The 57,671-nt window shown below is 55.0% G+C and carries 43 protein-coding genes (2 of these 43 cut by a window edge); 22 read left to right on the top strand and 21 right to left on the bottom strand.

Annotated features, from left to right (window positions below):
• The 3 genes from KJZ99_10525 to KJZ99_10515 all read left to right on the top strand — a co-directional run.
• Positions 1-1,896, top strand: the 3' portion of a protein-coding gene (locus KJZ99_10525) for a proprotein convertase P-domain-containing protein (protein ID MCL4306341.1). 795 nt of this gene lie to the left of the window's left edge; only the last 1,896 of its 2,691 coding nucleotides appear in the window; the start codon falls outside the window, past its left edge; the stop codon is at positions 1,894-1,896.
• 380 nt (positions 1,897-2,276) lie between these two features.
• A complete protein-coding gene (locus tag KJZ99_10520; protein ID MCL4306340.1) occupies positions 2,277-4,979 on the top strand; it encodes a proprotein convertase P-domain-containing protein in 2,703 nt (900 codons plus the stop codon).
• Positions 4,980-5,085: 106 nt separating this feature from the next.
• Positions 5,086-5,922, top strand: a complete 837-nt coding sequence (locus tag KJZ99_10515) for a deoxyribonuclease IV (protein ID MCL4306339.1) — start codon at positions 5,086-5,088, stop codon at positions 5,920-5,922.
• A 70-nt stretch (positions 5,923-5,992) separates the two neighbouring features.
• Here KJZ99_10515 and KJZ99_10510 read toward each other — a convergent pair whose 3' ends face one another.
• Both KJZ99_10510 and KJZ99_10505 read right to left on the bottom strand, forming a co-directional pair.
• The gene (locus KJZ99_10510) at positions 5,993-6,577 is read right to left on the bottom strand and encodes a hypothetical protein (GenBank protein ID MCL4306338.1); all 585 of its coding nucleotides are present in this window, start codon (positions 6,575-6,577) and stop codon (positions 5,993-5,995) included.
• A gap of 147 nt (positions 6,578-6,724) precedes the next feature.
• Complete coding sequence (locus tag KJZ99_10505) at positions 6,725-8,026, bottom strand: hypothetical protein (GenBank protein MCL4306337.1); 1,302 nt, start codon at positions 8,024-8,026, stop codon at positions 6,725-6,727.
• A 192-nt stretch (positions 8,027-8,218) separates the two neighbouring features.
• Here KJZ99_10505 and dapF point away from each other — a divergent pair, with 192 nt between their 5' ends.
• The 5 genes from dapF (at position 8,219) to KJZ99_10480 (ending at position 13,274) form a co-directional block, all read left to right on the top strand.
• Positions 8,219-9,043 (top strand): diaminopimelate epimerase, encoded by an 825-nt coding sequence (dapF, locus tag KJZ99_10500; GenBank protein MCL4306336.1) that lies wholly within the window; start codon positions 8,219-8,221, stop codon positions 9,041-9,043.
• Between the two features lie 84 nt (positions 9,044-9,127).
• Positions 9,128-10,267 (top strand): aminotransferase class I/II-fold pyridoxal phosphate-dependent enzyme, encoded by a 1,140-nt coding sequence (locus KJZ99_10495; protein ID MCL4306335.1) that lies wholly within the window; start codon positions 9,128-9,130, stop codon positions 10,265-10,267.
• A gap of 63 nt (positions 10,268-10,330) precedes the next feature.
• The gene (locus KJZ99_10490) at positions 10,331-11,011 is read left to right on the top strand and encodes a glycerophosphodiester phosphodiesterase (GenBank protein MCL4306334.1); all 681 of its coding nucleotides are present in this window, start codon (positions 10,331-10,333) and stop codon (positions 11,009-11,011) included.
• Positions 11,008-11,847, top strand: coding sequence for a hypothetical protein (locus KJZ99_10485; protein MCL4306333.1), 840 nt, complete (start codon positions 11,008-11,010; stop codon positions 11,845-11,847). Before KJZ99_10490 ends, KJZ99_10485 begins: the two co-directional genes overlap by 4 nt.
• Before the next feature lie 26 nt (positions 11,848-11,873).
• Positions 11,874-13,274 (top strand): pyridoxal-phosphate dependent enzyme, encoded by a 1,401-nt coding sequence (locus tag KJZ99_10480; GenBank protein ID MCL4306332.1) that lies wholly within the window; start codon positions 11,874-11,876, stop codon positions 13,272-13,274.
• A gap of 60 nt (positions 13,275-13,334) precedes the next feature.
• On the opposite strand, the gene rsgA is transcribed toward KJZ99_10480, so the two are convergent.
• A complete protein-coding gene (rsgA, locus tag KJZ99_10475; protein ID MCL4306331.1) occupies positions 13,335-14,246 on the bottom strand; it encodes a ribosome small subunit-dependent GTPase A in 912 nt (303 codons plus the stop codon).
• Between the two features lie 11 nt (positions 14,247-14,257).
• Here rsgA and KJZ99_10470 point away from each other — a divergent pair, with 11 nt between their 5' ends.
• Complete coding sequence (locus tag KJZ99_10470; GenBank protein MCL4306330.1) at positions 14,258-14,572, top strand: PGPGW domain-containing protein; 315 nt, start codon at positions 14,258-14,260, stop codon at positions 14,570-14,572.
• Here KJZ99_10470 and KJZ99_10465 read toward each other — a convergent pair.
• Positions 14,535-16,505 carry a cation:proton antiporter gene (locus KJZ99_10465; protein ID MCL4306329.1) on the bottom strand — a complete coding sequence of 657 codons (1,971 nt, stop codon included), beginning with the start codon at positions 16,503-16,505 and terminating at the stop codon, positions 14,535-14,537. The genes KJZ99_10470 and KJZ99_10465 overlap by 38 nt on opposite strands.
• The gene (locus KJZ99_10460) at positions 16,502-17,674 is read right to left on the bottom strand and encodes a DUF819 family protein (GenBank protein ID MCL4306328.1); all 1,173 of its coding nucleotides are present in this window, start codon (positions 17,672-17,674) and stop codon (positions 16,502-16,504) included. Before KJZ99_10460 ends, KJZ99_10465 begins: the two co-directional genes overlap by 4 nt.
• A 185-nt stretch (positions 17,675-17,859) precedes the next feature.
• Here KJZ99_10460 and KJZ99_10455 point away from each other — a divergent pair, with 185 nt between their 5' ends.
• Positions 17,860-19,305 (top strand): aldehyde dehydrogenase family protein, encoded by a 1,446-nt coding sequence (locus KJZ99_10455; protein ID MCL4306327.1) that lies wholly within the window; start codon positions 17,860-17,862, stop codon positions 19,303-19,305.
• A 120-nt stretch (positions 19,306-19,425) separates the two neighbouring features.
• Here the strand turns inward: KJZ99_10455 and KJZ99_10450 are convergent, their stop codons facing one another.
• From KJZ99_10450 to KJZ99_10435, 4 genes are all read right to left on the bottom strand, one after another.
• Complete coding sequence (locus KJZ99_10450) at positions 19,426-20,490, bottom strand: T9SS type A sorting domain-containing protein (GenBank protein ID MCL4306326.1); 1,065 nt, start codon at positions 20,488-20,490, stop codon at positions 19,426-19,428.
• A gap of 75 nt (positions 20,491-20,565) precedes the next feature.
• Positions 20,566-21,747, bottom strand: a complete 1,182-nt coding sequence (locus tag KJZ99_10445) for a T9SS type A sorting domain-containing protein (GenBank protein MCL4306325.1) — start codon at positions 21,745-21,747, stop codon at positions 20,566-20,568.
• Between the two features lie 103 nt (positions 21,748-21,850).
• Positions 21,851-22,636 carry a T9SS type A sorting domain-containing protein gene (locus tag KJZ99_10440; protein ID MCL4306324.1) on the bottom strand — a complete coding sequence of 262 codons (786 nt, stop codon included), beginning with the start codon at positions 22,634-22,636 and terminating at the stop codon, positions 21,851-21,853.
• 6 nt (positions 22,637-22,642) lie between these two features.
• Positions 22,643-23,269: a thioredoxin family protein gene (locus KJZ99_10435; protein MCL4306323.1), complete on the bottom strand. Its 627-nt coding sequence runs from the start codon at positions 23,267-23,269 to the stop codon at positions 22,643-22,645.
• A gap of 153 nt (positions 23,270-23,422) precedes the next feature.
• Here KJZ99_10435 and KJZ99_10430 point away from each other — a divergent pair, with 153 nt between their 5' ends.
• Together KJZ99_10430 and KJZ99_10425 are read left to right on the top strand one after the other, a co-directional pair.
• Entirely contained in the window at positions 23,423-23,776 is a 354-nt protein-coding gene (locus KJZ99_10430; protein ID MCL4306322.1) for a VOC family protein, read from the top strand.
• A 55-nt stretch (positions 23,777-23,831) separates the two neighbouring features.
• On the top strand, positions 23,832-24,188 hold the full coding sequence (locus tag KJZ99_10425) for a cupin domain-containing protein (protein ID MCL4306321.1): 357 nt from the start codon (positions 23,832-23,834) through the stop codon (positions 24,186-24,188).
• Between the two features lie 134 nt (positions 24,189-24,322).
• On the opposite strand, the gene KJZ99_10420 is transcribed toward KJZ99_10425, so the two are convergent.
• A complete protein-coding gene (locus tag KJZ99_10420) occupies positions 24,323-24,610 on the bottom strand; it encodes an RNA-binding protein (GenBank protein MCL4306320.1) in 288 nt (95 codons plus the stop codon).
• Positions 24,611-25,002: 392 nt separating this feature from the next.
• A complete protein-coding gene (locus KJZ99_10415; GenBank protein ID MCL4306319.1) occupies positions 25,003-25,263 on the bottom strand; it encodes a helix-turn-helix domain-containing protein in 261 nt (86 codons plus the stop codon).
• A gap of 220 nt (positions 25,264-25,483) precedes the next feature.
• Here KJZ99_10415 and KJZ99_10410 point away from each other — a divergent pair, with 220 nt between their 5' ends.
• Both KJZ99_10410 and KJZ99_10405 read left to right on the top strand, forming a co-directional pair.
• Positions 25,484-25,864, top strand: a complete 381-nt coding sequence (locus KJZ99_10410) for a cupredoxin domain-containing protein (GenBank protein ID MCL4306318.1) — start codon at positions 25,484-25,486, stop codon at positions 25,862-25,864.
• Between the two features lie 167 nt (positions 25,865-26,031).
• Positions 26,032-29,094 (top strand): hypothetical protein, encoded by a 3,063-nt coding sequence (locus KJZ99_10405; protein MCL4306317.1) that lies wholly within the window; start codon positions 26,032-26,034, stop codon positions 29,092-29,094.
• A gap of 68 nt (positions 29,095-29,162) precedes the next feature.
• On the opposite strand, the gene KJZ99_10400 is transcribed toward KJZ99_10405, so the two are convergent.
• Positions 29,163-30,842 carry a hypothetical protein gene (locus KJZ99_10400; protein MCL4306316.1) on the bottom strand — a complete coding sequence of 560 codons (1,680 nt, stop codon included), beginning with the start codon at positions 30,840-30,842 and terminating at the stop codon, positions 29,163-29,165.
• A gap of 17 nt (positions 30,843-30,859) precedes the next feature.
• On the bottom strand, positions 30,860-31,945 hold the full coding sequence (locus KJZ99_10395; GenBank protein MCL4306315.1) for a hypothetical protein: 1,086 nt from the start codon (positions 31,943-31,945) through the stop codon (positions 30,860-30,862).
• A 637-nt stretch (positions 31,946-32,582) separates the two neighbouring features.
• On the opposite strand from KJZ99_10395, the gene pepF reads away from it, so the two are divergent.
• A complete protein-coding gene (pepF, locus tag KJZ99_10390; GenBank protein ID MCL4306314.1) occupies positions 32,583-34,457 on the top strand; it encodes an oligoendopeptidase F in 1,875 nt (624 codons plus the stop codon).
• A 67-nt stretch (positions 34,458-34,524) separates the two neighbouring features.
• Here pepF and KJZ99_10385 read toward each other — a convergent pair whose 3' ends face one another.
• From KJZ99_10385 to KJZ99_10355, 7 genes are all read right to left on the bottom strand, one after another.
• Entirely contained in the window at positions 34,525-35,037 is a 513-nt protein-coding gene (locus tag KJZ99_10385; GenBank protein MCL4306313.1) for a hypothetical protein, read from the bottom strand.
• Positions 35,034-36,047 (bottom strand): quinone-dependent dihydroorotate dehydrogenase, encoded by a 1,014-nt coding sequence (locus KJZ99_10380; protein MCL4306312.1) that lies wholly within the window; start codon positions 36,045-36,047, stop codon positions 35,034-35,036. The genes KJZ99_10385 and KJZ99_10380 overlap by 4 nt, the downstream gene beginning before the upstream one ends.
• The gene (locus KJZ99_10375) at positions 36,047-37,330 is read right to left on the bottom strand and encodes an FtsQ-type POTRA domain-containing protein (GenBank protein MCL4306311.1); all 1,284 of its coding nucleotides are present in this window, start codon (positions 37,328-37,330) and stop codon (positions 36,047-36,049) included. Before KJZ99_10375 ends, KJZ99_10380 begins: the two co-directional genes overlap by 1 nt.
• The gene (locus KJZ99_10370) at positions 37,321-41,007 is read right to left on the bottom strand and encodes a translocation/assembly module TamB domain-containing protein (GenBank protein MCL4306310.1); all 3,687 of its coding nucleotides are present in this window, start codon (positions 41,005-41,007) and stop codon (positions 37,321-37,323) included. Before KJZ99_10370 ends, KJZ99_10375 begins: the two co-directional genes overlap by 10 nt.
• On the bottom strand, positions 41,007-42,884 hold the full coding sequence (locus KJZ99_10365; protein MCL4306309.1) for a BamA/TamA family outer membrane protein: 1,878 nt from the start codon (positions 42,882-42,884) through the stop codon (positions 41,007-41,009). The genes KJZ99_10370 and KJZ99_10365 overlap by 1 nt, the downstream gene beginning before the upstream one ends.
• A 133-nt stretch (positions 42,885-43,017) precedes the next feature.
• Positions 43,018-44,571 carry a hypothetical protein gene (locus KJZ99_10360; GenBank protein ID MCL4306308.1) on the bottom strand — a complete coding sequence of 518 codons (1,554 nt, stop codon included), beginning with the start codon at positions 44,569-44,571 and terminating at the stop codon, positions 43,018-43,020.
• A gap of 12 nt (positions 44,572-44,583) precedes the next feature.
• A complete protein-coding gene (locus tag KJZ99_10355) occupies positions 44,584-47,163 on the bottom strand; it encodes a hypothetical protein (protein MCL4306307.1) in 2,580 nt (859 codons plus the stop codon).
• 191 nt (positions 47,164-47,354) lie between these two features.
• Here KJZ99_10355 and KJZ99_10350 point away from each other — a divergent pair, with 191 nt between their 5' ends.
• From KJZ99_10350 to KJZ99_10325, 6 genes are read left to right on the top strand one after another with little or no spacing between them, the layout of a single operon-like run.
• The gene (locus KJZ99_10350) at positions 47,355-48,647 is read left to right on the top strand and encodes an efflux RND transporter periplasmic adaptor subunit (protein MCL4306306.1); all 1,293 of its coding nucleotides are present in this window, start codon (positions 47,355-47,357) and stop codon (positions 48,645-48,647) included.
• A gap of 49 nt (positions 48,648-48,696) precedes the next feature.
• Positions 48,697-49,383: an ABC transporter ATP-binding protein gene (locus KJZ99_10345; protein MCL4306305.1), complete on the top strand. Its 687-nt coding sequence runs from the start codon at positions 48,697-48,699 to the stop codon at positions 49,381-49,383.
• 59 nt (positions 49,384-49,442) lie between these two features.
• Positions 49,443-50,669: an ABC transporter permease gene (locus KJZ99_10340; GenBank protein MCL4306304.1), complete on the top strand. Its 1,227-nt coding sequence runs from the start codon at positions 49,443-49,445 to the stop codon at positions 50,667-50,669.
• Between the two features lie 4 nt (positions 50,670-50,673).
• Positions 50,674-51,927 (top strand): ABC transporter permease, encoded by a 1,254-nt coding sequence (locus KJZ99_10335; GenBank protein MCL4306303.1) that lies wholly within the window; start codon positions 50,674-50,676, stop codon positions 51,925-51,927.
• A 15-nt stretch (positions 51,928-51,942) separates the two neighbouring features.
• Positions 51,943-52,545, top strand: a complete 603-nt coding sequence (locus tag KJZ99_10330; protein MCL4306302.1) for a GNAT family N-acetyltransferase — start codon at positions 51,943-51,945, stop codon at positions 52,543-52,545.
• 23 nt (positions 52,546-52,568) lie between these two features.
• Entirely contained in the window at positions 52,569-54,479 is a 1,911-nt protein-coding gene (locus KJZ99_10325; GenBank protein ID MCL4306301.1) for a S9 family peptidase, read from the top strand.
• Positions 54,480-54,550: 71 nt separating this feature from the next.
• On the opposite strand, the gene KJZ99_10320 is transcribed toward KJZ99_10325, so the two are convergent.
• Entirely contained in the window at positions 54,551-55,645 is a 1,095-nt protein-coding gene (locus KJZ99_10320) for a dienelactone hydrolase family protein (protein ID MCL4306300.1), read from the bottom strand.
• Positions 55,646-55,885: 240 nt separating this feature from the next.
• Between KJZ99_10320 and KJZ99_10315 the strand changes: the two genes are divergently transcribed.
• Positions 55,886-57,671, top strand: partial view of a T9SS type A sorting domain-containing protein gene (locus tag KJZ99_10315; protein MCL4306299.1) — the 5' portion only. Its footprint extends 1,355 nt past the window's final position; only the first 1,786 of its 3,141 coding nucleotides appear in the window; its start codon is at positions 55,886-55,888; the stop codon falls past the right edge of the window.

The following is a 57,671-nucleotide window of genomic DNA, read 5'->3' as shown; positions in this document are numbered from 1 at the left end:
CTGTGCTGCAACGCTCTGCCGGTTCCCGGTTTGCCGTTCACGGCTACGGGCAACACGTGCGGCTATCAGAACAACTATGACGCAGTATGCCCCTTCACGGGCGGAACGGCCAAGGATGTGGTCTACACGTATACTCCGACCGTAGATCAGCAAGTGACGTTCAGCCTGTGTCTGTCCGGCTACGACACGAAGATTTATATCTATGACGGCGCACCGGTACCGGGCGGAGAGATTGCCTGTAACGACGACGCCAACCCGTGCCCCGGCTCCACCGGCAGCTTCCGTTCGCTGTTGGAGTGCGTGCAGCTCTATGCCGGTCACAGCTACTGCATCGTGGTGGACGGCTACGGCGCCGCTTGCGGCGACTATGTGCTGACGATGGACGCCTGCCAAGTTTGTGACGTGGTCTGCCCGCCGAACGGCACGCCCGAAGGCGAGCCGATTTGTGAAGACGGAAGCATTGATACGTACAATGCGGGCTGCAACGATCCAGTGGCGTTCAGCGCACTGCCGCTACCCTGCGGTGTGGAGTTCTGCGGCACGAGCGGCACGTTCCTGTATAACGGTTCGAACTACCGCGACACCGATTGGTTCGTGTTCACGGTCACGGATGATCTGGACAGCAACGTGTTCTGCCTGACCGCAGAGTTTAACGCGTATTTCTTCCTGTTCCCGATGGCTTCGTGTGCGGACATTAGCGGCGGCGTGGTTGCGCCGATCATCGTGATGCCTGCGGCACCGTGTGTGCCGACCTGCTATACGAACTGCCTGCCTGCCGGTGACTACATTGCGGTGGTCTTACCGCAGGGCTTCACGGGCGTTCCGTGCGGAGCAGAGTATGTGCTGACACGTACGTGCACTCCGTGCAGCGAGCCGTTTGTGTGCCGTTGCGACATTCATCCGAATACGCATTGCGAATATGCCGTGGACAACACCACCTATCCGATCAACAATCTGATTCCGACGACTTACGTAACGATCAACGTTCCGATCGAATATCAGATTACGGACTTGAACGTGTGTCTGGATATCGTTCACACGTGGGACAGCGATCTTAATATCACGTTGACGTCGCCGATGGGCACGGTCATTGACCTGTCTTTGGGCAATGGCGGCAGCGGTGATAACTTCACCTGCACGACGTTTGACGACGAAGCGGCCACTCCGATTGGTTTTGGCGCGGCTCCGTTTAGCGGCAGCTTCCAGCCGGATTCCCCTCTGTCGGCGGTGGACGGTGAGAATGCCGTCGGCGCGTGGGTGCTGGCCGTGACCGACCTGTGGGGTGGTGACGATGGCTGGTTGAACTGGGTCTGCCTGACCTTTGAGTATGACATCATTCTGCCGGTGAACTTTGGCAGCTTTGACGCGGTTGCTGGTGACCGTCAGGTGACGTTGAACTGGAACACGCTTTCGGAGAACAACGTTCATCACTTCGACGTGATTCGTGACGGTTCGAAGGTCGCGGAAGTAGCGGCGACGAACAGCGCGACGGGGTCGGACTATCGTTACGTGGACGGGAACTTGACGAACGGGACGATTTACAGCTACAGTCTGGTATCTGTGGATGTGAACGGTGCTCGTCAGGAGCTTGCGAGCGTGGAAGCGACTCCGAACGCGGGTGCTGCAGTGATCACGGAATATGCGTTGCATCAGAACTATCCGAACCCGTTCAACCCGACGACGAACATTGCGTTCGACCTGGTGGATGCGGGCTTGGTGAAGATCAGCGTGTACAACGTGATGGGCCAGAAGGTTGCGGAGCTTGTGAACGGATCGTTCGAAGCTGGCCGTCACGTGGTGTCGTTTGACGCGACGGGTCTGTCGAGCGGTTTGTATCTGTACAAGATGGAAGCGAACGGCTTCACGGCGCAGGCGAAGATGGTTCTGATGAAGTAAGCTTAGGGTTAGAGCCTTGAGACGCGGGGCGGACAGCAATGTCCGCCCCGCTTGTATTTCCGGCATTCGAAGCGGCACTTAGACATTACAGGTGACCCACCAAGAGTTTAGTCAAGTGAACGCTTGAATGTTGAAATTTGGAAACAAGATGCCTCTTTCACAAAGCGAGAGTGAAGAATTCTGACCCAGAGGTTGACATAAAGAACTAATTTACAGGAATAAGAAAAAACGGACAAATCTGGCGTTTTTTATCAACTTTTTGCGAAATCGCAGTGCAATTGATTGCGCGATGGGGCTGTATGGGATATATTTGATATGCTTCAGTAAGGAAGAATGCAAACAGACCTAACGAACCCATAATCAGCCAAGGAAGCCAAAACATGAAGAAGCTATTGACTGTTTGTACCATGCTGGCCTTTGTCGTCAGCACGGCGCTGGCCAGCGGCAGCAAGGAAGTGACGAAGCCCGTGGAGACCTCGGGCAAGTCGGCGGACGCGACGAAGCAGGTGATTCACCAGTATGACCACAGTCTGGTGAAGCCATTGCCCCGTGAAGCGGCCGAAGATGAGCGTGAAGCTCAGAAGTTGGAACTTGAGTCGTTGACGGCGGCAATTAATGCGCTGTCGGCCGAAGGCAAGGATTATTCGGCACAGAAGGCGCGTGCCAATGAGCTGTACGAGCTGCTGTTCCCGGCTCGCGGCGCGGACCGTCTGGATCAGGGTGGCGAGACGTGCGCCAACGCGACCGTGATCAGTGGAATCCCCTACTGTGACCAAGGGACGACGGTTGGCTACCTCAACGATTATTCTGGTGGCTGCCATAGCACGGGCGGACCGGATGTGGTTTATGAGTTCACTCCGGCCGCCGACGTCGTCGCGGTCGTTTCGCTGTTAGGCTCGGGATATGACACGGGCTTGCATGTCTGGGAAGGCTGCCCGGGTTCAGGAATCCTTATCGGATGTAACGATGATTTTGGTAGTCTTCAGTCATGCCTTCAGAACCTGCTCCTGTTTGCGGGACGTACTTATTACATCGTTGTAGACGGATTCAGCATAGCCTGGGGCACCTACACCCTGCATGTTTCGAATGATGGAGTGTGCGGCAGCGGCGATTGCCCGAGAACCTGCACGGATCCGGGTCCGGTCGCGGATCATTGTGAAGACGCCATATTGGCGCCTGTTCCCTCCATTCAGTACGGTTCGACGGTCGGCACGTCGGCTGAAGTCCTGGGCTTCTGCGGCACCAGCGACGGGCTAAACGGCGGCGTGTGGTACAAGGTGGTCGGCAACGGCAACACCTTCACGGCCTCGACGTGCGAACCGTGCACGGACTTTGACACGAAGTTGCGTGTCTTCACTTGTGGTTGCGACCTGCATACGTGCGTGGCCGGCAACGACGACGATTTCAGCTGCACACTCAACAGCCTTAGATCAACGGTTTCGTGGGCAACGGATGCAGGCGCCACGTATTACATTTTGGTGCACGGGTTCAGCACTAATGCTGGACGCTTCGGCCTCGTGCTATCGGATGACGGCGTTCCCTCCAATGGCGACGGCATCACCTGCCCGTGCCATGACGGATCGCTGGCGGCTCCCGGTACTACGAACGGCACGACGGTCGGCTCCGGCAACGACTGCCCGACGCGTCCCTCGCAGGAGCTCGTGATTCAAGTGAGCATTCCGTACTCCGCCGATTGGCGCTTCTCGCTGTGCGGCTCGCAATATGACACGTATCTCTATGTAGGTACAGACTGCTGCCTCGGTGATATCGGTTCGAATGACGATGCCTGCGGCTTGCAGTCGGAAATCTGCACGTTCGTTCCGCAGGGAATCGTCTATGTGACGATTGAGGCGTATAATTCTTTTGGTGCCGGCGACTACACACTGACGGTTGAGCCGTGCGTTCCGCCGGTCGGGAGCTGCTGCTACAGCGTGGCGCCCTTCGACGTGTGCAGTGTTCCGCTTTGTGTGGACGGTGTGCTCGAGAGCGAGTGCGACGTGCTGGGCGGTGTCTGGACGCGCTTCGGAACCTGCGCAGAGAATCCGTGTCCGTCGAATGTTCCGTGTGTTTGCGAATGCGCAACTCAGGCGGACGCTCACGCAACGTTTGCGGTTGACGCCACGACGTACCCGATCAGCGAAGTTTACCCGACGACGTGCGTCACGATCAACGTGCCGATCGAGTATCAGATTACCGATCTCGACGTCTGCCTTGATTTGGTTCACACGTGGGATGGCGATCTTGATATTACATTGACGTCGCCGATGGGCACGGTTGTGCAGCTTTCCAACCGTCGCGGAGCCAACGGTGATAATTACACCTGCACGACGTTTGACGACGAAGCGGCCACGCCGATCGGCGCAGGCGCGGCTCCGTTTAGCGGCAGCTTCCAACCTGAGACGGCTCTATCGGATGTGGACGGCGAGAACGCGCTGGGTGACTGGCTGCTCTGCGTGACGGATAACGTCGGCGGCGATCAGGGCCACATTCTGGGCGTCTGCTTGAAGTTCGAATACGACAGAATCTTGCCGGTGAACTTTGGCAGCTTTGACGCGGTGGCCGGTGATCGTCAGGTGACGTTGAACTGGAACACGCTTTCGGAGAACAACGTTCATCACTTCGACGTGATTCGTGACGGTTCGAAGGTCGCGGAAGTAGCGGCGACGAACAGCGCGACGGGGTCGGACTATCGTTACGTGGACGGGAACTTGACGAACGGGACGATTTACAGCTACAGTCTGGTATCTGTGGATGTGAACGGTGCTCGTCAGGAGCTTGCGAGCGTGGAAGCGACTCCGAACGCGGGTGCTGCAGTGATCACGGAATATGCGTTGCATCAGAACTATCCGAACCCGTTCAACCCGACGACGAACATTGCGTTCGACCTGGTGGATGCGGGCTTGGTGAAGATCAGCGTGTACAACGTGATGGGCCAGAAGGTTGCGGAGCTTGTGAACGGATCGTTCGAAGCTGGCCGTCACGTGGTGTCGTTTGACGCGACGGGTCTGTCGAGCGGTTTGTATCTGTACAAGATGGAAGCGAACGGCTTCACGGCGCAGGCGAAGATGGTTCTGATGAAGTAAGCTTAGGGTTAGAGCCTTGAGACGCGGGGCGGACAGCAATGTCCGCCCCGCTTGTTTATGCGAGGGATCTTCGCTACCTTACACGCAGATTCAGAGGAGAAACATCATGCTGTTCGGTGCGCACACGTCAACCGCCGGGGGATTGCACAACGCTTTCAAGTGGGGAATGGAATTCGGCTGCGAGTCCATTCAGATATTCACTAAAAGCCAGCTACAATGGCGGGGAAAACCGATAGAACCGGAAGCGGTCACTCAGTGGTTTGAAGCCTGGGAAGCGGCGGGTGAGCCTCCGGTGCTCGTGCACGACAGTTATCTGATTAATCTCTCGTCGCCGGACTCTGAGTTGCGGCGCAAGTCGATTGACGGATTCATTGATGAACTTGAGCGCGCGGCATTGCTCGGGATTCCGTGGGTGAATACACATCCGGGATCGCACAAGGGAGCGGGCGAAGAGGCCGGACTAAACAATTGCGCGGCGTCGTTGCGGGAGGTGCTGCTTAGGACTGAGAACCTTGGTGTGGGAATCCTGCTGGAAACGACGGCAGGTCAGGGCGGAGACTTAGGTGCGAAGTTTGAGCATCTGGGTTATCTCATTCGGGAGTGCCGGCAGGATGAGCGGATGGGCGTGTGTGTAGACACATGTCATATCTTTGCGGCGGGGTATGACTTCCGTACCGAAGAATCGTATGCGGAGACTTGGAAGAAGTTTGATGAAGAGATCGGATTACATCTCTTGCGGGCGTTTCATCTGAACGATTCAAAGTTCGAGCTGGGGCAGCATCGCGACCGGCATGCGGCAATCGGCAAGGGATTCATCGGACTGAGCGGCTTCAAGCTGCTGGCCACAGATCCGCGATTTGCCGGGCTTCCCGCGACGACGGAACTGCCGGATGAGGACACGCCGTCAAGTATAGCAACACTGAAGAGCTTACGGGACCAGTAGATTCCGAAGCTTCTGAAAACGAGCAGGGCCGCACGAAAGTGCGGCCCTGTGTATCTGAGGTCAACGATACCTACGGGGAGCAGCTGTGCACAACAACGAGGAACTGTTGCGCAGACAAACTGCTTAGGGTGGTCGACGCGAGTCCCGGGGCGGGGACATCTTCCCCTGCAACAAGCGACCAGCCCGCACTGGGCGGCGGCGTGACGAGCGTGGCATCAGACGTGCCATATACGTCGTAGTGACCGAGTTGCGGAGCGACCCAATGCAAGGCGACTTGGTCATCGGCCTCCCATGCAATCACAACGTTTTCTGCGGGCAGGCAGGGCGCGGGGGCTTCAACAGTCACCGAGCCGATCATGCCTGAAGCCGCATGCACTTCACAGCGGTAATTGTAGGTCCCCACAAGCGGTGCGGCGAAGACAAACGTATACGTAAAGGCGCTGCCCGTCGGTTCGCCACTGCGAAAGACGGGAGTCGGCGAAACTTCGGCAACATTATGAACGCCAGCGGTCTTCACCCAACGGACGGTGTCACCCTGTTGAATAGTTATGTTCGCCGGACTGAAGGACAACGAGTTCACGTTCACCGTATGCAGCGTGGCAAGAGCATTGCTCGCGCAGAAAAGTACAATACAAATCCACAGGATTCTCATCATCATCATCTCCCCATCTGGTAGTTGAAAGTTCAAAGGTGCAAACGACCACAGCTAACGTGCTATTGTTGAGGCGCATTGTCAAGGAATCTCAGACGAAAAAGAAAACCCGCGACTGTGGCGGGTTTTCAACATGCGGAAAGCTTAAGGTCAGAAAAACAGGTGCAATTGACACTCGAACTGCTTCTTATTGCGTGGCTGCGATGTCCCAGTCGTCGGTGACGCCTCTTCCGTGGAGTACAGCCGATGCTTGGCGGAGACTTCCACCCACGGCAGCAGATAAGTGGAGAGTCCGATGGTCGTGCGCTCGGCCTCTCCCGCGATGTTTGACGTTTCGGCGTTATCAAGCCAGTCATACGCCCCAATCAGCCATATGCCTTGATAGACCATCATTTCAAGCTGAGCTGTCGAGTAGGCACTCGTCACGGCGAAAGGCGCCCAGAAGGGAGTCCAATCCTTGCGGTCGTATTCGAAGAGCAGAGTCGTGGCCAGCCAGCCGAAATTGGAAGCACCGCCTCCGGTTCCCATGCGGTTGTGCATGCCTTCAAAGGCAAGGCTGCCGAAACCTCCCCACGCTACTTCGCGGGATGCGGCCTGCGGGAAGCCAAGCTCTGGATCGCGGGCTTTGCCGGGTGCGTGCATCCCACTTGCGCCAGCGCTGGCAATGAACTTCTTCGCAAAGGGCAGGCGTTTCTGTCCGTAGATTCGTCCAATCCAGCGTTTCTGCTGATCGCGGTCAATTGGATAGTTCGATTGTCCGGCGGTGTAGGATGCGCTCATGTCGATTCCCACGATGCGTGTGCCCGCCTCTAATCCAACACCATAATGCGGGGGAGTGGGTGCGGAGAAGGCGCCACCGTCGAATCCGGCCCACAGACCTGTGCGAACATAGGAGGTATGATCGGCAAAGCGGTAGCCGTAATTTTCCTGAAACTGGCCACCCTTGACCCACGCCTTGAAGCCTTTCAGGTTGGCAAGGCCGTAGGCCTCCATTCGTCCGCTGGCATCGGCCACCCCGCGCGAGACGTAGACCATGAAATGGTCCGTCGGGCGGATTTCGAGATAGACATTGCCTTCCATTTGTGCGACTGAACCGGTATTGGTGGAAAACGGTGCCGAGAGTCCTGTTTCCGTGGTATCACTAAGCGTATTCGTGGAGAGCCAGATCGTTCGCAGGTCGGCTCCGATGGTTACGTTCTCAGAGAGCCTCGGTTTGATTTTCTCAAGGAACTCATATTCGACTGGCTTCACGGGCAGATATTGAGGACCAAAAAAAGTGCTTCCGTAGAGTTCGCGCATGCCGTTTCCGGTAGGATTGACATGGCAGAGGAAGCAACTTTGTCCGAACAGCGCACTATACTGAGGACGCGCCAGAGCGGAAGAGGCTGATATGAATACCAGTAGTATCAGAAGGCAAAGTGGAAAGCGCATGAGCGGGCCTTTAAGGAACATGGGGTGTCCGTTCACTTAATGTTGAATTATAGCAATATACACAACGAGATAAGAGTGCGCAAGGGTGTTTGCCTTGTGACTAAAAACCTCTTATATTGTGTTTCTACTCGAATTGGCACCAATGCCACAGAAATTTTAGTCCTCCCCTCGCAACCCCGTGTGCCGAAATCGGCCCGACTTGCGCCTGTAACCATGTTTCACTTTAGTAAATACCACGGTCTCGGTAACGACTTTCTGCTGTTTGACGGGCACGGCATAAGCCCGGAACAATTTACGCCCGAACGCGTTCGTAAGGTTTGTCACCGACAGACCGGCGTTGGGGCGGATGGTGTGCTTTTACGCACAAACAGCGACTTAGCTGTGCACCGTATGTGGCTGTGGAACGCCGACGGGTCGCCCGCGGAGATTTCGGGCAACGGGCTGCGCTGTTTTGTGCTGTTTCTGAAGGACCGGGGATATGATGTCTCTGGCGAATTGACGATCGAAACGGGGGGAGGAGTGCAGCGGGCGTGGTATCGTAGAGATAATGTTGTGGAAACAACGATGCCGTCACCCGATTTCAGCAACAGCGCCGGACCGCGGAGCTTGACTTTGAGTGCACACGACCAGACTTTCGATGTTCTCGCGGTCAATGTGGGGAATCCGCACGGGGTCATTTTCGGGCCTGAGCGTGACATTCCATTTGCGGAGAAGTATGGTCCGAATCTGGAAAAGAACAGCGCATTTCCCGAAGGCGCAAATATCGAGTTTGTGAACGTGATGTCACCGGATAGTTGCCGACTCGTGGTTTGGGAACGCGGTGCGGGGATAACGCTCGCTTGCGGTTCGGGCTCGGTGGCCACGGCGTGCGCGGGCTGCGCGATAGGCCACTTCCGGTTTGACACACCGATCGCGGTTCATCAGCCCGGCGGGACACTGCACATTACCGTGGCGCACGACTTCAGTGAAATCCGCCAGCGTTCAATTGCGGAAAAGGTGTTTGAAGGAGAAATCGATCTGTTGCGCTCGGCACCTTGAGGAAGATGTCAGGAGTGCATCACACAGTGCAACTCTTGTCAAGCGAAATAAGTATAGTCACTGACACAAATAATTAGCTCTCCCTTGTCTACACCCGCAACAAGACTTGCCCGACTGCCGGAATACCTGTTCGCCGATCTTGAGAAGAAGATTGCGGAGCGAACAGCCGCCGGACGGGATGTCATCAATCTCGGAATCGGCGATCCCGACTTACCTCCGCCGGAGTCATTTACCAGAAGTCTGCAGGAGCACGCCTCAGATCCCGACGCGCATTTCTATTCGTCATCGCGCGGTGATGCCGGAGTGCGCAGAGAGATTGCGAAGTATTTCAAAGGACGATTCGGTGTAGAGCTTGATCCGGATTCGCAGGTGTGCGTCGTTCTCGGCGGGAAGGAAGGGCTGTCTTCGCTCGGTCGCGCCTTCGTGAATCCAGGGGACTACGTCGCCTGCCCGTCGCCGTCTTATCCGGTCTACGCGCAAGGCGTTGCAACATTATGCGACGGCCACGTGCGGACGATGCCGCTGACGAAAGAGAATGGTTTTCTGCCGGACCTGAACATGGCCGAAACCACCAGAATGCTGTTCGTGAACTACCCGAACAATCCGACAGGCGCGATTGCTACTGACTTATTCTGGCATCAGCTTGCAGACTTTGCAGATACGCATCCTACGACAGTGGTATGCCACGATCATGCCTACAGCGAAATGACGTTTGGCGATTATGTTGCACCGTCATTCCTCCAATACACGCAAAATGCCGTTGAGATGCACTCGCTTTCGAAAGTCTTTAACGCGACGGGTTTCCGAATCGGCTTTTGTGTTGGACGCGCAGACTTGATCTCGGCGCTCGTTAGAGTCAAGTCGCAAATCGATTCCGGCGCGCCGTTGATGATTCAGCGCGCAATGGCGGACGGGCTTGCAGGTTACCGCGGTACACAACCGCCGAATGAAGTCGTGACCATCCGCAGGATTTACGGCGAACGCCGTGCATATACCGAAAAAGCGCTGCGTGACCTCGGCCTCGATGTCATCGAAAGTCCGGCCACGTTCTATGTGTGGGCGCGAGTCGGTGACGACGAGTTGCCGTTCGTGCAGCGTGCGCTGGAGCACGACGTCGTTGTGACGCCGGGCCGCGGCTTTGGTCAAGAAGGCACCGGCTATATCCGGCTTGCGCTGACGCAACCGCTCGATCGCATCAAACTTGCCATGAAGCGACTCGCATGAAATCCAATTCTTCACCTGCAAAATCCAAACTCTTTTCCCGTGGTTGATCGCTTTCGACAAGTTGTGAGCGGCCGACCGATCATTCTCGGCCATCGCGGTTCGCCGAAGAACGCGCGAGAAAACACGATTGATTCCTTTCACATCGCCATAGATGAAGGCGCAGACGGTGTCGAACTGGACGTGCAGATTACGCGTGACGGCGTGCCGGTTGTTTATCATGACGACAACTTTGTAACCGGCGAGCGATTAATTGACTTGACGTTCTCGGAAATACGCGAGGTGATGCACGGTCTTGGTGCGCATGTTCATACGCTCGACGAAGTGCTGCGCGAACTGGCGGGCCGGGGGTTTGTGAACATCGAAGTGAAAGTCGGCGGTCACGAGGAAACGGTTATCGCGATCGCTCGGGGGACGCTGCCCAAGGATACCTTTCTGTTTTCGAGTTTCCTGCCGGAAGTCGTCGCGACCTATCGCGCATTGGCGCCGGACGTACCTGCAATCTGGATCGTCGCGCAGCGAATTGAATTAGTTGACGCGCTCGAATTGGTGCAGCAATGCGGTGCGCGCGGCATCGCCTTTTGGCATGAACTGATTACGCCGGAATTGGCAGGTTTCTTTCAGATCCACAACGTGCCGTTGTTCACGTGGACAGTGAACGATCCTGAAGAGTTCAAGCGTGTGATAGAGTTGGGAGTCTCGGGCGTGATAACCGACGAGCCTGCGCGGTTGGTTGCGGTTCAATGATAGGTCTGGCCACGGCGAGTATTCATCCCGAACTCTCCGGCGGCGAACATCTCTTCTTTGAAGAATTGACACGACGCGGCGCCTGCCGGATCATCATATGGGACGATCCGTGTGAATCGTGGCGCGAGTGCGAGCAGATTGTCGTTCGCACGACATGGGACTATAGCTGGCGTTTGCCGGAATTTCTGAAGTGGATTGAGCGCGTTGAGAGCGCGGGCATTCGCCTGTACAATCCGCCTGCAATACTGCGGTGGAACATGGACAAGCGTTATCTGCTCGAGCTTCAGGAACGGGGAGTAGTGATCCCGAAAACGACGTGGATACCGCGCGGCACGTTCTGCGAGGAGATGCTCCGTCGCCATGTGTCCGAGCCGTCGGTCATCAAACCAGCGGTTTCGGCGGGAGCCTATGATACCTTTTGCGTGTCGACCGACAACATCCCCGAAGTTACGGACAAACTGAAGGATGTTGCGCGACACAAGGACCTGCTACTGCAGGAGTTCGTTCCGGAGATCCTTACTCCGGGAGAATATTCCTTGATATTCTTTCGCGGCACATTTTCGCATGCAGTGTTAAAGACGCCTGCTTCTGGCGATTTTCGCGTGCAGCCGCGTTACGGAGGGCAGCAGGAGACGACACAGGTTGATGCAGATGTGATCTGTCAGGCGCTGAAAGTTCTCTCCGCAATTCCGTTTGAAGACGTTCCGCTCTATGCGCGCGTGGACGGAGTGCTACGCGACGGGCGGTTCATCCTGATGGAACTCGAACTTGTTGAGCCGTATTTGTTTTTGGAGTGCCATCCGGAAGCTGTCACGCATCTTGCATCTTACGTATGAGTTCTTATTTTCAACTGTAGATACCCATGCAACCTTCGAAACCACACAACCGTTTAGGCGACATCACCGAAGCGATCGGGAATACGCCGCTCGTCAGGCTGAACAAGATCGGCAAAGGTCTCGAGTCGGAGATCTGGGTTAAGTGCGAACATATGAATCCCTCCGGCTCGGTCAAGGACCGCATCGCGATTTACATGATTGAGAAAGCTGCACGCGACGGCGAATTGAAACCCGGCGGGTTGATCGTCGAAAATACGAGCGGCAACACCGGACAAGGCGTTGCGATGGTAGCCGCTGTGAAAGGTTATCGCTGCATCTTTACGATGCCGGATAAGATGTCACAGGAAAAAGCCGACGGAATGAAAGCTTACGGCGCGAAAGTGGTCGTGACACCGACCAACGTGCCCGCAGACTCTCCGCAGAGCTACTACGAAACCGCGAAGCGCATTCACAAGGAAACGCCGGGCAGCTACTACGTGAACCAGTATCACAATCCCGTAAATACCGAAGCGCACTATCATCTGACGGGCAAGGAGATCTGGGAACAGACGGAAGGGCAGATTACTCACCTCGTTGCGTGCGTGGGCACATTCGGAACATTTGCGGGCATTGCGAAGTACTTGAAGGAGAAGAATCCGAAGGTCAAGTGCATCGCCATTGATCCTATGGGATCAATCTTCTACAGCATGTGGAAGACGGGCAAGATGAGCGAGCCGTTCGTGTATAAAGTTGAAGGCATGGGCGAGGACATGATCACGGGCAATATGGATCTCTCGCTTGTCGATGACATGATTCAGGTCGACGATGCGATGTGTTTTACGACAGCGCGCAAACTCTGCCGTGAAGAAGGCATTATGGCAGGAGGTTCCTCCGGCGGCGCGATTTATGGCGCGCTTGAGGTCGCGCGCAAGGCTCCTCCCGGATCAGTGATTGTCACGATTCTGCCAGACAGCGGCTCGCGCTATCTTTCCAAAATGTTCAGCGACGAGTGGATGCGCTACAACGGGTTTGAGAGTTCATCGCAGTTCGGAACAGTGCACGATCTTCTGCAGGCTCGTCTGCCGTTTACGCTGATATCCGTGCAGTGCGGCGACAAAGTCGGCGACGTGATTGGCAAAATGAAGGCGAACGGCATTTCACAGCTGCCGGTGGTGGAAGAAGGCCGCGTGAAAGGGTTGATACAAGAAGCAGACCTCCTGAATTTCCTGCTGGCCGGAGTCGGGTCGGCGCAGTCGAGCATTGAACCGATCATTCAGAGCGACTTCCCGACGGTGACGGAAGAGGAATCTCTGGAAGCTGTGAGTGAGATATTCACCCGACTCGCGCGCAACGCTGTGATGGTTGTAAGGGACGACGTGCCGAGGGATATCATCACGAAGATTGACTTGATAGACTTTCTACTGCATCGCAACCCCGCGAAAGCATAAAGCAAAGGACGGCGATAGCCGTCCTTTCAGTCAGAAACGTTTTCGTTTGTCGCGTGGAACTCAGTAGTCCTCCTCCACCTCGCTCAGCATTCTTTGAAAACTTCTGAATCGTGATTTTGGCAATTGTCCGTCGTCGAGTGCCTCGGCCACCGCGCAGTCCGGTTCGGAAATGTGCTTGCAATTTCGGAACCGACAGTTGGACGCAAGCTTTTCAATATCGGGGAATAGTGACACGAGGTTTTGACGAGTCAGACCGTAGGGGACGAAGCTCTTCATTCCCGGGGTATCAATCAGCGCGGCGCTTTCTCCGTACGGAACGAGCAACGCTGCAGAAGTCGTGTGCGTGCCTTTGCCTGACCACGCGCTGACATCGCGCACCCGCAACTCAATCCCGGGGACGAGCGAATTCGTAAGCGAACTCTTGCCGACGCCGGAGTTTCCGATGATCGCAGACACACCTTGACTCACGATTTGCCTCACGCCGTCAATGCCTTCTCCGGTGACGTTACTGACGGCGAGGATCGGGATTTCAAACGGCGCGTAAAGTTCCCTCACTTCGTGCAGGTGCTCATGGTTTGTATCGAGGTCGGTCTTGGTGACCACCAGCAACGGCGGCACCTTCCCGAACATTGCGGCGACGACGAAGCGGTCAATTGCGGCGATTTTGGTTTGCGGGCGAGCCAGCGAGACTACAATCAGCACGCGATCGGCGTTGGCAAACATCACCTGCTTCTCTTTTCGCAATCCCTTCCGCAGGTACGCGTTCGCACGCGGCAAAACCTCATCAACCGTCCACTTGCCGCTCTCTTGCGATGCGACGACGTGATCGCCGGCGGTGATACCGTCACCGTCTTCGAAGAGTTTCCCGCGCAACACAGCCTCGACTTCTTCTCCCGAGAACAGCCGAAGGAGGCACGTACGGCGCGCGACACTAGCGACTCGCGCGTTGCTTTCAGGTGGTGGAATCAGCACAATATGCCTTCATGAAATCACACAAGCAGATCAGCACGGAACGAGAACGGCAAGCACGCAACTCAGCGTTCGCGACCGCGCTCAGGTTGGTGCGGACTCTCATTGGTTTCACAGTATTGGGAGTCGGTGTTCTGCTGATCGTGTTGCCCGGTCCGGCCTTTATTGTCATCCCCATTGGCTTGGCGATTTTAGCGACCGAGTATGCCTGGGCCAGAAGATACCTGCGGCGCTTCAAGGAAGGTGGCGAAAAGCTCGGCGCAATCTTCTTCAGAAAGCGAGAAGAGAAGTCTACCTCGGCGGGACCAGAGCCGCAACGCCCAGATTAAGCGCGGCATGGTCGCCATAAAGGACGACCAAGTCATTTACTTCGAGCGGCGTATTCAGAAAGTCACCTGCATATGAGCAGCCGCCCCGCAATAGCGCGATAACCTGACAGCGGCTCTCGTTCGAGAATCCCAGCGCGTGCAAAGTCTTTGCGCGCGCTTTGCTGTTTTCGGCAATCGGGACGGCCTCGACAAGCCGCTGCATGAGGAGCTGAGAAAGCCGGTCGCCACCAATTGCTGTCCCGCGCAACGCTCCGTAACTTTGACTGCGCACCGCTTCCACCTGCGCCGCAACGATATGAGGCGGGATATGATAATGGGTGAGCAACTCGACAAAGATGCGCAGCGAGGTTTCAAACTCCTCGGGAACGACAAGTGTCGCGCCCAGCCGCTCCAGTTCTTCGACTTCTGCAACGTATTTTGTGCGCACGATCAGATGTGCGTTCGGATTCAGTCGATGAATTGTTGTGACAGCGCGTCTCGTGGCCGCAGGGTCCGAGATTGCGAGTACCACGCTGTCAAATTCTCCGACGGTCAGATACTCCAGAAAACCGGTGTGCGTGACATCACCGTAGTGAATAATCTCACCTTCGTCACGGGCCTGCTGCACTGTCTTCGGGTTGAATTCAAGAATCTCGTAGTAAATTCCAGCCTCACGCAGGACTCGCGCAACATTATGTCCGTTCAGTCCAAACCCGACTATCAGAACCGCGGGCTTGGGACGAGACTGCTCGGGAAGTTCTACGATATTCTGCGGTACTTCACTTCCCAGTCGTCTTCCGGCACGATACGCCACATGCGGCGCGACTTGCATGATTAACGGCGTCAATGCCAGCGTCACGCTGGAGGCTGCAATGAAATACTGGAACTCAAAGTTTGTGATAAGGGCACTGGCGAGAGCTGCGGAGAGCAATACGAAAGAGAATTCACTGATTTGAGCCAGATAGATACCGCCTTGCACACGTTCCCGAAGCGTCATGCCCAATCCCGGAGAGATCAGCACGACGACGACAGTCTTGATTACCACAACGGCTGCACAGACAAGGACTACTTTGTCAAAGTTCATCGCAACGAACGACAAGTCCATGAGCATGCCGATGGACACGAAGAAGAGCGAGGAAAACAGCACACCGAACGATTGAACCTGCGAGTAGATGTGAGCGGTGAACTCGTTCTCAGAGAGAATTATTCCTGCAGCGAAGGCGCCGAGCGCGAGCGATAGTCCAGCGAGAGAACTCAGGGCGCCGATCACCAGCAGAACCAAAATCGCAAACAGCAGAATTGCTTCGGGGGCCTGTATCTTAACCAGCCAGCGCATCAGCGCTGGAATGACCCATCTCCCAAGCAAGTAGAGAGCCAATAACCAGATCACCAGAAGCGCAACGCGTATCGACACAAAGTACATTGAGAAGTCGCCGCTTCCAAGAATTCCCAATGTCATCATCATGGGAACTGCGGCCAGGTCGGTCACGACGCAAATCGCCACGACCATTTGACCCATAGTCGTGGCAAGCTCGCCCTTGTCCGCGAGAGGCTTAAGCACAACTGCCGAAGAAGATCCCGTGACAATGAAGCCTGCGATGAGCGACGTGGAAAAGGAAAATCCCAAAGACATCATCAGCGCGGTAATGACTCCGGTTGTGACGATGACCTGTGCAATCGCGGTGAACAGGACCCGGTGTGACATGCTTTTCAGCCCGGAGAGCGAGAGCTCCAAACCCACGATAAAGAGCAGCAGGATCACACCGACTTCCGCGGAAGATTCGACGTGATCCATGCTCTTGATAAATCCCAGCCCCGAAGGGCCGATCAGAATCCCGGTGAGGACAAACCCCGCAATTGGCGGAAGCCCGATCCGGCGCGAAAGAAACAGCACCGGAAGGGAGCAGGCCAGTATGATCGCGAGATCATAGAACATCGGAATCTCGTGACTCATGGTGCGAACAGGCTGCACAAGTAGGCAGCCGCGAATCCTCCGTAGTTACCGATTGCGTAACCGATCATTGCCATCAGAATCGAAACCGGCACCAATCGCTCATCGTGACAGGCCGCCACCACAGGAGCAGATGCAGCGCCGCCAATGTTGGCCGCCGAGGCGATAGCCGCAGTATGCACGTCCACTTTGAAGAGCCGTGCCGCCAATAGCAGAAATGCACCGTGAATGAGAATCCACACGCCTGCGCCTAATAGAAACCACGGCGCCTGGCCGGCAAGTCCCTCGAGGCTCGCCTTCGCGCCCATGTTTGCGACAAAGAGGTAGATGAGCGCCATCGCAAGTTCCTGTGAACCGGGAATGCGGCGCGCAGGAGTGGCGGATAGTATCAACCCAAAAGTTGTGACGAGCAGAATACGATAGGTCTTTTCTGAGACCACTGGCTCCATCGGCGGCAGGACTGCCGCAATCATTTCGGATAGTGCAGTCACCGCAAAACCAATCGCGAGCAGATAGACCAAGTGGCGCATTGCGAGCGGTTCTTTCTTGACCTGTAACGCTTCGGCAGCCGCCTTCATCTGATGCACGCGGTCGTCAGAGACTCCGGTAAACTTGTGAAAGCGGTCGGCGATGTTTTTCGAAGCTAACAGAATCGGCAACCAGATCAGGTAGATCCCGTTGTCGGCAATCACCGCAAGGCCGAAGTCGGTGCCGCTTGTGCCCAGACCTTCTGCAACTCCCGCCATGTTCCCCGTCCCGCCTATCCAGCTTCCAGCCAGCGTGCCGAAACCTTTCCATGCTTCCGGCCCAAGCTGACCCGCTACCAGCGCATAGCCGATCGGAGCACCAAGCACCACTCCCAGCGTTCCGGCAAGCATCACGAACACCCCTTTGCCCATGACTTTGAAGGTGGCAGCGACATCGACGTTAAGGAGCAATAACGTGAGGAACATCGGGAGCGCAAGATCCGAAAGCTGAGTATAGACAGGCGATTTGGCAGGGATTATGCCGCCGTTGGAAAAGGCGACTGGCAACAGATAGATGAATAATAGCGGAGGGACAAACTCGAAGAGCTTCCAGCGCGTCTTGCGCTCAAGCCAGAAAAAGGTCGCAGCGGTGATGGCCAGGACGGCGAGCACCGAGGCGGGACTGGAAAGCAGTGGTTCGGTCATGCAGGCCTCAGGATGATCTTACCCTTTCAATTTAGGCTTTTAGAGTCTTCATGCAAGTCGTATTAGACTGCAAAGCCCTGAAACTCCAAATCCTGCAAATTGCTTCGAAGCTGAGGCGGTTTTTGGCTTGCGAAGAGTTGCCCTTTCATGTGGAATTTCCTATTTTAAAGACAAACAAACTGCAAATGAGGCACATGGACCACTTTCCATTGATGATTCCGGGAGCCAAGCCCGCAGGGCGCACCGATGTTGTGGCTCCCTTCGACCGTAAGCCAATTGCATCTGTGGAGAATGCCGGAGCGGAGGCGATTGAGATGGCCCTGAACACCGCTCATAATCTGTTCAGTGATCACGACGCCTGGCTTCCGCTGCCAAAACGTTTGGAAATTCTCGAGAAGCTGCAAAGGATTATCCTCGCACGGTCTGAGGAGTTGGCACTCGAAGCAGCGCGGGAGGGTGGCAAACCACTGATAGATTCACGTGTTGAAGTCGCTCGCGCCGCCGACAGTATTCGTGTCTGCATCGAGACCATGCGCACAGACGCAGGTCGTGAGATTCCGATGAACCTGAACCCGGCATCTCAGGGAAAGCTCGCCGTCACCCGCCGCGAACCGATTGGCGTGGTCGTTGCGATTAGCGCATTCAACCATCCGCTGAACCTCATCGCACATCAGGTCGGCCCAGCCGTCGCCGCGGGATGCCCGGTGATAGTAAAGCCCGCCGACGACACTCCACTTTCCTGTTTTCGCTTTGTCCAGATGCTGCGCGAAGCGGGTTTGCCGGAGGAGTGGTGTCAGGCGTGCATTACGAATGACTTAACCGTCGCAGAGAAACTTGCCACCGATCCGCGTGTAGCCTTTCTCACTTTCATCGGCAGCGCGAAGGTGGGATGGATGTTGCGCTCCAAACTTGCACCCGGCGCACGCTGTGCTCTTGAGCATGGCGGAATTGCGCCTGTGATCGTTGCGGAGGATGCCGATTGGCGTGCCGCCGTCGCCCCGATTGCCAAAGCAGGCTTCTATCACGCCGGGCAGGTCTGCGTTTCTGCACAGCGCATCTATGTCCATGAGTCCATAGCCTTTGAGTTTGCGGAAGCACTTGCCGAAGTCGCCAAGAAGCAGAAAGTCGGTGACCCGACTCTGAATGACACCGAAATCGGCCCGCTGATTCGCCCGCAGGAGGTCACCCGCGTGAACATGTGGGTGCGCGAGGCGGTGGCTGAAGGCGCCGTGCCGCTTAGTGGAGCCGAGCCGTTATCTGAAACCTGCTATCCCTGTACGGTGCTGTGGAACGCGCCGGAGCAATCCAAAGTTTCCACTCAGGAAATCTTCGGCCCGGTAATCTGTGTTTATCCCTACAAGCAACTCGACGATGCCATTGCGCGTGCGAACAACACCCCCTTCTCGTTTCAAGCGGCAGTGTACACACGCAGCATCGACACAGCGATGCGAGCCTATTCGCGTCTGAACGGTTCGGCAATCATGGTTAATGAACACACCGCTTTCCGGGTGGATTGGATGCCGTTTGCCGGGCTGAAGCACTCGGGATTCGGAGTCGGCGGCATCCCCTATTCCATCCGCGATATGCAGGTTGAGAAGATGCTCGTCATCAAGTCGCTGAATCTCACATAGTGCTTGTCCACGCTGATTTCGGTTCCCGAAATCACCCCATGTAAACACAAAGGACTCGCGTTGGCGAGTCCTTTTCATCATCAATCTCCGGCGACTTCGACGAAAAAACGCAGACCGATGCTACGGAAGATAGACTAATTTCTGCGTTTGCGTGAAGCCATTGCATTCACACTTCAGGAAGTAGAGTCCCGCGGCATGACCGCTTGCATTCCACCCCAATCGCACTGCTCCTGAAACACTCGCGCGATCGACGAGCGTTGCAGCAAGCCGTCCCGTGCGGTCGTAGATCCGTGCGGTCAGTTCAGTAGTGAAGGGAATACTCAAATCAACTTGAACGACGGGGTTGAACGGATTCGGATATGCGGCCCCCATCACGAACTCTCGGGGCACAACATCTTCATGCACGGAGGACTGAGCTTCAGTCGTAAAGCTCCACACCTCTCCGGTGTTTGTTCCCGCTTCGTTGATGGCATCCACCCGCCACCAATAGGTCATGCCTGCCATGACGTCAGGTGGCGTGAATGTCGTGGTAGTCGTCGTCCCCAGTGACATCAGAGACTCTGGTTCACCCAAGAACAACTCGTAGAACGTTGCACCCGTCGCCGCGCTCCAGCTGAGAGTCACTGGCAAACTCACGTTTTCTGCTCCATTCGCAGGGGCAGGATTGCTTGCTTGGTTGGGGGGATTGAGTTGCACAAGCTCGTTTGCCACGAGCGTGATATTCGTGTTCGGTCCCTGATCGCGGTTGCCCTGATGCGCCGCCACATACATCCTCACCACACCCGTGCCTGCAGCAGGCGCACGCCAGTTGAACGTTGCACTTTGCCGGTCCAATTGCGACAGGTGAACGCCATTCTGCTCCTGTGCGACGCTGTACGTTTGAGTGCCCTGACCTGCCGTAATGACGCCCGCCGTGACGGATCCGGTTCCGACTCGCACCGACCCGTTGAAGTTCTTGATCGACTGTCCTGACAACGCGGCGATCGTAATCAGATATGTTGAGTCCGGAACATAGTCTGTGGGAAAGCCGCTGACTTGCACCGTGCCGACTCCCAATCCGTGACACGACGATGCACAGCGTCCCAGCGACCCGGGAGCGCCGGAGTAGCCACGATTTGATGGATTAGCAACTGACGAAACTGCGTAAACGAACAGACAAAGCGCAAGCAAGGCGGAGCGGATCATTGAAGCAGTACCTCGGGAGAATCGAAGGAAGAGTCCCCCCACTCCCGTTGCTTAGAGTGGGGGGACGACAGCGAACTAAGGCAGATAGATGAGTTTTTGTGTTTGCGTGATGCCTGCGCCTGTCACATGCAGGAAGTAGAGGCCCGCAGACTGACCTGCGGCGTTCCACTCAAGACGGTGCTCGCCCGCATTCATCCTGCCGTTTGCCAGCGTCGTGACCTCACGTCCGGAGATGTCAAAGATGCGCGCCTGCAGCTGGCTCTCTTGAGCCACCGACAGGTTGATTCGCACATTGTTGTTGAACGGATTCGGGTAGGCCGCGCCGACTTTGAACGACTTGGGAAGTACGGCGTCATCCGCCGCGGAAGCCGCTTCCGTCGTGAAACTCCACAGCAAACCGGCCGTGGTTCCCGTTTCATTAATCGAATTCACACGCCAAAGATACGTCGTCTCATGCGACAGATCGCTCGGAGGCTGAATCGAGGTCAGATTGGTAGTTCCGATGGAGACCAACGGCTCTGCCGTGCCGAGAAAAATCTCATAGCTCACCGCGTTACTCGCAGCGTCCCACACCAACGTCGTTGTGATCTGCACGTTCGTTGAGCCGTCCGCAGGATCCGGATTGGTCGCCTGACCGGGCAGCGGAATCGGCACGGCAGTAGTGAAGGACCAGATATTGCCATCGGCAGGGCCGAATTGATTGACTGCCGTAATCTGCCACCAATACATCGTTCCGTCGCTCAAGCCGGAGTAATTGTAAGTCGTGCCGGTGAAATTGTTGTTCACGACGGGCGGCGGATTGCTGGTTCCCAGCCGAACAATGTAATGTTCAGCGCCGGCGGAGGGATTCCACGACAGCGTTCCGTTGGTCGGCTGACCCGTTGCGCCATTCATCGGACCCAAATACGTCGGGGCGTCCGGAGGATTGCCTCCGCCTTGAACCGTCACAGTGCCCGTCATGCCCGAGAAGGCATGCACAATACACTCGTAGTTGTATGTGCCGGAAAGCGGCGCGTTGAAGGCAAAGTTGTACGTAAACGCGTTGCTGGTCGGTTCGCCGCTGTTGAAGACCGGCGGAGTAGAAACCTCCACGACGTTGTGAAATCCGCCCGCAGGTTTGATCCAGCGCACGGTGTCTCCCTGCTGAATCGTAAGATTCGCCGGAGAAAATGACAAGGCATTGACGTTGACGATGTGAATGGTAGCATAGCTTGCATGCACGCAAGCCAGCAGAAGCAAGAGTAGAATCCGCTTCATGTTGTCTCCCCTTTCCCGGCGGGTCTCACCGGAGTTTAATTATGATTGATTGTTCGAAAGGTCAAATTTGAGTAAGGCTCTTCTGGCTGCGGGACGTAGTCTGCTATGGAAGATAGACCAGCTTTTGCGTCTGCCGGAAATCGCCGCTTTCAACAGTCATGAAATAAAGTCCCGCGGTTGCGTGAGCCGCATTCCATTCAAGGCGGTGTTGTCCCGCGCCCAGTCGCTCGGAAAGCAGCGTGCTGACTTCCCGTCCCGTCACGTCGAATATCCGAACTACCGTGTTGCTCTCGCGTGTCAACGTTAGCGTCAACTGCGTATTGCTGTTGAACGGATTGGGATACGGAGGCGATAACTCGAAGGCACTCGGCATCCACTCTCCGGCGGAAGAGGATTCGTTCTCCGTCGCAACGAGCACCAAACTTGTATTGGGGCCGTCCTCATTGCCTTGATGCGCAGCGACATACAACCGGACTTCTCCACTGCCCTCCGGAGGTGCAATCCAGAAGAACTGTGCCGTCGCTTGGTCAAGAACTGAAAGATGCACACCGTTCAATTCCGCCGGAACTGAATAGGTCACTGTGTTGCCGCTGCCCATCAGTATACCGGCCATCAGCGAACCTGTTCCCACGCGGCAGGAGGCGTTGAAATTCTTGATGCTTTGGCCGCTGCTCGTCAATTGAATCAGGTATGTCGAATCAGGAAAGTAGCTCTCGGGAAATCCCTGCAGAACTACCGTGCCGCTTCCTCCACCGTGACAGGAAGATGCGCAGGATTGAGTACCCGGCGCGCCTGAGTAACCCACTACCCATGGTGAGGCATGCAGAAGACTGTGCAGACTCAGCAGCACTCCGAACGCGCATAACCAAGTTGCGAGGCGGACCCGCATAGTTGATTACTTCCTGAACTTGATCGTGCAGCCGAACGCAGCGGTCTTCTTGGGATCAATCTCGCTGGCTTTGCCTTCGAGAAGTTTAGTCAGCGCGTTCCGCAAATCATGCGTCTTAACTTCTTTAACTTCCGTATTGTCGTCAATCCGACCGGCATAGACGACCTTCAAGTTGTTGTCCAGCAGGAAGGCTTCGGGCGTGCGTGCCGCGCCGTAGGCCTTGGCAATCGCTCCGTCTTCATTAATCAGATACGGATACGGCAGGCCCTTGTCTTTGGCGCGCTTTTGCATCGCTTCGTAGCCATCCTCGGGCTTGATCTTCGGATCATTCGGGCTGATGGCGATGAAGTTGATACCCTGTGCTTGAAACTCATTGGCCAAGGCGATCAATCGGTCTTCATAGGCAATGGCAAACGGGCAGTGATTACAGGTGAAGACGATCAGCGTCCCCTTTTCGCCGGCTCCGCCGGACAACGAAACCATTTGGCCGCTCACATCCTTCAGTTCAAATCCGGGTGCGCTGGCCCCGATCTCCAGAGCAGCCGCGGAGATTTGCTTTGGATAAAATAAGGCTCCGGCCAAGCCGCAGAGCAGAAGTGCTGTCGAAATAAAGAGACCTTTACGTAGCGTCATGCGTTGCTTCTTCCTTCTATGTGTCGATGCTTTTTAGTGAGAATGCGTGCGGTGAATTGCGGAAGTCCAGCAAAAAGTCTATCCTTTTGACGTCCGGTTCGCAACCGCGAAATAAAAGACTGTAAATTCAAACAATCAAGCCCCGGAGGACCAATGCACAGCTTCTGCCACATTGAGCTTGTCACCACCGACCTTGCTCAGGCTGCCGACTTCTACACCAAGCTCTTCGGCTGGAAAGTCGTCCCGATGATGGAAAACTACTGGATGATCGACCTGAACGGCGAGTCAGCGGGCTTGTCCGCCGGATTGGTCAAAATGGATAAGATTGTGGACAATGGGGGCCAAAACTATGTTGAAGTTGAGGACATCAATGCCACACTTGCCAAAGCCGAGAAACTCGGGGCCAAAACCGTGCAAGAAAAGCGGCCACTCCCTGAAAATATGGGATTTATCGCAATGTTCGCGCTACCGGACGGCTATTTACTGGGAATATTCTCTCGAAAATAGTGTGGCTCATAGTCCACAGGTTCGAGTTCAGCAAAAACCGGAGAAATATCTCTGAATGATAAAGCGACTGCTTGAATGTGAAGAGTTTACAGCCGGAGACGAGACCCAATTGCGGGAAATCCTGCATCCAGATAAGCAGGTGCTTGCGCTGGGCTACTCTCTGGCTTATGCAAAACTCGCTCCCGGGCTAACTTCTTTACTTCACAGGCTCAAGACCAGCGAAGTCTATTACATCCTCAAGGGTCTCGGAAAGGTTGAGCTTGATGGCCAGTCCTCAGAAGTCGGCCCGGGCGACACCGTCTACATCGCCCCCTATTCAACTCAGCGGATCACCGCTTTGGGTCCCGAGGATTTGGAGTTTCTTTGTATTGTTGACCCGGCATGGCGGGAAGAGGACGAGGAAATCCTCTAAGCCGCTGTCATGCCTCTCCTGGGAATCCCTTCGAGATTCGCCCAACAAGAAAGCCTGTCCTTCACAGGACAGGCTTTCACTTTGCCAAGTATGAATCGCCGTTCAGGAACTAAGCCCTGAGTATGGCGACTTCTTTACCAGCGGGATTCGCGGCGCGGGCGCGAGGGGCGCTCTGCCGTACGTTCGCGGGCTTCGTTGACATTCAACGTGCGGCCACCCATTTGCTGACCATCGAGCTTCTCGATAGCAGCCTTGGCTCCGTCAGCGTCCATCTGCACGAAGGCGAACCCGCGGGGACGACCCGTGGCGCGATCCATCATGAGCTCGACTGCTTCGACGGTGCCATGAGCACCAAACACTTCACGCAATTCGTCTTCCGTCGCGCTGAACGGAAGGTTTCCAACATAAAGACGTGTTGCCATCGTCTATTCTCCTTATCGTCCCTCTTTGAAAACGCGAACAAACTACTAAGTCCTTCGCTACTACACTAAGAGAGCAAAATGCCCTCGCTCGACTTCCGTGGAACACTGCTTCGGAATCGACGAGGGACGTATTCGGCGAATCGACGGACAGGCGTACACTAACTGAAATCGATCTGCAGAGGATGGTTGCGGGCAAGCCCATTCATCATGCGTGGCCGAATATACGAAGAAAACTCCCAATCTCCAAATTCGTCACGAACTTACCAATTCCTGCAAGTTCAAGACATTCCTAACTTACAGAAAAATCAACGCTTATCAAGTAACTCTAAGTTTTACAAAGAGAAACGGGCACCGTCTCCGGTGCCCGCATTCTTAGGGTCCTAATTTCGAGGTCAGGCGACGTGCGTGCCCGTATGCGAAGTTGGTTTCGTTTCCACCGCCCGGCGGATGCGGCGACCATTTTTGGCTGGTGCGCCCGTTCCCGTCTCGACGGTCATCCCTTTTTCCACCCATTCCTGAAGGGCTTCTTGAGTGAACTTAATCTGGCCGCCGAGCCGGAAGTGTGGAACCCCCCACCGCTTATAGCCGTTACGCAGAGCGGCCGGGGTCTTTCCGAGAAACTTCGCAGCCTCCTGAACACTGAGAATAACCATGATGCACTCCTTACTGAGGTTAGTTGACTGCTTGCAGCGGAAGACCCTGATTCATCCGGCTGCAATTATTAGACGCATGAGCTTTCACGATTGTTCCCGGATTCGCAACAGCTGTCGAAACACTTGGATGTAGAGTCGTTTAATCTTGAAATAGTCTGAGGTGAAGTTTGTTAAGAGAATGTTATGTCACAAGTTACAGCGTAGCGATTAGGGGACTATTGTGGACCCAATAGGCTTTTGGAAGTTGATTGCAGGTCTCGCCTTCATGGTTGGGATCTTCTGGTTTCTCTACTTCCGGAACCGCTCAGGTCCCTCTGGAACCCGAGAAGAGAGGAGACTCCAACAGGCCGAAACAAAGCTCAAGAGCGGAGTCCTCGAGCCAGCCCACCTCGAATTCAAAGTCAATCGGCCGGTCCAGTTGCTGATTCACCGCTTTGATTTGGATCCCGCCGACGAGATTTTTGAAATTGCGGAGCTCGAAATCTACGAGCTACTCCCTGCCGGTCACACGACAGTCATAGCTTTTCTGCCCGAGCGGAAGGGCAAGTTCAAGATTATTCTCGGCGCGGAACGGGAGGCGGGGGTAGTGAGAGTGGTGTAAGAGTCCGTGACGCTTCCGGGTCAATCGCGGTAGTCTACGGGACGCAGAGTTAGAATCTTTTTCTTTCTTCTTCCAAACCTATTGACATACGAAGGAGATTGGGATACCTTCTCGAAATCACGTCAATTGACCGAATGTAAGCGACCCCTCTCCATTGGAGGTTTGCGATGAAAGCAGATTCTTTGAGAATGTCTATGCTTGCCCTGTTTCTTATGGCAGGTATTTCTTGGGCTGAACAAAGCAGCACACTAGAAATTGTCCGAGGTCCAAACTTTGGAATCGAGGTAAAGGGGCCGGTTCACATTGCGCGTCCGCTGGACGGCAGCGAAGATTTGTCGAGAGTTCCGGTTGTGGAACTTGCTCGGAGTTCAAGCAGAACTCTTGACGATCCGATCGGTCAAACGTATCTGGCTGGAACGACCTATTACGAAATACAGCACAATTCCACTTCGGGTCGAATCATCGGAGTAGACAACGCAGGAAACGTGCACGTTGTATGGACCAACGGGGACATAAGTTTTGTAACCCGCAACGTGTATTATAATGTAAAGTCACCTGCAGCGAATTCATTTGTCTATCCGGGTGGTGTTCAGGCTAACACGGCGCAGCGCGCAGGGTTTGTCTCGTTGGCGGTGGAACGCAACGGATGGGGCTTTCCGGCTTTCCATGAACGCGTGATTTCGGACCCGAATCAGCATTCGGTCGCCGCAATTGATTTCTTGCCGGGAGCCGGCGCTTTTACGAATTCAGCTCCGGACTGGCTTTACAATAATGCAGGGTCGTTGAATATTCTGTGGCCGAAGATTGCCATTGGCCGCGACAGCGTCTTGCACATGGTGAGCACGGAGAGTTCGAGTAGTTATCCCTATCCCTTCTATTATTCGCGTGGCGCACCGATTTGGCTCGAAGGGACCGGTCTGGAAATAGACTGGCAGACCGTGGATATCGTCAACGGCCAGCCGGTGGAGTTTCGCATTATGGACACGTTGACAACCGTTAGCGCGAACATTGCGGCCTCACCGGTTTCCGGACGTGTGGTTATCGCCTGGAACGGCCCGCATCCGGTGTCGCCAAACTCTGCTCTGGACGCGAATCAGAACGATTTGTATATCATGGTCTCAGAAGACAACGGGTTGAATTGGGGCGAGCCGATCAATGTCACGAATTTCTGTGGACCGGATATTGTGTGCCAAACAGGAAACTGGTCTGCTTGTAACGGTGACACGCTGCGCGTGTGGGCGGACAATACAATTTTGTTGGACGAAGATGACAATATTCACGTCGCGTTTACGGTGGTCGGATACCGTTACTGGACAGAATTTGGTCAACCGATGCCCACGACGACGGATCCGCACTCTGGTATATGGTATTGGAACAGCGGGACCAACAGTTTTAGTCCGATTGCGTTGGCGTTCGATAATGCAACAGTGCCTGGCGCGGGGATCTCGGCGGGAGTACAACACAGGGCGGTGTGCAAGCCAAGTTTGGCGATAGACGACGACACAGGAGTACTCTACTGTTCTTACTGGCGGGCGATGCCAAATCAATGGAGCGGCAATCTGATCGCTATGGGCGACTTGTACATTTCGCGATCAGGTGATGGTGGTTCCGCATGGAGCGTCGGTACGAACGTCACTCGAACGGACGGAGGTCAGTTTGCGCCCGCGCCGACCAGTTTGAGCGAACGCGATCCGGGGCTTGCCGAACGTGTCACGGTGCAAGGCGGAGTAAGCTATCTGCATCTCTTTTATGAAATGGACTACGATGCAGGGATCGCGATACAAGGCGAGGGATCGGCGACGTTGAATGAGCTGCTCTATCAGCCGGTGCCAGTGGATTCGATCTTTGCAATGCCAACTGTGCCGTGGTCGCCGTTGCATGTAGAGCCTGTCATTGGTGCATGTTGCTACGTCAACTCACAGGAGCAGGCGGTTTGTGAGCAAATCAGCATGTGTGACTGCAAGGCGCTGGGTGGCGACTTCCATGGCCCGGGCTCGACGGTTTGTACTCCGGCCAACGATCAATGCCCCGGGACAACGATTACGAGCCTTCCCTTTACAGCAAGCGGAACCAATTGCTGCGCGGCAATTGACTGGGAGGATTGCGGTATTCCGGCGAAGGATGTGTTCTTTAACTTTACCCCTGAGTGTGCGACGACTGCGAGAATTTCCTTGTGCAACTCGCCGGAGTCGTGGGATTCGCATGTTTCAATCTATCGGGCAAGTGAAGGCGGAGGCTGCACGGACGACTTTCGGATGGGATGTCTGGACAACGGCTGTCTGGATCCGAATCATGTGGACCAACTATTCACTTTCAGTGCCGGGGAGACCTACTTCCTGGTGCTGAGCGGATACTTTCCGGACCAGTGCGGCCGCTATGTTCTGGACGTGACTGTGGACCCAAACAGCACCTACCCGTCTTATCCACAGCCGGATACACTGTCGAATGACGACGGACAGATCGTCGCTTACTATGTCAGCGAGCATTGGAGCCGCGTCCGGTTCACGGCACCTGATGACTTTGACTTGCATACCGCATATGTCTACACGGGATTCGGCAGCGGAGGGTGTGCGGAGGAGTGTTCGCTGTACGTCTATGACGCACCGCCAGCACCTGCGGGCGAGGTTGCGAATACAAGGGCGTATGTCGCACCTTCCACAGGGTGGAGCGATCTTAAGTGGGTGGACGGCTTGTTCAACAACGTGGTCAGTATCGGAGCAGGAAATGATTTCTGGATTGCCGTTGGTCCGACGACTGCGGGCCAAAGTTGGCGGACGCTGTTGACATCGGGCGAGTCTGGCCGGAGTGAAGTGTCGTTCAACGGGCTTCACGGTGACTACAATGGCACCCAGTTTTACGAGTTAGTCGTCAGGGCGGGCGGAGTATTGGGTTTAGGGACTCCCGACTCGCTGGTCGTGAAAACTGCGGGCAATGTGGCAGATATCGAATTGGCGTGGAGTGCCGCCGCTGGCGCGGATTACTATCGGATCTATCGCGGCACGGATGAGAATCTCACGCCCGTGCCTGCGAACTTGATTGGAACGTCTGTGTCAACATCTTACTTGGATACAGGAATTCTGCAGCAGCCCGTCACGCAGTACTACTACATTGTGACGGCAGCACGGCAAGTTACTCTGACGAGTTCTACTCGGGATACTCAAGTTGAACGGCGAGAGTTCGTGGATCGTGCGAATGAGCCATTCCGGCCGATGCAGCTCAAGCAACCATAGCCGAAACATACTGAAACATAAGCGGGCGACTCAGAAGAGTCGCCCGCAACATTCAGATCGAAAGCAAACTATTTTTCTACTCTTGTCGCATCAGGTAATCGGAATCTCGACAACACTCCGTTGTTCGTAGTCGTAATGTGATACGTCCGGCGGTCGAACGAATTCACCGCGCCGTAATCCGTGTAGCTCAATGTGTTGGATGTTCCGATATCTGTATACGGTCCTTCCACACCCGGTGCACGATAAACAGTAAACGGAATGTTGTCTGGATTGGCGTTCCAATTCAGGATGATATCACTGCCTGAAACAGAAATCACGAGCACCGGTCCAACCACAAACGTATCTGCCAGCGTATGACTCCAGTGGCCGAGCTCATCGCGGAACCGGATACCAAACCGGTGCAGACCGACAGGCAGTCCCGTCAGAATCGTAAATGCGTTCTCCTCCTGCTCGTCCCACGCTCCGTCCTGCGCAAAGTCCACGCCCACGCCGTTACCGACTCCCGGATCCACGTTCACGAAAAACTCCGCTCCGGCTAAATACGCCGGATTACTCGGACCTGCTCCCGACCACACAAAGAACGGCAGTTTTTCCGTATTGCCGCGTTGTCCTGCTTCGCTGACATATCGCAGATAGAAGTCGTGCGGACCTGCTCCGACATTGTGCGGCAACAAGGAGTTCAAAGAAACGCTCATCGCATCGGCAATGTCCAGCGTCATCGGCACGCCGGCGTCAATCCAATACTCCACGGACACGATATCCTGGAGCGTCAAACTGCCTTCCGGACTTTCATGCACGAACATGTAGCGCGCTTCGGCATTACTCCACAGACCACGTTCGTCGCGAAAGCGCACCGACAGCTTGTGTGACTGATTAGTTTGCAGTCCCAGCGTGGCAATCAAATCAGAATAATTGATGGACTGTCCGTCTGCAACATCCACCACAACGGGATTCGAGTCGTTGTACGAATACTCGACTTGTGTAATGTCCACGTATTCAACCGCTCCGGATTCCAGCTGAATCGCGAAGAAGTAGCGCGCTTCCGGATTGCTCCACCTTCCGTCCTCGTCCAAATAGCGCACCGTGAATTTGTGATTCTGATTCGGAGTCAGACCGGCCGCCGGAATCAAATCGTAATAGTCCACTTCAAAGTTATTGCCGAGGTCAACCAGCACAGGAGTCAGATTGTCAAATTGATACTCGACGTGAGTAATGTCGCGGCCAATCACCACTCCGGGAATCGGTTCGTGCAGGAAGAAGTAGCGGGATTCCACGCTGCCGGGGAAGTCATGCGACCCGTAGTAGCGGACCGAGAGTTTGTGTGCGCGATTGGTCTGCAGTCCCGTTGTCGGCAAGAGCACCGGATGAACAACCAGTGGATCGTCATTCAAATCGAACATCGTGGGCGGCCCGTCATCAAACCAATACTCCGCCTGCGTGATATCGCGTCCTGCGTATCCGTGCGTGATCGGATAATGCAGAAAGAAGTAGCGCCGTTCCGCGTTGCCCCAGTTCCCCTCTTCCGAACGGAAGCGGATAAACAAACTGTGTGACTTATTGGAGTCGGGAAGATCCGCAGGCGCGCGTAGCGCCGTGATCGACACCGAGTCGCCGGGTGTGATTGGAATACTGATACCGTTACCGGGTCCCGGATCCGTATTGAAGTAGTACTCTGCCTCTGTAATCGTCAGACCGTAGACGGTCAATGACCATAACAACAAGAGAGCACAAGTTGTGCGAACGCTCATAAGTAGTTAGTCTCCGCTTAGTAGCGAGGACCGATGCGACCGGATGAGACGACGTTCACGCTGTCACCGACTTCGACAAGATTGTCGATATTCAGGGTCAAGGCAAACGGATAGGCCGGCACGCCGTGATCCACGAACGGCTTCGGGCCGCCGTATACCCCTAAGTCCGCCGCCGTGCTGTCCAAGTCAAGAATCGAAGGATAGCCCGCATCACGACAAAGATTGCCGCCCGTCGAGTTGTTCAGACGGAGGTTGGACACTCCATACTCGTAGTAATCGGTGGCGTAATTCATGAAAGGGTTATTGTTGTTGAGGTCAATATTGTTCGTAAACGAGGCGGGCCACGCCGGTGCGCCGCTTCCTGCTGCCGTGTATTGGAAAACTGACCCGACGGGCAGCGTGCCGTACGTTGCGGTCGGGTTCCAATCCCAGAAGATATTATTCAAGCCGATGACCTGCGGTACACCGGTAACGTTGAAAGGTCTGACGAAATTCAGGAAGACACAGTTGTAGATCTCAATCGTTCCGTAGTTCGGGCCGTTGATCGCATTATTGTTCACAGAGGGGTTGACACAGTTGAAAACGGTGTTGCGGATGATTAAATCCGAGTTTGGAACATTCGAAACAAAAATGACGTGAGTATGGGCGTTATGCAGCACGCAGTCGGTGAAGAAGGTCTTACCCGCAGCAAGATAGAATGTAATCCAGCCGGGCTGTGCCGTGATATTGCAGCGACGGTAGGTGATCGAGTCTACTGACGTGTTGTTGTAAAACGTGTAGTAGCCACCGCCCAGGAAGCGGATTCCTTCGAAAATTGTTCCAGTGGATGTCGCACCCGCAATTTGAACATAACCGGACCACGAGCAGACATCCCAGCCTGCGCCGATGAAATGAACACGCTTGTTTGAGATGACCAGATTTTCATTGTATGCCCCTGGACCCAGCACGATGGTGTCTCCTGAGACCGCATTCGCGTAGGCAGTGGCGATGCTGCTGTATTGAGCGGAGCCGGGATTGAGCGAGACGAAGCGGATGGTGGCATTGGCTGAAGCTGCCAGCATCAGCAACGCGATCATTACAGAAAAACGGACGACGACCTTCACGTGCGGTTTCCTTTCAGAGTTGGAAGTAATCGATATTTAAATACAGAATCGAACGACAATATAAGCACAGCGTTGCCGTTTTACAACGCATAAGTGGGTCAGCGAAATGAAATAATCGGTGCAATGAAGAGGATTGAAATACACAGAAACAACAAACCCTCGATTACTCGAGGGTTTGTGTCGCCATCCGCCGAAGCAAACGCAAATCAAACCAAAAGCTTAACAATCATTTTCTCGGAATTTGCGACTCCATTCGTCTCTTACGTATTTGTCAATCGCCTGCACGGCCGAATGCTATGAAACAAATATAGCTACTTCGGTGGTGAAGTCAAGACATCAAAGTCACCGAAAGCTGAGAAAGGAAGAGCAATCCTCTAACATATCTGTAGCAAAAAGCTGCAGATAAACTGAATGGAAATATATGTCTCGGCAAAATGCGCCTCTCTTTTGGAACCGTAAGTGTATAATAAGTTGCACAATCTCGAACGTCCAATAAGTTAAAAAATAAATACTTACCACAAAAGTGAGACAAAGTTACCCTTTCAGCTTGCAACTCTGTCACAAAGAGCCGAAATTGGAGTCTCACAATACAGGAATCCATGTATTTCAATAACCCCCCCGCAAGGAGACGCGCAGCATGAGCATGTGGACCCATCGGTTGGCCTTGGTCGTGGCGACAGCGTTCGGTGTAGTTTTGATCGCCCAAGCCGCGGAAAGCCCCGAACGCAAGGACATTGACGATAAGTATAAGTGGGACTTGACGGCAATGTACCCGAACAATGAGGCTTGGGAAGCGGATTACAAGTTTATCGAGAGCAAGCTGCCGGAGCTGGAAAGCTACAAAGGCAAGGTATCGAAGTCGGGCAAGGATTTGAAAGCCTTTCTCGATCTCCTCGTGGAAGTCGGAGGACACTCGGAGAATTTGGTAACCTACGCGAACATGTCGCTTCATTTGGACACGCGCGATCCAGTGTATCTCGCGCTACGCGACCGCGCAGATGTAATCGGCTCGAAATTCGGTTCGACGGTGTCGTGGTTCACACCGGAGTTGACCTCAATTCCTCCTGCGACTTTAGAGAAGTGGTACAAAGACGTTAAAGGTCTGGATCTTTACCGTCAATACATTGCCAATGAGATGCGGCAGAAGAAGTTCGTGCTGTCGACGGAAGAAGAGAAGCTCTTGTCGATGACGGGCGAGATGATCGGAATGTCAGAATCGGCTGCCGAAGCGCTGCGCAATACCGACATTCAGTTTCCGGAGATCCGGGACGATCAGGGAAATCTGATCAAGCTCTCGGAAGGCCGCTACCGTGCCCTGATGGAAAGCTCGAACCCGGAGGTTCGCCGTGAGGCTGCCATCACGCTGCATAATGAATACATGAAGTATAAGAACACATTCGCCAGTCTGATGGGTTCGAACGTGGCAGCGGAGATTTTTTTCGCGCGCGCGCGCGGTTACAATTCGGCGCTGCACATGGCGGTGGACAACGACAACGTGGACACGACTGTCTACCTGAACCTGATTACGGCTGTGAAAGCCAATCTCGCGCCACTGCACAAATACAGTCGCTTACGTAAAGAAGCACTGGGATTGACGGAGCTGCACTTCTATGATTTCAGCGCACCAATCGTGGGCGACGCACCGTCGTTCACGTATGAAGAAAGTGTGGACATGATAAAAACGGCGCTGCGTCCGCTTGGCGATGAATACAGTTCAGCGCTGGAAACGGCTTACAGCAGCCGCTGGGTGGATGTCTACGAGACGACAGCCAAGCGCAGCGGCGCTTACTCCTGGGGCAGCTACAAGAGTCATCCCTACATGCTGCTGAACTATCACGGCACACTGGACGACGTGTTCACGAATGCGCATGAGATCGGCCACACGATGCACACGTGGTATACGTACAAGTATCAGCCGCAGATTTACGCGGACTATGCGATTTTTGTTGCGGAAGTTGCATCGACGTTCAATGAAGCGCTTTTGATGGACTATCTATTGAAGACGGAGACTGATCCAGAGAAGCGGTTAGTGTATGTTAATCAGTACATCGATAACATTCACGGAACGATTATTCGTCAGACCCTGTTCGCCGAGTTTGAGCTTGAAATGCACCGTATGTACGAGCGCGGTGAACCGTTGACCGCCGAGTCCTTGAGCGACCTGTATTATCGCGTTGCAGCAAGCTACTACGAGCCGGAACTTGTCATTGACCCGCAGTATCACTACACGTGGCTGCGCATTCCGCACTTCTACTCGAACTTCTACGTGTACAAGTATGCGACGTCCATGGCGGCGGCGCTGGCGTTGTCCGAGCGTGTGCTGGACGGAGGAGAGAAAGAATTGCAGGAGTATCTTGGGTTCCTGGCGGGCGGTTCATCAAAGTATCCGCTTGAGCTGCTAAAAGGCGCGGGAGTGGATATGTCGACGCCGCAGCCGATTGAAGCGGCGATGCAGAAGTTCACGGAGCTTGTGGACGAGCTTGAAGTGCTGCTGAAGGCGCGAAAAGGCTAAACCGATTCAGGTTAAGAATAGAAAACCCCGGTCATTTGGCCGGGGTTTTTGTTGGAGACTGGATTTGTCACTCGCGTTTAAGTGCTCCGACAATCTCAAGATACTCTGGATCGGTTCGAAGATTGATCCAACACTCCTCCCACATCACAGTTGTCGCATAACTGCTGTCGAGGGACACGACGGTGCGCAATTGGCGAAGCGCCTGCTCTTTTCTGCCCCAAGACGCATTCATACAGCCGCGATGCCATATTGCCTGCTTGTTATGCGGATCGAACTTCTCTGACTCGGCATAAGCGACGTCCGCCTCGTCGTAACGCTTCAGCTTATGCAGCATCAGCGCGCGGCCATGCCATGCCTGCGAGTGCTCCGGATTATATTTCAGCGCAGAATCGAACAGGACAAGACCGGAATCGTAGTCTTCGTAAGAGTATTGATCCCACCCCAGTTCCTCCCAGTCATCCGCGAGAAAGAGAGAATCGTCGCGCGACGTGACGGGGGCTTTTTGCACGCCCGGCTGTGAATGGTCGGGCTTGCCGCATGAGAGCAACAGGCATACCGACATGAACAGAAGGAACTTCATGACGTCGCTCCGAGCAGCTTTCTGACGACCTGCGGACCACGATAGATGAACGCCGTGTAGATTTGCACAAGCTGCGCACCGGAGTACAGGCATTCGCGCACGCGCGCGGCCGAGTCAATTCCGCCGACTGCGATCAGAGTGTGTTCTGGAGGAAGTTCACTTCGCAGCAACTTCAGGCAAGTCAGCATGCGCGGGTAGATCGGTGCACCGGACAGTCCTCCGCGGTCGAGATTGTCAGCACCCGGGACGATGTCACGGCGAATACTGGTATTTGCGCAGACAATTCCTGCGAGGCCGAGTTCGCTTACAACACGCGCGGCGTCTGTGACGTCTTCATCAGCGAGATCGGGTGCGATTTTGAGCAGCAGAGGTTTGTTGTTTACGGCAATCTGCTGCAACGGGTCGAGGAGCGCGCGCAGAGAATCCAATTGTTGAAGCGTGCGTAAACCGGGCGTATTCGGCGACGACACGTTAACCACGAAGTAATCGCCGAGTTCGAGCAATTCGCGCAGCACAAGTTTGTAATCCCCTGCCGCTTCTGCAAGTGGTGTGAAGGCGTTCTTGCCGAGATTGATGCCGATGGGGCGAGTCAACGCATCCTGTTCGCGGAGTTTCGCAAGCCGTAGTTTGACCGCGAGCATGCCTTCTCCGGGGAAGCCAAGCGCATTGACCAGCGCAGCAGCTTCGGGAAAGCGCCACATGCGCGGCTTGGGATTACCGGGTTGCGGCTGCGGTGTGACAGTACCGATTTCGACAAAGGAGAATTTAAGTGCAAAGAGTCCGCGCAACGCACGGGCATCCTTGTCGAATCCTGCGGCAAGCCCGATAGGATGCTCAAAAGACAACCCCATCGTGCGGACAGGTTCCGTGGGAACGTTCCCCGCAATTGCCGACACCAGCGCGCGCCCCGCAGAGCTTTTCCCCGCGGACTCAAGACAGGCGAGCACGCGATCATGCACTCTCTCGGGATCTCCCGCGAATAACAATGTGCGCAGACTCTCGTAGATCATTAGAATCGCACTCCGGTGGAGAAGACCAAATCCAATTGGTTGGCGCGGTTTCGCGCCGCACTGATTTCGATGACCTGCACGTAGGGGAAACGGATATGCAACGCGGCGCCGCCGGCCCAAACATCGTTGCGCGTACCATCGAGCTGAGTCTGCGCGCGTTCAAAGAAGAGCGCTCCACCAAGCCAGAACGGAATGTCTTTGCCGTAGCGACCAGCTATAGGAACGTTGTAGGTGACTTCGCGGGTTATAGGGAAACGGAACTCGCATTCACCAGACAGATACGTTGACGCTTCAACCTGCTCGGCGGAATAGCCTCGAAACTTTTTGGAAAAGCCGAAGTAGTAGTGCGACCACGGAGGAGTGTTGTTCTGTGAGGTTCCGCCATAGATGCGCGCAGCAAGAGAGGGGCCGCGCGACCCTTCTGCAAAGGGCAAGTAGGCAGCTAACACGGCACTGGACATCATGAACACATCTGAACCAAAGGCCTGCTCGACGTCCCCGCGCGCGAACATCCCTTCGGTCGGATACCATTCGAGGTTTCTACGATCCAGAATTACGAAGGGAGCAACCCAGCCTACGTTGTAGCGTTTGCCTGCTGCGGGAAGGAAGTCGTCTTCCTTGACGCCGTCAAAAGCGAGATTCAGCCCGACGCGGGAGGGTGCACCCCTGCGGGTGGAAAGTTTGACATAAGCCCGGTCATTGCGCAGACGGCGCGAGTAACCGAGAACCGATGCGTGACGATCTGAAATTTTCAGTGAGCGAGCACCGAACTCAAGTGACAAGGGCAATTTGGGTGACAGCCAGCGGGAATAGTATTCAAGGTTAATTCCGGTGCGCGCACCGATAACTCCGTATGCGCCGACAAAAGCTCCGGTTCCCGCGTGATTGATATCGGCGGCGCCGATCAACAGCACAAGAATGTCAGGGATTCGCTTTGGTTCCTTCAGCGCATCATTGACGGTGCCTTCGACCGCGCTGGCGCTGAGAATCGGGATAAAGCGAAACTGCTCTGAGACTGTGATCGAAACGGCACCTGAAGCATCCTGAGTGACGCGGGCGTTATTGAAGATGCTTAAGGACAAGAGCCGTAAACGTGCGGCCTCGAGGTCCTGCGGCGCGACACTGTCTCCGACAGAGAAGCGCAGCTCACGGAGAATGACCCAGTCCTTTGTCGTGCGATTGCCGACTAACTCGATGTGCGTGACGGGCAACCGATCTGGCGACTCTGCGGCGCACAGTGCAGTGAAAACAAGCAGTACGGAGAGTGCGCGGATTATCGCCATTCGAATTGCAGGTATACGGTGAAGGAACTGCTGGGCCTGCCCTGCTCGGCGGTGGTTTGTTCAGCGGTGAACTTCATCCAATCAAGCAGTCGGTAATCGATAGAGACCTTTTGACCCGAACGAGGGTCTTCGATAGGCTGGAACACGCGAATGAACAGACGATCAGTGACATAAGTTCCAATTTCGAGCTGCGCACTGGAGAGGTCGCTCAATCCACCTTCACCCGGTCGGAATTCGAACACGTCAAGTCCGGAAGCCTTGCCGACAATCTCTGAGACTTGGCCGCTGGCCGCATCTGCAACGGCCTGCTCAGCCGAGCCACCGGTGCCGCCGACAAAGGGGAGCAGTCTTTGAATTGCCTCCTCTTGCGACATAGCCGTGCCGTTGTCGAACTGGCCGCTGAACTCGGCCTTGGATTGGTCGGGTGTTCCGGTAAGAGTGACAGTGACCTCGAACGGTCCGCGTGATTTGTCAATCCCGGAGTAGATTGCAGTGATGTTCAAGTCAGGAACTTCAGGCGGACCGTCGAACCGCAGACTTGAATTTTCCTGAATGCGCAATTCCTGGCCGTAGAACTTCACCTTGCCTTTGCGAATGAGAATCTCGCCATTGGCGGTTGGCAGTTCGTTGTGCTCCTTCTCGACTCGCAGCTCACCAAACAATTCAAGATTCATACCGTTGCCACGAATCCAGAAGTTCCCGGGAATCTTCACGTTCAGGTCATGGGCAAGAGAATTGTAGAAGGCATCCGGATCAAATCCTTCGGCAAGAGTGTCCCCTCGCAAACCGGCAAGAACGCTGTCGATATTGACCAGTTCGATGTCCTTAGTCGCCGATTGTGTAATACGGTAAAAGCCTTCCTGCACCGCTAAATTTCCTACAACGTTCAAAGAGTCAAACGGTCCGCCGACGAAGAGGTTCCCGTCGAGGCGAGCTTTTTGAATGCGGGACGAGAAGGCTTCAAACTTATCGAAGTGCAGATCGAGTGAAAGCGATTCCGGCCACGGCACGCCGAGTTTGGCGAATCCGCCGCCTGTGACAGTGCCGCGGCTGGTCGCCCGCAGGGTGTTGATACGCAGTGAGTCACGAATGAGATCTGCATCCAGCAGAATCCACTTGTACGCGATACCGTGACGGTTGTCACCGAAGAAGCCGTTGTCCAAGTGTAGCGTGCCGGACCAGTCCGGTTGTTCTGCGCTTCCGGAGAGTGCGAGATTTGCGGAAAGGGATCCTTCCACTCGGATGCCCTGGGTCATCCACGGCTGAAAGCGCGACAACGGCAAAGAGTCGATCCTCATCGTCCCTTGCAAAGAATCGCCCTTGGAAACTATCAGTCCATCTGCAATTGTCAGGGAAGCAGGCAATGCGGCGTGAATGGTCAGCGCGGTGTCATTTTGCCAAATGTAATCGAGATTGGCAGTCACACTTCCATCTGCCACGATCCCAACGAGCCGCACGCGATCCGCAAGCTGCGATTCCTGATAGGTAACGGCGTCAAGGAGCATTTCGATATTACCCGTGATGGCTGTGTCCGGACCGGACAGCTGGAGACGGAGGTTAAGATTACCGTCGGGAATTTCGGTGCGCAGAATTGGTGTCAACTTACCGGTCTGCAATCCGGAGAACTCCAGCACAATGTCCTGCGTGCCGGGTTGTTCGAGGTAACCGGTCGCGCGCAGCACGCCGAAGTCGGATCTCAGAATGAGCGCGCCGACTTCATAGTGCGAGCTGTCCAAAGAAAGTTCTATGGGAAAGTCATTTGCCCAGCTTGTGCCAAAGAGGTTCAGGCTGAGCGTGTCTAGTTCGATCAGCAATGGAGTGCCTGCAAGATCGATCCGTCCGACGGCCGCGAGTTCGAGCGTATCATGCCGGACAGACAGAGAGCATGTGAATTCAGGCGTGAACCATGAACCATCGAGAGCTAACATGATTGGTGTCACGCTTTCGTCAAAGACATAAAGCGAATCGACCGCAATCTGTGCAGTGAACAGCTCGGCCGCAGTTTCAACGGAATGCACCTCGACAGAGACTCCGGACGCGCTATACGTACCGTAGGTGAATCGATCAAGATTTGCTTTACCGCGGGCGGTGACATTGCTTATGCTATCGTCGTCAAACGTAAGCTCGGCAGTCATTTCCGCCCGCAGATCACCACCGAGAGAGTCGAGCTGCGGAGTGAAAGACACGAGCAGATCCCGGAATTCCTCAATCTTCGGAACATTCAGCGAAATGACTGCGGAGATACGATCAGTGTAATCTCCAAACGCAAAGAGCAGGGAGGAAGCGGAACCGATCCGCAAGCTCGTGGAGTCAAGTGTGAAATGTGTGCCGTCGAGCGTAGCCTTGAAGGTTAGGCTATCTAACGCGTAGCGCCCAAATGACAGCGAGCCAAGTGCAACCGTTGCATCCGCGGACAGCTTGGAGCCAGGCCCCTGCTCAAAAGAGAATTCCACGAGACCGGACAATGGAGAAAGCGAGTCAGGAATCTCGGGGACGAAAGCGTGAAGTTGCGCGCCACTTAGCACGGCACGACCACTTAAGTCAAGAGAATCCGCGGAAAGACCGCCACTATTAACCCGCAATTCGAAACTACCTGCGTTGGAATGCACCGCGCCTGCTACGGAAGCTGCGGATTCAAAGAGTTGAGCTTCGAGATCTGCTCTTACTTCTATTGCGCCGTAGTACGAGCTGTCAAGTTCCACTCGGCCGAACCAGTCATGCGTCCATTCGGGAGAGGTGCTTTTTGTCAAGGCAGCGCGGCCATTGAGTTGATGCGCGACGGAGTCACCGATCCAGTAAGCCAGATCAATATTCCGAAACTCGGTGCCAATAGAAACGCGCGCGGAGTCTGCGTAGTCGAGTATCTCAATGTCACCTTTGGCATGACCTACCTTCTCCACGGAGACGTCGAACACTGCCATCAGATCCCGTGTAAGCACGTCTCCGCGTGCTGTCAAGTTTATCGCGCCAAGATCGGGGAAGTCCGGCAGCCAGTCAGTCATGAGATACTGCGAGGTGCTCGAAACTTCGACGTCTCCGGCAAACAACGAATCGGAGTAGGGGCGCACAACCCCATTGCTTGCAAGAGTGAACTGGTTCTTCGCCTCAACAGTTCCCACGTATGTGATGACTGAATCAGTGATGAGTGCGTCTGCAAGAACAGTCCAGTCGCGCGCTGTATACGAGAAACTTGAGTCAATCAGCAGAACGACCGAGTCTATATCAAGATTCACGCGATTCAGCCGCAGCCAGAGCGGGGTGTAGGTAGTGTCAGGTTCCAGGGCGGGAGGTGTTGCGAGTGCGGAAGTAATGTTGTCTCCTGTAGAGTCAATCTCTACAATGCCGCGCAATTCCTCCACTTTCACACTATACAAATGCAGCTTTCCGAATACGAGGTCCCACGGAGCAACGCGCGCGTGGAGTCGTTTAGCAGAAAGAAGTTGCTCACCGCCGTCACTGAACAGAGCAAAGTCCCTCAGTGCAACGCGGCCGTCTAAAGTCAGTCCAACACGTTCGAGTTGAATGGATCCAGCGATCTCGCGATTGACAAACGCCAAAGTGTGCCGCGCGGCGAATTGCTGGACGGGTTCATACTGGATAAGGAAGTATGCCGCGACTGCGAGCGCAGCGAGAAACGCAAACGGCCAAAGCAGCAGTCTGAGTATCCAGTTCCGCATTAGAAGGGTGACCCCAGCAGAATATGGTAGGCCCACGGCGGTTCGTCATAAGGATTTTTGCGGAGCTGATAACCGACATCCAATCGGATTGGTCCCACAATCGTCATGAATCGCAACCCAAGCCCGGCAGACGGGTAGAGGTCGCTTAACTGTGCGTCCTTCGCCTTTGGCCAGACATTTCCCACGTCGGTGAACAGCGCAAGTCCGACGGGTCCCCAAACGTCCCGCTGAATTTCGAATGTACCGAAGAAGGAATGGTCACCGCCGAGAATGACATTATTGTCGTCTGTCGCACGCGGTCCGATCATGTCACGTCCCCAGCCGCGTACATTCGCGACTCCGCCGAGGCGGAAGCGTTCCTGCACGGGAGTCTGCGTGGACTGATGCAAAGGACCCATGAATCCAACTTCACCGCGCACTGCCGCAACTGTGAATTGATCAATGGGAATCAAAGCTCTGCCGCCGAAAACGGTTTGCCACCAGCGGTTGTCAATGTCCCAGAGCAGACCGGATTCGGAGAGGGTTGCGCTCAGCACGTGCCCGCGCCGCGGCATCAACGGATTGTCGCGGGTATCCCATCCGATGTCAAACGACTCAATGGAAATAGTGCTGACGACGTTTGTGCTTCCGACTGTGTCAACGAGGACATCCTGCCGGCCGAACTCGTTGGAGACGGATGCAGCCACTCGGTGCAACGGCGTTGCCGAGAGACGGGTTGTGGCGGACAGTGTACGGACAATGGTTCCGCTCTTGTACTCGTACTCCCAGGACGGCTTGATTGTAATGTCGGTCGCGTTGTAGGGAGTGTGGGGCCAGAAGAGGGAAAATCCGACTTTGCGGTCGATTCGTTCGATATCATTAAAGATGCCGGAAGCGCCGTCGATGTTTCCACGGCGATTGAAGATGTCAGCGGCGGAAGTTTCGAAGGTAAAGCGGCGCGCCCGTCCGAAGAAATTCAAGTCGGTTAACTGACCGGAGACGTGCGCCCCCTCCTCGGCGTCCAAGCCGGCGCCGAGTCTCACGAAATAACGATTGCCTTCTTCAGTGCGAATGAGGACATCGAGCGTGTCTGAGTCTTGGGATAAGTCGACATCGGTGCGGACCATCCTAAAGGCCTCAAGGCGCAAGAGGTTCTTGCGTGTTTCATCGAGCGCGCGCGGCGTGTAAGGGTCGTAAGGTTCGTATTCAAGCTCTCTACGTGCGGCACTTTCCTCAATTTGTTTGAGTCCGGTGATTCGCGTCTGACCGAAACGGCAGTAGGGACCGGCGTCGATGATCAGGACGACATCGGCGGAGTCGTTATAGACATTCAATGTGTCAAAGGTGACTTTGGCGCGTGCGTGACTGATGGATTGCAGTCTGCGCACGAGCGTATCCGCCGCAGCCTGCAAATCGGTCTCGGCGAGTCTCTTGCCGGATCGGATGGGCAAGGATCGCGACCAGCGAGCGGAATCCATTTGCGCACGCGCAGAGCCGACCTGCTCAAATCTCCAATTGCGCAGCAGCAGGGGAGAACCTTCTTCAATCTCGACGAGGACACGCAGCTCCTCTTTCGCTTCATTCGGGTAGACCTTGCCTCTCACCACGGCAGAGGGAAAGCCTTCCCGGCGATAGAAGTTCTGAACACGGAGCAAGTCTGCGGCGAAGTCATCGGCGTAGAAGATGGAGCGGCTGCCGATGGGGGCATAGCGGCGGAGCCACGTTGGTTTCTCAGTTGCCATCACTTCGAGAAGATTGGCGCGAGCGAAGCTGTGGATTCCGGGAAACTCGATGACGCGTATGAGCCAGCCGGTATAACGCTGCCAATCTTCGTATTCGGCGAGAGTGAAGTCAGCGCGCGCGGCGAAGCGAGGCCACGCGAGCAGAAGGAGGGCCAAGACGACAAGTATTTTTCGGAAGCATCTCATACCATTAAGTAATAACGCGAAAAGTGCCCGAAAAATCAAGGAAATAGAGACAAAACGGCCCGCAAATCGGGCGGGCCGTCAAACTTTGGAGACTCTGAGAGGATTAGGCTGAAGGGGCAAAGCGACGGAACCAGCGGCGCCCGACCCATCCGGCCAGAGTAGCGGCGGCGCGCTTGGGCGGCTCGACTCGCGTTCCCTCGCGGTTGCCTTCCAGCATGGCCGTCAGGCGGTCGATGCCGGTCAATCCTGTGCGTAGCATTTCGATATCCGGAAGCCCTTGGTTGATTTGCGCTGCGGTCAATTGCACCCGCACGCGCTGCTCAATGGCGTGCAGGACGCGGTCACTCCAGAGCACAAAGTCCTGATCGATGAGGTTAAAGGCGATCTTATTGGCACGCAGAATCTGCGAGCGGCGCTGTTGCGCGATTTCGTCCTTTTTACCGGTTAGCGTGCCGACGATACCGGAACGCTCTCCGCCTCCAGCGCGGAAGATCTGCTTGTTCGAGAGTTCTTCCTCAATGCTTGCTGCCAACTGATTCGGGACCCAGCGGACTTCCACTTCCTTCAGCGAAATGTTGCGCAATTCAATACGGGTGGCGAGCGCGCTTAATCCTTGCACGAATTCCGCCATCTTGTCGGTCATGACTTCATTCAATCGCTTCCACAAGGTGGACAGACTCAACGCCTGTACGTAGGTGGCAGGCTGTGGACCGGGTTGGCGCGGGTCCAACAGAGCGGCGAACGCGGGGCCGGACTCTTTCTTTGTGAAGTAGTCTTCCACGATATTGCGTATCGAATTGCTCCAATTGCGGCGATATTCGCTGAGCATCTGGCGCGTTGTCTGAAGCTTGATATTCTGACGATCGATATCCAGAGTATACTGTTGTCGGAGCGCGTCGAGTTCGTCCACCATTCGCGGCAGAATAAACTTCCACGTCGCCGCGAGTACCGCCTGCTGTTCAGCATAAGACTGCTCGCGCATCGCGAAGAGGCCGGAGAGTAACATCGGTCGCACATCATCGCGGCATATCTCGGTGCCAGTGTATTGACGGGCGATCAAGCCTGGGCGTGCAAACCACGGAGCGAAGGCGGCGTGAATCTCATCGCCGATGTTGATCATCACCTGCGCGGCGAGCATGGCTTCCATAACGGTCGGCCACGCGGCATGAAGAGCCAATCCTTCGACATCAGGCAGCCAGGCGAAACGCCACGCGAACTCCGTGCGGACAATCCTCTTCACCACCGTTACGCGATCTGGCGGCAGCGGCGAACTTAAGAGTGCATTCAGGGCACTTTCGGACAGTTCGCGCTCGGAGTCTTTAACTTGGATGAGTGTGCGCTCTACGTCGCCGGGTTCAACCCACCAAAGTATGGGAGTCTCGGGAACGTGCCGCAGTTCAGCATTCAGTCCTACGCAATGTGCCAGTGCCGCCGCGAGTTCCGCATCGCCGCCGAGGAGTATGACCGCCGGCGGGAGGTCGTGGACTCGGCTGTATGTTTCGAGTACCGGTAATCTAAGACCTGTTTCACGGCAGAGCGTGAGCAGCTCCAGTAGCTGTGGCGCAGCCATGCGGCCTGAATCCTGTCCCGCATATTGGAGCAGATTGGTCAGAAACGAAAGGGCGGCATTGGCCGATTTCTCAAAGTGAGCAGACATCGGTCACTCCGCTTAGGGCAACAGGAATGAAAAGAGCTTGTAATGCAGCGCGAACTGCGCGAACACACCGAGTGCAACCAAAACAGCCAGCAGCTTGGCGTCCTTTCGGGCAACCTTTTGCTGAGCTTCCAGCTGTTCGTTGAGCTCAGCCTTCAGCGCGGTGAGTCGTTCAGCTTGAGTTGTCTCGATAAATTCAAACTTGGACTGGACAAGCTGAATCACTTCACGGCGGAAAGCGGGCAGGTCATTGCGTTGAAGTTTCTCAAGTTCCGAGAAGGTTGTGCCGAGCATCTGCACAAGTTCCGAGAGTCTAGTCTGTTCCGCGCCTTCAACGCGGCGCAGTTCTCCCTTCAAATCGATCAGAAATCGTGTTACCTCTTCACGCGTCTCCTGCAGGGACTTTCCGGTTTGCGAAAAGTTCTTGTCATGGTCAGATTGCGAGCGGCGGACGGCTTCAAGCATCTGTCCGTGCTTCTCGAGCGACTTATTAAGCAGCGGGAAGAACTTCTTCTGCGCTTCGTTGTCGGATTTCAGTTCGCTGGTTACCGTCAGGATATTTTCTGCTGTCCCCGCGATGCCTTGCAGCGCAAGCTGATTGCTCTGATTCATCGTTTCGATGAATTTTGAGTAACGCTCTAATGTTTGGGGAATCGTGCGGATCTGCTCAAGGAATCGGTCGTAGGCTCCGTCAAAGACTTCTTTCAAGCGGGCAGCGTTGTCGTCGTAGTTGGCGCGGATAGCTTCCTTCAGGACTTCGAGCTGCTCCTGCTGTTTTGAGCGCAGTGCGCTGACTTCAGTAGCGACGACCTTGACGTGGGATTCGATGGCCCTCGTGAACCGTTCGTTTTCCTCGCGGCGAGACTCGAAATTGGAGAGTTTCTCGTCAATCAATCCGGTGACGCGGGACACTTCAGTGGCGAGATCGCGGTTCTGGGCTTCCTGATGTTTGGACTGTTCGCGCACTACGTTGTCGAAGCGTGTCAGGTCCGATCGAAGTGCTTCCCCCAGATCATGAAGACGATGACCGACCTCCTGTTTCATCTCATCCAGCTGTCCGCCCAGCTCTTGCGAAAGTTTTACAGCAATCTCTGCCGACTTTTGTGTAAGTTGCTCCAGTCGGCCGTCCCAGCGGCTGCGCAGTTCGGCGATGCTCGTCTCAATACGTTCGCGGGTAGCTCGCGTCTCCTGTGATTGCAGGTCGACGAGCTTGTTCGCCTGCTCATCCAATCGCGTCAGAAAACCGCGCACATGCGTAAATCGCTCATCTTCCGCCTGCTGGAGCGCGCCAAGCTGGTCACCTTGCGAGCGCAGCAGCGACAGCTGCGAACCCAACTGCTCAGAAACCTGTCCGACCTGCTGCTGCATCTGCGTGCCGGACTGCGCAACAACATTGCGAAGAGTTTCAACCGACTGACTCTGGTCGTCGATTTGCCTGCCTACTTTGGCAAGAACAGCGGAGCGCTCTTTCGCCATGCGCTCGAGCTTGAGGAGCAGTTCTTTAACCACCTGCTGTTCACGCTCGATACGCTCGGTCTGCTTTTCCGTGACTTCGGCCAAATCAAGCGCAAAGTCAGCGAGCCCTTTTTGAATCTCGCTCAAGTCTTGTGCACCCGACTTGCGCTGTTCGTCAAACTCGCGCAGAATTCTGTTCTCCGCACTACTCAAAGCGGTCACAAAGGAGCTTGTATCCACGACGGCTGGGACCGGAGTTTCTGCGCTTTCCGCAAGGGGCAATTCGCGTTCGGCGCGGACGATGGCGTCCATTTGGTCACGTAAACGGGCGAGTGCGCTGTCAAGTTCCGACTGGACTCGCGGAGCGACAGTGCGCAACGCTTCGTCAATGGTCTTGTCGATCTTCGCAAGACGTTCGCCGTGATCCTTGGTGTTCGACGAAAGCAAATCGCGCAGTTCTGAGGAATAGCGCGCGAGTTCCTCCGATACCGTGCTCTCCGTCCGCGCGAGCAACTGTGAGAACTCTTCGGTATTTGCAGCGACCGCCATGGGCGCAGGAGCGGACATCGGTTGTGGTTGCGACGATTGAATCTGCTGATCGGTGACCTGCTCGGCGACACGTGTCGAGAGCTGCGAGATCTGTTCAATCTCCTGTTCCGCCTTGCGGCAAAGAGCATCGAGCTTACCGGAGAAGCTCTTAAGTTGTTCTTCGACATCTATGGCGAGTCGTCCCAACGCTTCACGGCTGGCTGAGTTTTGGTCGACCAGTAATCCCGATTCGGCGCGCAGAGCCTGTTCCAGCTCGCGATGGGTCGTCTGAAGCTGCAAGAGCACCTCTTCGGCTCGGTTGCGGAGTTGGTCACCTCCGGCCTTGAGCTGGGTCTCTAAATCCTTGACCCCCTCGAGCATTCTGGTGCCTGCTGGGGCAAAGACATCACGCAGACGGTCAACTCCCCGCGCAATCTGTTGCAGGGTTTCACCAGACTGTTGTATATTGTCCAGACCCTCGGCGAGCTTTCCAAGCTCTCCTCTGAAAGCTGGGATAAACTGTTGTTCGGTAAGCTCTTGGGTAAATGACTCAAGGAATTGGCGCAGGGGTTCAACAAGTTCAGCACCTGGGGTGGGCTTGGCTGGCGTCATGCGATCGTCTCCGTCTGTTCACAAAAAGCGGTCATCTGGCAGGTGCTGTGCAAGAAGGGGACCACAGAATGAAGCGGCTCTGCAACATTTTAGCTCAAGATTCTCTCCTTACTAACAGAGCCGCCGGGGCGGCTGCCAATAGGCTGAGAAGCCTGCACAATTAGCAAATTTGGTGGGTGATTGGTGTTCCTATGAAGAAACGAAACAAGCGTATCCTGTGGATTGTTATACTGGTTGTTTTGGCTGTGGTTGGCTTAGGAGCCTACCAGCAGCAGAAAAACAAGAACAAGCCATCGGCACAGGTGACCGTTGAGACGGCCGCGACTCGCTCATTGACCGCCACTGTCTCCGCTGAAGGGACTGTGGAACCTGTTACAAAAGTGAAGATATCGGCCGAAATACCAGGTCGTATCACAAAACTTGCCGTTCGCGAAGGGGATGTCGTTAAGCAGGGCGATTTTCTGGTTGAACTCGATCCGGAAATCTACAATTCAACTCTGGATGCGGCAAAGTCGAGCTTGAAGTCTGCACGAGCCAACAAACTGAAGGCCGACGCGGATTACAAGCGCATTTCTGAACTGGTTACTCGCGGCATGGCCTCGCAGGCCGACCTGGACGGCGCGCTCGCGGCTGCTCAACTTGCCGAAGCAGATTTGGAGCGTGCCGAGGCACAAGAGCGCCAAGCGCGCGACAATTTGCGAAAGACGCGTCTAAGTTCTCCAATGTCCGGGACAATTTCCGTGCTGAATAAGGAAGTCGGTGAGCTGACTCTGGGGTCGCAATTTCAAGAAGACGTTATCTTGGTAGTTGCGGACCTGAGCAAGATGGAAGTCAAGTCCGATGTCGACGAGAATGACATTGTCTCGGTCAAAGTCGGAGATACCGCGCGAGTGGAGATAGATGCGATTCCCGACATGAAATTTCGCGGCGTAGTGACGGACATTGCGCAATCGGCATCATCGGTGACAGGCACTGGAGACTTCGGGGCAAACATCAGTGGGACAAACTTTACGGTGCGCGTGGTCTTGATAGACAGCGTTCCGGGAGTCCGTCCGGGGATGTCATCTACGGTGGACATTGAGACAGACTACCGTACAGATGCGCTCTCGGTTCCCATTCAGTCCGTTGCGGTCCGCAAGAAGGGGGAAGGAGAGGCCGTGACGCTGACACGCGAAACAGAGGAGCTTTCGTCCCGGCAGATGCAGGAGCAGGTCAGCGCAGGTGTTTTAGACACGACGAAGCTGACAAAAAAGGACGAACTGGAAACCGGCGTGTTCATCTTTGCTGCAGGCGAAGCCCAATGGCGGCCTGTCAAGACCGGAATTGCCGCTGACCGCTACATAGAGATTCTGGACGGACTATCGGTTGGAGACTCTGTGATTACGGGCCCATACCGCGCGCTGGCACGCGATATGAAGAACAAAGACAAGGTCGCACTCGAAGAGAAGAAGAAGGGCGACAAAGATAAGAAGGAACAGGGCTAAGCGCCCTCAGAAATACTCCGGAGACACTATGAGTTCTGAGCGCAAGGCCATTATCGAAATTCAAGACTTGAGCAAAGTCTACGATCTTGGTGCCGTCAAGGTCGAAGCATTGCGCAACGTCAGTGTGAATATTCAAGAGAACGATTACGTGGCGATCATGGGTCCTTCGGGCTCAGGGAAATCCACGCTGATGAACTTAATCGGCTGTTTGGATACTCCGACCAGCGGGGAGTACTTTCTGGCTGGCGAGCGGGTGGCCGGGTTAACCGACCGTCAACTCGCGGACATTCGCAACCGCCGCATAGGATTTGTCTTTCAGACTTTCAATCTCCTCCCTCGCGCGTCTGCGCTGCAAAACGTGGAACTCCCTCTCGTCTATGCAGGTGAATCCCCCTCGGAACGGCGCAGACGTGCGAAGGAGGCCTTGGAGTCTGTCGGGCTTGGCGACCGCATGAAGCATAAGCCTAATGAAATGTCGGGTGGTCAGCGGCAGCGGGTGGCGATCGCACGCGCGCTGGTGACCAACCCCTCCATTATTCTGGCCGACGAGCCGACGGGCAACCTCGATTCAAAAACCGGCGAAGAAATTATGCAGCTTCTCGAGCGCATCTATGAGAACGGCAACACGATTATTCTGGTGACACACGAGGAAGATATCGCGCGCCACGCCAGACGCATCGTTCGCCTGCGCGACGGCATGATCGAGTCGGACCAGTCTATTCCTCGAGCAGCTTAGGTAGCCGGCAGGTTTTCCAAAACGGGACAAGCCTTCCGCAGCTGGAACCAAGAAATCCCATGATTCGATTTTTCACAGAACTGTTGAACGGCCTGCGCATCGCCTTTGGAGCATTGCGCGCGAACAAGCTGCGCGCGGGTTTGACGACGCTGGGCATCGTTATCGGCGTGATGACCGTGATCATGATGGTGGTCATCGTCATGGGACTGAACAAGGCACTCAGAAGTCAACTCGACTTTCTGGGAGCGGAAACCGTGTTCGTGTCGCGCTGGGACTGGAACAACCACAACTGGCGGGACATGATCAAGCGCCGCGACATGGAGCTTGAATACATTGACGCACTGCGCGCGGAATCGCAGGAAATCGAGGCCGTCTCGCCCTTTTACGATCAGGGTATGACCGTATCCTACAGAGCCGCTCAGCTCAGCAATGTCAATGTTCAGGGTGTCTCTGAGGACTTCTTCATCACGAATCCGAAAGAGCTTGCCCAAGGACGGGTCTTCACTGCAGCGGAAGTCGGACGTAATGCGCAAGTCGCGGTCATTGGCCCAGACGTCGCAAATCAACTCTTTCCTGATCAATCTCCACTGGGTCAAACAATCAAGATCGGCGGTTGGAAGTTTGAGGTGATCGGCGTCACAACAAAGTACGGAAAGGTGTTCGGTCAGAGTTGGGATAACTTTGCCGTGATCCCTTACGGCGTCTTTAAGAAGCGTTTTGCTTCGCGGAATTCGGACGGACTTACAATTATCGCAAAGGGCCAGAGTGCGGATCGCATTGAGGAATTGAAGTGGGAAGTGACGGGTATCATGCGCCGCTTGCGGAAATTGGATCCACGCGAGGTGAATGATTTCGGCATAAACTCGCAGTCGGCAATTCTTGAGCAGTTTAATGCTATGACCGCAGGAGTTTATGCGGGGGGGATAATCATCGGATTTATTTCGCTGCTCGTTGGCGGAATCGGAATCATGAACATCATGCTCGTCTCGGTGACGGAGAGAACGGCGGAAATTGGCTTGCGGAAGGCACTCGGTGCGAAGCGCTGGAACATCGCATGGCAGTTTCTGATAGAGTCGGCGGTCATCTGTGCCATAGGTGGGATTGTGGGCGTTGCGTTGGCGGCGGTTGTATCACAGGCTATCAGCAATTTCCTGCCGACATATATGCCGATTTGGGTTGTCGTGTTCGGCGTGCTCTTTTCGGCGATTGTCGGGATTTTCTTCGGACTCTACCCGAGTGTGAAGGCGGCGCAGCTTTCTCCTATCGAGGCGCTGCGCGCGGAGTAGCAGCATGGGCCACCGGCTATACAAGTCGCTGTATTCGTATTGGGAATCGTTTCGCATGGCTTTGGAAGCTATGCGCGCCCACAAGATGCGCGCTTTCCTCACGCTCATCGGAGTGGTCATCGGTGTGGCGACGATTATCTCTATGATGACGGTGCTTGGCGGGATCAAGTATAAGATTGACGATGCAATGCTCAATTCGCTTGGCGCAAACGTATTTCAAGTACAGCGCTATGAAAGTGAAGGCGGCATCCAATTCGGCCCGCGCAGGCGCAAATGGCGGCCGAAGATTGAGGCGAGCTACGCGTCCGAGATAATGGAGCGCTGCCCGTCTGTGAAAGCGGTCGGCGTGGAGTCATGGACGTTCGGGCGGCGCCTGACTCGCGGGGGTGTTGAGACAAATGCCGATCACAGCATCGCCGGAGGATCGATCGAGTTCGCAGCGAATAACTCGCGCTATCTGACTCTGGGACGGCCTGTTACACAGCAAGACATTAACTCTGCGCGTCGGGTTATCGTGCTTGGGTATGACGCCTACAAGCAGCTTTACTTTGGAGCGGATCCTCTGGGCAGCTTCGTGCGTGTTGACGGGCAGAAGTTTGAAGTGATTGGTGTTTTCGAGGAGCGCGGCGAGATGTTCGGGGAGTCGCAGGATCGTGAGAACTGGATACCATTGTCCACCTTTGAGCGCATCTACGGCGAAAAGTCGGTGAACCTAACGGTCCAGGCGTGGGACCCGACCGCCTACCGTAAGGCGCAGTCGGAGGTGATTGAAGCGATGCGCATCATACGTGGGTTGCGGCCGGGTGAAGAGAATAATTTTGGCATGTGGACACCCGATGTGTTGAACAAGCAGTTCACGGAGCAGACTGCGTGGATCGGGATTGCTGCTTTTGGAATATGCGGCATCTCCCTTCTGGTAGCCGGCATTGGCATCATGAACATCATGCTTGTATCTGTCACCGAGCGCACGCGGGAGATCGGGGTGCGGAAGGCCCTTGGCGGAACGCGATCTTCCATTTTGCGTCAGTTCTTGATTGAAGCGACGACGTTGTCTTTGGTGGGCGGGGCGATCGGCATTCTTCTGGGATACGGGGTCGCGATCTTTATCAACAATTATCTGAACTTCCCCGCACCGGTGCCGGTCTGGGCGGTGTTTCTTGCGACGATTTTCTGCACAGCGGTCGGAGTCGGTTTTGGCATGTGGCCGGCGATGAAAGCGTCGCGGCTTGATCCGATCGACGCATTGCGTTACGAATAGCTTTCGAGGAAAACGGTGTCACATCTTCACACTCCATTCCTGCGCGGAAAGAAGGTCACTTTGCGCGCGGTCGACGATGCGGATATTCCGCTTATCGCCGATTTGATCAATGACCCGGACGTCTATCTTAACCTGCTGCTCACCGGACCAAACCGCACCCAAGATACGCGGGAGTTCGTGGACAAGATGTCGAAGTCTGAGGACAATCAGATCTTCGCAGTTTGTGGACACGACGACCGCTGGATCGGGATGATGGGGCTTATCCGGATCGATTTCGTGCATCGCAATGCGACGTCAGGAGTGTGGATTGGACGTCCGGAGGATAGGGGCAAAGGCTATGCGACGGATGCAAAGATGCTGTTGTGCTATCATGCGTTTTGCACGTTGAATCTCCACAAGCTTTATACATTCAGTTACGAATTCAACACAGCAAGTCAGAAGTTCAACGAAAAGTGCGGATACAAGGTAGAGGGTCGCCGCCGCGAGCACCTATTCCGCGCGGGGCGCTACTGGGATTCGATTGAAACCGGACTGTTACGAACGGAATGGCTGCCGATATGGGAAAAGTATCGAGAGAACGATGATTTGATTCGAGTCCCGGAACCAAAGCAGGATTGAAATCAGGTGTCAAACGGAGAGAGATGGACAAGCGAGTTTCGAGAATGTGGAGCGCCCTCGCGGCGCTTGTGCTTATTATGAATGCGGCTACTGCACAAAGTACGGCGGAGTTGACTCTCGAGGAGTTCTTCAGGACCTATCGGGTCGGGAGCCTGTCCTTTTCGCCCGATGAAAAACAGTTTGTGTTTGTGTCGGACAAATACGGACACTCCCAGCCGTATCTCATGCCCGTGCGCGGCGGAGATTGGACCCCGCTGTTCACGACCGAGGACGCGATTTACAGAATCACGTGGTGCCCGACGAATGCTGAGATGATTTTCTACATCATGGATAAGGGCGGCGACGAGAATTTCCGGCTCTTTGTTTACAGTTTTGTCAATAAGAAGTCGCAGTCGCTGACGGCGGAAGGTACGCGCGCGGATTTTCTGGGCTGGTCCCATGACGGTTACTATCTCTACTACAGCACCAACGAACGCGACCCGCAATACATGGACACCTACAGCCTTGACGTGCGAACGATGAAAGCGTCACGAATTTTCGAGAACAATTCCACGCTTACGGTAGTTGGCGTCTCGCCGGATAACAGCACACTGATTCTCTCGCAATTCATCAACACCTTGTCCTCTAATCTTTTCTCTTATGATGTAACCCAAAAGACGATGACGGCGATCACCTCGCAGGAAGACGGCGAGGCCAACTACGAATTCGCGGACTTTGCGCCCGATGGCAAGACGCTCTATGTGATCACTGACAAAGATTCCGAGTTCTACAGACTAATGTCGTATAACACGGAAAACAAGGAGTGGGAAGTCGCGCTGGAAGCAGACTGGGATGTTGTCGGCGCGAGTTTCAGTCATAAGAACACATATTTCGTGACGCGCATCAACGAAGACGGGATTACGCGCGTGAATATCGAGAACGTGAAGACTGGAGAAGAGCTTCAATTGCCGCCGCTTCCACCCGCCGAGATTATACCGGTAGGATTCTCCCGAAGCGAGCGCTACTTGCGAATCTATGTCAATGCGGATAATATTCCGGGCGACCAGTATCTGTATGATCTTGAAACGTATGAGTTGATTAAGCTGACAAATCTTTTTGACGCGAGTCAATTGCGATCAGATATGCTGGTGCGCTCGGAGTTGGTGCGCTACGAGTCGTTTGACGGCTTGGAGATTCCGGCATGGATTTATCGACCAGTGAAGCCCAAATGGGGCAACCGAACGCCCGTGGTGATTGAGATACACGGCGGTCCGATGGCTCAGCAAAAACCATTCTATTCCCCGTGGATTCAGTATCTTGTCAGTCGTGGATTCATAGTTGCAACCCCAAACGTGCGCGGCTCGACGGGTTATGGCAAGTCGTATTACTTGGCTGACGACAAGCGTTGGGGGGAAGATCCGCTCTGGGACGTGGTCGCACTCAAGAGCTACATTGCAGAGACGTATCCTGAAGCGGACACGTCGAAAACTGTCATCTGGGGAGGCTCTTACGGCGGCTACATGACATTGGCTGCTCTGACATTCACACCGGAAGAATTTGCATTGGGCATGGACTGGGTCGGCCCCTCAAATCTGTTTACGCTGCTCGAATCCGTTCCACCGTATTGGCGTCCCTATCAGTCGTATTTCCATCAGGAAATCGGCAATCCGGAGATCCCTGAGGACAGTGCTCGCATGTTTCGTCAGTCACCAGTGAATTTCGCGGATCGCATCGTCCGGCCGCTACTCATTGTGCAGGGTCGGAATGACCCTCGCGTGAAAGTCGCGGAGTCGGATCAAATTGTCGAAGCCGCGCGCAAGAATGGTAAGCAGGTTGAATATCTCATTTTCGAAGACGAGGGTCACGGTCTGCGCAAGCGCGAAAATAAGCTCAAGGCATATCACGCAATGTATGACTTCATGATTTCCAACCTCGGGATGAAGTCAACGGATTGATGTTTGACCAAGTAACAAAAAGAAGGCAGACTTAAAAGGTCTGCCTTCTTGCATTCAGATCAAGAGGAGATCTAAAGTTTCAGTCTTCTGTCGAGGAAGGGGAGAGTCAAACGCATCGCATCGCCGGATGCCGCCGCACTGTAGGCTGCGCCGTTAGCCGGTTCAAAGAAACCATTCTCAGCCTTTATGACCAGCATTTCTGCGCGCACACCCTGCTGGATTAGTTGCCTGCTTAGGGCTTCTGCTTGGGGCGTGGGGGTGGTGCCCGCCGGATTAGCCGTGATTATCATCAGGGGTGTCGCGATGCGCGGCAGAAGCGAGTCCGCCGGAGCTTTGGACGGATACCACGCCACACCGCAGCGAATGGAAGACTCTGCAGTCATCGCGCGCATTGCCATCTCACCTCCATAACCGAAGCCAACGACTCCGATTCGCTTGCGATTCACGCCCGAATCTGCTAAGAGTGCTCTCCAGCCGGAACCAATCGCCGCGACGGCATCGTCTTCGCGCACCAGTTCAAGATAGCGCATCGCCTGTGAAATGTCGGACGTGCGGTCTCCTCTGAACATATCCACGGCAAGAACGACGAAACCGCGAAGCGCAAGTGTATCCGCAAAGTCACGAACGGTGCGTGTGAGTCCGAATCGGTCATGCAAGAGCAGGACGGCAGGATACTGATTTTCGCCACGTGGTCGTACCAGGTAGGAATTTGGTCGAGAGTCAAGATAGGCGGTCAATTTGGGCAGCATCTCGTCCCAGAGATTTCCCGCCGCGATCGCTTCGATCATGGCGCCCCCGCCTTGCAGAGGGATATGATGCAGCACGCGGATCGTGGTCCCATTGGGTGAAGAGCTAAAGTCAATTCGAACAGACGAGACAATATCGTGCCTGAGCATTGAATACTCAAGCAATTGCCCGGGTTCGAGAGTCTTGAGAATACCTTCAAGCAAGGCACCATCGGAATAAGTTACTCGCCAGGGGGCTTCAGGTGCCACGCCGAAGGCTGCTGTTTTGGCGCCACTCCATTGCAGGTAGAGCCAGTCTTCTGTCAGCGCACGATAAGCTTGCAGCGGGGAGGCACTTGTTTCGACAGTGCGGATGAGCGACTCCTCCGCCAATGCGCTTGAAACAGCCACAAACAACGCCAAAAAAACCACTTTTCTCATGCCATGTTTCCTCTATTGTATGTGCAGAATATAGGGCTTTTGCTTGGAAACTCCAACCAGATCAAAAAGGTTTGTTTCTAATACAGATAGAGCAGGCAATCTAAACTGCGAAGAAACCTCAACTTGCTTGCAACTCGCTGGCAAATTGAGTAAGTTAACTGCTTCGGACTAATGGGCTAATATCTTTTAACTTGTTGTTTTTTCAATTCCCCTTCGTTTCAGAGTGAGGAGCATAGACAGATGAGAATCCCCAGCACCGCCTCTTTACTGAGGTCCTTTGCACTGCTGCTTGGCACGGTCGGATTGCTGTGGTCGGCCAACGGATTTGCAGTAGATCCCCGTAACTGGGGCGCGCCCGGCCAGCCGATTCGCCAAGGGCACCACATTGAGTGGCAGCGCGCGGCTTATCGCAACGATGCGGACGGCTACACGCTGTTAGTATGGTCGGATACCCGAACGGGTGACCGCGACGTGTTTGCGCAACTGATAGAACCGGACGGCGATCTTGCGCCGGGCTGGCCAGTCCATGTAGTAAACTGGCCGTTTCGTCAAGAGGATCCGGAGCCGGTTCCCGTTGACGGCGGCTTTATCATTGCATGGATTGACTTTCGATTTGACAGCACAGGTGACGTCCTTGCGCAAAAGCTCGATTATGCTGGCAACCACCTTTGGCCTGTCGAGGGCGTGATTGTAGACACGTTTGTTAGAGCAAGCGATTCAGGTGTATTGGAAACTACGCTTCGCGCGGCACATGACGGTCAGGGAGGCGCAATCATCGCTTGGGAATCGGACATGCGGGGCGACCCCGACATTTATGCGCAGCGCATTCTTGCGAATGGGACCCGCGCGTGGGCACAGCGGCTCGCTGTTACGGATCATAACGGCGCACAGTCCGGAATCACTGCAGATGGCGATGGTCAAGGCAATATGATTCTCGGCTGGGTGGACCTGCGGACGAATGAGCAGGACGTTTTTGGTGCCAAGGTCACGCGTGATGGTACGCTGCCTTGGGGCGGCGTGGGTGGCATTCCCATCTGCACGGCAGCGGAGCGTCAGACCAGCGCGAAGATTTGTCCGGACTTGACGACGGGCGGAGCATATTACGCTTGGCGCGACGAGCGCACAAGTACGAGCGATGACTTATACATGCAGCGCGTATCGGCCAATGGAACACCGCTTTGGCAGGCCAATGGCATTGTGCTGAGTGACGCGAACGAAGAGCAAATCGGTGTCCGCATCGCAGTAAGCATGAATGGTGGCCAGCAGGACGGTGTGATCACATGCTGGGATGACCTGCGAGTTAACGGTTCGATTTCTGAGATCTATGGACAGAAAACGAATGCCTCAGGCGTGCATCAGTGGACACCCAACGGTGTCAAAGTCTGCGGCGATGCCGAACCGTTTGGCGGGTATACCCGTGACAACAGCCGTCTGACTTCCGATCTGCAGGGCGGCGCGTTGTTTATCTGGGAAGACACCCGCAATGCAGTAGGTCAGGTTACAGAGTATGATCTCTACATGAGCCGTGTGAATGCCGCCGGTGAATTGGCGTGCGGTGACTGTGGACAATTGATCAAGGACGGCCCGAATCAGCAGCAGGAAGCAGTCCTTCGAACGAACGGAGACGGCACGGAAGTGTTCATTATTTACCGTGACTATTATCGCGGTTCTTCCACGTTAAGTGTGGACCGCGCACGGATCAGCGACTGCGTGCGTGAAGGCGGCCGCGAGATTATCTACGGTTTGGACGGAGACGCGACGAATCCGACAAACATCGAGATGGTGCACGGCATCGTGGCCTTCGCATGGGAAGACAATCGCGGTCTCGGCTTCGGCAAGCAGATTTACTATCAAGTGATTGACACGCCCTACGTCTACCCGTTCGCAGACGTGATTCCTCCGAATGGAGCTCCGCTGGCACCGGATAACAGCGGGCTGACGCGCTATTCGCAGGAACAGCCGTGGGTATGTTCGGACGGTGCAAATGGATTCTTCTGCTCGTTTATTGACAACCGCGCTGGCACCA

The organism is bacterium (genome assembly GCA_023382385.1).
Lineage (GTDB): Bacteria > Electryoneota > RPQS01 > RPQS01 > RPQS01 > JABWCQ01.
Note: the sequence above shows the minus strand (reverse complement) of the source record. Positions and strands in the feature narration are given on the sequence as shown.

Bases quoted from the DNA above. Each gene is read 5' to 3' on its own strand.
- KJZ99_10320 (MCL4306300.1), bottom strand. From the start codon at position 55,645: ATGAGAAAAGTGGTTTTTTTGGCGTTGTTTGTGGCTGTTTCAAGCGCA.
- KJZ99_10515 (MCL4306339.1), top strand. From the start codon at position 5,086: ATGCTGTTCGGTGCGCACACGTCAACCGCCGGGGGATTGCACAACGCT.
- KJZ99_10485 (MCL4306333.1), top strand. From the start codon at position 11,008: ATGATAGGTCTGGCCACGGCGAGTATTCATCCCGAACTCTCCGGCGGC.
- KJZ99_10460 (MCL4306328.1), bottom strand. From the start codon at position 17,674: ATGACCGAACCACTGCTTTCCAGTCCCGCCTCGGTGCTCGCCGTCCTG.
- KJZ99_10440 (MCL4306324.1), bottom strand. From the start codon at position 22,636: ATGCGGGTCCGCCTCGCAACTTGGTTATGCGCGTTCGGAGTGCTGCTG.
- KJZ99_10415 (MCL4306319.1), bottom strand. From the start codon at position 25,263: ATGGTTATTCTCAGTGTTCAGGAGGCTGCGAAGTTTCTCGGAAAGACC.
- KJZ99_10450 (MCL4306326.1), bottom strand. From the start codon at position 20,490: ATGATCCGCTCCGCCTTGCTTGCGCTTTGTCTGTTCGTTTACGCAGTT.
- KJZ99_10470 (MCL4306330.1), top strand. From the start codon at position 14,258: ATGAAATCACACAAGCAGATCAGCACGGAACGAGAACGGCAAGCACGC.
- KJZ99_10455 (MCL4306327.1), top strand. From the start codon at position 17,860: ATGAGGCACATGGACCACTTTCCATTGATGATTCCGGGAGCCAAGCCC.
- KJZ99_10425 (MCL4306321.1), top strand. From the start codon at position 23,832: ATGATAAAGCGACTGCTTGAATGTGAAGAGTTTACAGCCGGAGACGAG.
- KJZ99_10370 (MCL4306310.1), bottom strand. From the start codon at position 41,007: ATGCGGAACTGGATACTCAGACTGCTGCTTTGGCCGTTTGCGTTTCTC.
- KJZ99_10420 (MCL4306320.1), bottom strand. From the start codon at position 24,610: ATGGCAACACGTCTTTATGTTGGAAACCTTCCGTTCAGCGCGACGGAA.
- pepF (MCL4306314.1), top strand. From the start codon at position 32,583: ATGAGCATGTGGACCCATCGGTTGGCCTTGGTCGTGGCGACAGCGTTC.
- KJZ99_10355 (MCL4306307.1), bottom strand. From the start codon at position 47,163: ATGACGCCAGCCAAGCCCACCCCAGGTGCTGAACTTGTTGAACCCCTG.
- KJZ99_10340 (MCL4306304.1), top strand. From the start codon at position 49,443: ATGATTCGATTTTTCACAGAACTGTTGAACGGCCTGCGCATCGCCTTT.
- dapF (MCL4306336.1), top strand. From the start codon at position 8,219: ATGTTTCACTTTAGTAAATACCACGGTCTCGGTAACGACTTTCTGCTG.
- KJZ99_10405 (MCL4306317.1), top strand. From the start codon at position 26,032: ATGAAAGCAGATTCTTTGAGAATGTCTATGCTTGCCCTGTTTCTTATG.
- KJZ99_10480 (MCL4306332.1), top strand. From the start codon at position 11,874: ATGCAACCTTCGAAACCACACAACCGTTTAGGCGACATCACCGAAGCG.
- KJZ99_10430 (MCL4306322.1), top strand. From the start codon at position 23,423: ATGCACAGCTTCTGCCACATTGAGCTTGTCACCACCGACCTTGCTCAG.
- KJZ99_10350 (MCL4306306.1), top strand. From the start codon at position 47,355: ATGAAGAAACGAAACAAGCGTATCCTGTGGATTGTTATACTGGTTGTT.
- KJZ99_10400 (MCL4306316.1), bottom strand. From the start codon at position 30,842: ATGAGCGTTCGCACAACTTGTGCTCTCTTGTTGTTATGGTCATTGACC.
- KJZ99_10335 (MCL4306303.1), top strand. From the start codon at position 50,674: ATGGGCCACCGGCTATACAAGTCGCTGTATTCGTATTGGGAATCGTTT.
- KJZ99_10385 (MCL4306313.1), bottom strand. From the start codon at position 35,037: ATGAAGTTCCTTCTGTTCATGTCGGTATGCCTGTTGCTCTCATGCGGC.
- KJZ99_10380 (MCL4306312.1), bottom strand. From the start codon at position 36,047: ATGATCTACGAGAGTCTGCGCACATTGTTATTCGCGGGAGATCCCGAG.
- KJZ99_10360 (MCL4306308.1), bottom strand. From the start codon at position 44,571: ATGTCTGCTCACTTTGAGAAATCGGCCAATGCCGCCCTTTCGTTTCTG.
- KJZ99_10375 (MCL4306311.1), bottom strand. From the start codon at position 37,330: ATGGCGATAATCCGCGCACTCTCCGTACTGCTTGTTTTCACTGCACTG.
- KJZ99_10520 (MCL4306340.1), top strand. From the start codon at position 2,277: ATGAAGAAGCTATTGACTGTTTGTACCATGCTGGCCTTTGTCGTCAGC.
- KJZ99_10505 (MCL4306337.1), bottom strand. From the start codon at position 8,026: ATGTTCCTTAAAGGCCCGCTCATGCGCTTTCCACTTTGCCTTCTGATA.
- KJZ99_10325 (MCL4306301.1), top strand. From the start codon at position 52,569: ATGGACAAGCGAGTTTCGAGAATGTGGAGCGCCCTCGCGGCGCTTGTG.
- KJZ99_10445 (MCL4306325.1), bottom strand. From the start codon at position 21,747: ATGAAGCGGATTCTACTCTTGCTTCTGCTGGCTTGCGTGCATGCAAGC.
- KJZ99_10465 (MCL4306329.1), bottom strand. From the start codon at position 16,505: ATGAGTCACGAGATTCCGATGTTCTATGATCTCGCGATCATACTGGCC.
- KJZ99_10435 (MCL4306323.1), bottom strand. From the start codon at position 23,269: ATGACGCTACGTAAAGGTCTCTTTATTTCGACAGCACTTCTGCTCTGC.
- KJZ99_10510 (MCL4306338.1), bottom strand. From the start codon at position 6,577: ATGATGAGAATCCTGTGGATTTGTATTGTACTTTTCTGCGCGAGCAAT.